At 55.1% G+C, this 51,188-nt stretch carries 48 protein-coding genes, 5 tRNA genes and 1 CRISPR repeat array; of the genes, 33 read left to right on the top strand and 20 right to left on the bottom strand.

What is annotated here, in order from left to right:
* Window positions 1–366: a CRISPR direct-repeat array (repeat unit 19 nt; unit sequence GGGGCGCGTGGATTGAAAC).
* 325 nt (window positions 367–691) lie between these two features.
* From rpsF to HMPREF1992_RS10985, 5 genes are all read left to right on the top strand, one after another.
* Window positions 692–985 (top strand): 30S ribosomal protein S6, encoded by a 294-nt coding sequence (gene rpsF / locus HMPREF1992_RS10295; RefSeq protein ID WP_021685852.1) that lies wholly within the window; start codon window positions 692–694, stop codon window positions 983–985.
* 36 nt (window positions 986–1,021) lie between these two features.
* Window positions 1,022–1,465 carry a single-stranded DNA-binding protein gene (locus HMPREF1992_RS10300; protein ID WP_021685853.1) on the top strand — a complete coding sequence of 148 codons (444 nt, stop codon included), beginning with the start codon at window positions 1,022–1,024 and terminating at the stop codon, window positions 1,463–1,465.
* A 44-nt stretch (window positions 1,466–1,509) separates the two neighbouring features.
* Window positions 1,510–1,743, top strand: coding sequence for a 30S ribosomal protein S18 (gene rpsR / locus HMPREF1992_RS10305; protein WP_006306231.1), 234 nt, complete (start codon window positions 1,510–1,512; stop codon window positions 1,741–1,743).
* 290 nt (window positions 1,744–2,033) lie between these two features.
* Window positions 2,034–2,354 carry a hypothetical protein gene (locus HMPREF1992_RS10310; protein ID WP_021685855.1) on the top strand — a complete coding sequence of 107 codons (321 nt, stop codon included), beginning with the start codon at window positions 2,034–2,036 and terminating at the stop codon, window positions 2,352–2,354.
* Between the two features lie 389 nt (window positions 2,355–2,743).
* The gene (locus HMPREF1992_RS10985) at window positions 2,744–11,146 is read left to right on the top strand and encodes a hypothetical protein (RefSeq protein ID WP_051290514.1); all 8,403 of its coding nucleotides are present in this window, start codon (window positions 2,744–2,746) and stop codon (window positions 11,144–11,146) included.
* A gap of 365 nt (window positions 11,147–11,511) precedes the next feature.
* Here the strand turns inward: HMPREF1992_RS10985 and citC are convergent, their stop codons facing one another.
* From citC to HMPREF1992_RS10345, 6 genes are all read right to left on the bottom strand, one after another.
* Entirely contained in the window at window positions 11,512–12,549 is a 1,038-nt protein-coding gene (gene citC, locus HMPREF1992_RS10320; RefSeq protein WP_021685858.1) for a [citrate (pro-3S)-lyase] ligase, read from the bottom strand.
* A 62-nt stretch (window positions 12,550–12,611) separates the two neighbouring features.
* Window positions 12,612–13,847 (bottom strand): metallophosphoesterase, encoded by a 1,236-nt coding sequence (locus tag HMPREF1992_RS10325; protein ID WP_037359626.1) that lies wholly within the window; start codon window positions 13,845–13,847, stop codon window positions 12,612–12,614.
* Window positions 13,844–14,569 carry a TVP38/TMEM64 family protein gene (locus HMPREF1992_RS10330; RefSeq protein ID WP_037359629.1) on the bottom strand — a complete coding sequence of 242 codons (726 nt, stop codon included), beginning with the start codon at window positions 14,567–14,569 and terminating at the stop codon, window positions 13,844–13,846. Before HMPREF1992_RS10330 ends, HMPREF1992_RS10325 begins: the two co-directional genes overlap by 4 nt.
* Before the next feature lie 16 nt (window positions 14,570–14,585).
* The gene (locus HMPREF1992_RS10335; protein ID WP_021685862.1) at window positions 14,586–14,933 is read right to left on the bottom strand and encodes a hypothetical protein; all 348 of its coding nucleotides are present in this window, start codon (window positions 14,931–14,933) and stop codon (window positions 14,586–14,588) included.
* 25 nt (window positions 14,934–14,958) lie between these two features.
* On the bottom strand, window positions 14,959–15,810 hold the full coding sequence (locus HMPREF1992_RS10340) for an N-acetylmuramoyl-L-alanine amidase (RefSeq protein WP_021685863.1): 852 nt from the start codon (window positions 15,808–15,810) through the stop codon (window positions 14,959–14,961).
* The gene (locus HMPREF1992_RS10345; protein WP_037359632.1) at window positions 15,800–17,512 is read right to left on the bottom strand and encodes an ABC transporter ATP-binding protein/permease; all 1,713 of its coding nucleotides are present in this window, start codon (window positions 17,510–17,512) and stop codon (window positions 15,800–15,802) included. Before HMPREF1992_RS10345 ends, HMPREF1992_RS10340 begins: the two co-directional genes overlap by 11 nt.
* Window positions 17,513–17,713: 201 nt before the next feature.
* Here HMPREF1992_RS10345 and HMPREF1992_RS10350 point away from each other — a divergent pair, with 201 nt between their 5' ends.
* Together HMPREF1992_RS10350 and HMPREF1992_RS10355 are read left to right on the top strand one after the other, a co-directional pair.
* Entirely contained in the window at window positions 17,714–18,403 is a 690-nt protein-coding gene (locus HMPREF1992_RS10350) for a MotA/TolQ/ExbB proton channel family protein (protein ID WP_021685865.1), read from the top strand.
* Window positions 18,400–18,798, top strand: coding sequence for a biopolymer transporter ExbD (locus HMPREF1992_RS10355; protein ID WP_021685866.1), 399 nt, complete (start codon window positions 18,400–18,402; stop codon window positions 18,796–18,798). Before HMPREF1992_RS10350 ends, HMPREF1992_RS10355 begins: the two co-directional genes overlap by 4 nt.
* A 343-nt stretch (window positions 18,799–19,141) precedes the next feature.
* On the opposite strand, the gene HMPREF1992_RS10360 is transcribed toward HMPREF1992_RS10355, so the two are convergent.
* Entirely contained in the window at window positions 19,142–20,833 is a 1,692-nt protein-coding gene (locus tag HMPREF1992_RS10360; protein WP_021685867.1) for a DUF4127 family protein, read from the bottom strand.
* A gap of 123 nt (window positions 20,834–20,956) precedes the next feature.
* On the opposite strand from HMPREF1992_RS10360, the gene rsmD reads away from it, so the two are divergent.
* The 17 genes from rsmD to HMPREF1992_RS10440 all read left to right on the top strand — a co-directional run bounded on the left by rsmD (window position 20,957) and on the right by HMPREF1992_RS10440 (window position 36,856).
* Complete coding sequence (gene rsmD, locus HMPREF1992_RS10365) at window positions 20,957–21,511, top strand: 16S rRNA (guanine(966)-N(2))-methyltransferase RsmD (RefSeq protein ID WP_021685868.1); 555 nt, start codon at window positions 20,957–20,959, stop codon at window positions 21,509–21,511.
* Window positions 21,508–21,999: a pantetheine-phosphate adenylyltransferase gene (gene coaD, locus HMPREF1992_RS10370; RefSeq protein WP_021685869.1), complete on the top strand. Its 492-nt coding sequence runs from the start codon at window positions 21,508–21,510 to the stop codon at window positions 21,997–21,999. Before rsmD ends, coaD begins: the two co-directional genes overlap by 4 nt.
* A 36-nt stretch (window positions 22,000–22,035) precedes the next feature.
* Window positions 22,036–22,575 carry a hypothetical protein gene (locus tag HMPREF1992_RS10375; protein ID WP_021685870.1) on the top strand — a complete coding sequence of 180 codons (540 nt, stop codon included), beginning with the start codon at window positions 22,036–22,038 and terminating at the stop codon, window positions 22,573–22,575.
* Between the two features lie 67 nt (window positions 22,576–22,642).
* Entirely contained in the window at window positions 22,643–23,143 is a 501-nt protein-coding gene (locus HMPREF1992_RS10380; protein ID WP_021685871.1) for a DUF177 domain-containing protein, read from the top strand.
* A gap of 15 nt (window positions 23,144–23,158) precedes the next feature.
* Window positions 23,159–23,338: a 50S ribosomal protein L32 gene (gene rpmF / locus HMPREF1992_RS11265; RefSeq protein WP_006306287.1), complete on the top strand. Its 180-nt coding sequence runs from the start codon at window positions 23,159–23,161 to the stop codon at window positions 23,336–23,338.
* 185 nt (window positions 23,339–23,523) lie between these two features.
* On the top strand, window positions 23,524–24,078 hold the full coding sequence (gene fapR / locus HMPREF1992_RS10385; RefSeq protein WP_021685872.1) for a transcription factor FapR: 555 nt from the start codon (window positions 23,524–23,526) through the stop codon (window positions 24,076–24,078).
* 33 nt (window positions 24,079–24,111) lie between these two features.
* Window positions 24,112–25,125 (top strand): phosphate acyltransferase PlsX, encoded by a 1,014-nt coding sequence (gene plsX / locus HMPREF1992_RS10390; protein ID WP_021685873.1) that lies wholly within the window; start codon window positions 24,112–24,114, stop codon window positions 25,123–25,125.
* A complete protein-coding gene (locus HMPREF1992_RS10395; protein WP_021685874.1) occupies window positions 25,118–26,122 on the top strand; it encodes a beta-ketoacyl-ACP synthase III in 1,005 nt (334 codons plus the stop codon). Before plsX ends, HMPREF1992_RS10395 begins: the two co-directional genes overlap by 8 nt.
* On the top strand, window positions 26,122–27,069 hold the full coding sequence (gene fabK, locus HMPREF1992_RS10400) for an enoyl-[acyl-carrier-protein] reductase FabK (RefSeq protein WP_021685875.1): 948 nt from the start codon (window positions 26,122–26,124) through the stop codon (window positions 27,067–27,069). Before HMPREF1992_RS10395 ends, fabK begins: the two co-directional genes overlap by 1 nt.
* Window positions 27,070–27,080: 11 nt before the next feature.
* Window positions 27,081–28,016 (top strand): ACP S-malonyltransferase, encoded by a 936-nt coding sequence (gene fabD / locus HMPREF1992_RS10405; protein WP_021685876.1) that lies wholly within the window; start codon window positions 27,081–27,083, stop codon window positions 28,014–28,016.
* 38 nt (window positions 28,017–28,054) lie between these two features.
* The gene (gene fabG, locus HMPREF1992_RS10410) at window positions 28,055–28,798 is read left to right on the top strand and encodes a 3-oxoacyl-[acyl-carrier-protein] reductase (RefSeq protein WP_021685877.1); all 744 of its coding nucleotides are present in this window, start codon (window positions 28,055–28,057) and stop codon (window positions 28,796–28,798) included.
* A gap of 39 nt (window positions 28,799–28,837) precedes the next feature.
* Window positions 28,838–29,068, top strand: coding sequence for an acyl carrier protein (locus HMPREF1992_RS10415; RefSeq protein ID WP_006689543.1), 231 nt, complete (start codon window positions 28,838–28,840; stop codon window positions 29,066–29,068).
* A gap of 275 nt (window positions 29,069–29,343) precedes the next feature.
* Entirely contained in the window at window positions 29,344–30,291 is a 948-nt protein-coding gene (locus HMPREF1992_RS10420) for a nitronate monooxygenase family protein (protein WP_021685878.1), read from the top strand.
* Window positions 30,292–30,322: 31 nt separating this feature from the next.
* The gene (gene fabF / locus HMPREF1992_RS10425; RefSeq protein ID WP_037359636.1) at window positions 30,323–31,567 is read left to right on the top strand and encodes a beta-ketoacyl-ACP synthase II; all 1,245 of its coding nucleotides are present in this window, start codon (window positions 30,323–30,325) and stop codon (window positions 31,565–31,567) included.
* Between the two features lie 3 nt (window positions 31,568–31,570).
* The gene (rnc, locus tag HMPREF1992_RS10430) at window positions 31,571–32,287 is read left to right on the top strand and encodes a ribonuclease III (RefSeq protein ID WP_021685880.1); all 717 of its coding nucleotides are present in this window, start codon (window positions 31,571–31,573) and stop codon (window positions 32,285–32,287) included.
* Between the two features lie 171 nt (window positions 32,288–32,458).
* Window positions 32,459–33,652 carry an efflux RND transporter periplasmic adaptor subunit gene (locus HMPREF1992_RS10435; protein WP_037359639.1) on the top strand — a complete coding sequence of 398 codons (1,194 nt, stop codon included), beginning with the start codon at window positions 32,459–32,461 and terminating at the stop codon, window positions 33,650–33,652.
* Between the two features lie 12 nt (window positions 33,653–33,664).
* Window positions 33,665–36,856, top strand: a complete 3,192-nt coding sequence (locus HMPREF1992_RS10440; RefSeq protein WP_021685883.1) for an efflux RND transporter permease subunit — start codon at window positions 33,665–33,667, stop codon at window positions 36,854–36,856.
* 32 nt (window positions 36,857–36,888) lie between these two features.
* Here the strand turns inward: HMPREF1992_RS10440 and HMPREF1992_RS10445 are convergent, their stop codons facing one another.
* From HMPREF1992_RS10445 to HMPREF1992_RS10470, 6 genes are all read right to left on the bottom strand, one after another.
* Entirely contained in the window at window positions 36,889–37,221 is a 333-nt protein-coding gene (locus HMPREF1992_RS10445) for a branched-chain amino acid transporter permease (protein ID WP_021685884.1), read from the bottom strand.
* Window positions 37,218–37,928 (bottom strand): AzlC family ABC transporter permease, encoded by a 711-nt coding sequence (locus HMPREF1992_RS10450; RefSeq protein WP_021685885.1) that lies wholly within the window; start codon window positions 37,926–37,928, stop codon window positions 37,218–37,220. The genes HMPREF1992_RS10445 and HMPREF1992_RS10450 overlap by 4 nt, the downstream gene beginning before the upstream one ends.
* Window positions 37,925–38,482, bottom strand: a complete 558-nt coding sequence (locus HMPREF1992_RS10455; protein ID WP_021685886.1) for a DNA-3-methyladenine glycosylase I — start codon at window positions 38,480–38,482, stop codon at window positions 37,925–37,927. Before HMPREF1992_RS10455 ends, HMPREF1992_RS10450 begins: the two co-directional genes overlap by 4 nt.
* 62 nt (window positions 38,483–38,544) lie before the next feature.
* A tRNA-Pro gene (locus HMPREF1992_RS10460) sits at window positions 38,545–38,621 on the bottom strand.
* Between the two features lie 71 nt (window positions 38,622–38,692).
* Window positions 38,693–38,899, bottom strand: a complete 207-nt coding sequence (locus HMPREF1992_RS10465) for a hypothetical protein (RefSeq protein WP_021685887.1) — start codon at window positions 38,897–38,899, stop codon at window positions 38,693–38,695.
* A gap of 18 nt (window positions 38,900–38,917) precedes the next feature.
* Window positions 38,918–40,435: a type VI secretion protein ImpB gene (locus tag HMPREF1992_RS10470; protein ID WP_037359642.1), complete on the bottom strand. Its 1,518-nt coding sequence runs from the start codon at window positions 40,433–40,435 to the stop codon at window positions 38,918–38,920.
* Window positions 40,436–40,559: 124 nt separating this feature from the next.
* Here HMPREF1992_RS10470 and rfbB point away from each other — a divergent pair, with 124 nt between their 5' ends.
* Together rfbB and HMPREF1992_RS10480 are read left to right on the top strand one after the other, a co-directional pair.
* Complete coding sequence (rfbB, locus tag HMPREF1992_RS10475) at window positions 40,560–41,567, top strand: dTDP-glucose 4,6-dehydratase (RefSeq protein ID WP_021685889.1); 1,008 nt, start codon at window positions 40,560–40,562, stop codon at window positions 41,565–41,567.
* Between the two features lie 93 nt (window positions 41,568–41,660).
* A tRNA-Ala gene (locus HMPREF1992_RS10480) sits at window positions 41,661–41,736 on the top strand.
* Between the two features lie 99 nt (window positions 41,737–41,835).
* On the opposite strand, the gene HMPREF1992_RS10485 is transcribed toward HMPREF1992_RS10480, so the two are convergent.
* The 5 genes from HMPREF1992_RS10485 to ilvA all read right to left on the bottom strand — a co-directional run bounded on the left by HMPREF1992_RS10485 (window position 41,836) and on the right by ilvA (window position 44,374).
* Window positions 41,836–41,912 (bottom strand) — tRNA-Arg (locus HMPREF1992_RS10485).
* Window positions 41,913–41,914: 2 nt separating this feature from the next.
* A tRNA-Pro gene (locus HMPREF1992_RS10490) sits at window positions 41,915–41,991 on the bottom strand.
* 40 nt (window positions 41,992–42,031) lie between these two features.
* A complete protein-coding gene (locus HMPREF1992_RS10495) occupies window positions 42,032–42,763 on the bottom strand; it encodes an NlpC/P60 family protein (protein WP_021685890.1) in 732 nt (243 codons plus the stop codon).
* 29 nt (window positions 42,764–42,792) lie between these two features.
* Window positions 42,793–43,104, bottom strand: a complete 312-nt coding sequence (locus HMPREF1992_RS10500) for a metalloregulator ArsR/SmtB family transcription factor (protein ID WP_021685891.1) — start codon at window positions 43,102–43,104, stop codon at window positions 42,793–42,795.
* Between the two features lie 22 nt (window positions 43,105–43,126).
* Entirely contained in the window at window positions 43,127–44,374 is a 1,248-nt protein-coding gene (gene ilvA / locus HMPREF1992_RS10505) for a threonine ammonia-lyase (RefSeq protein WP_021685892.1), read from the bottom strand.
* Between the two features lie 162 nt (window positions 44,375–44,536).
* Between ilvA and HMPREF1992_RS10510 the strand changes: the two genes are divergently transcribed.
* The 7 genes from HMPREF1992_RS10510 (at window position 44,537) to HMPREF1992_RS10540 (ending at window position 49,485) form a co-directional block, all read left to right on the top strand.
* On the top strand, window positions 44,537–44,986 hold the full coding sequence (locus tag HMPREF1992_RS10510; protein WP_021685893.1) for a universal stress protein: 450 nt from the start codon (window positions 44,537–44,539) through the stop codon (window positions 44,984–44,986).
* A 45-nt stretch (window positions 44,987–45,031) separates the two neighbouring features.
* Window positions 45,032–45,448 carry a universal stress protein gene (locus tag HMPREF1992_RS10515; protein ID WP_021685894.1) on the top strand — a complete coding sequence of 139 codons (417 nt, stop codon included), beginning with the start codon at window positions 45,032–45,034 and terminating at the stop codon, window positions 45,446–45,448.
* Window positions 45,449–45,541: 93 nt separating this feature from the next.
* Entirely contained in the window at window positions 45,542–46,276 is a 735-nt protein-coding gene (locus HMPREF1992_RS10520; RefSeq protein ID WP_037359646.1) for a ThiF family adenylyltransferase, read from the top strand.
* A complete protein-coding gene (locus tag HMPREF1992_RS10525; RefSeq protein WP_021685896.1) occupies window positions 46,273–47,253 on the top strand; it encodes an NAD(P)H-dependent glycerol-3-phosphate dehydrogenase in 981 nt (326 codons plus the stop codon). The genes HMPREF1992_RS10520 and HMPREF1992_RS10525 overlap by 4 nt, the downstream gene beginning before the upstream one ends.
* A 3-nt stretch (window positions 47,254–47,256) precedes the next feature.
* Complete coding sequence (locus HMPREF1992_RS10530) at window positions 47,257–47,655, top strand: (deoxy)nucleoside triphosphate pyrophosphohydrolase (protein ID WP_021685897.1); 399 nt, start codon at window positions 47,257–47,259, stop codon at window positions 47,653–47,655.
* Window positions 47,656–47,706: 51 nt separating this feature from the next.
* Window positions 47,707–47,793: transfer RNA gene (locus HMPREF1992_RS10535), tRNA-Leu, on the top strand.
* 186 nt (window positions 47,794–47,979) lie between these two features.
* Entirely contained in the window at window positions 47,980–49,485 is a 1,506-nt protein-coding gene (locus HMPREF1992_RS10540; RefSeq protein WP_037359649.1) for an IMP dehydrogenase, read from the top strand.
* A 64-nt stretch (window positions 49,486–49,549) separates the two neighbouring features.
* On the opposite strand, the gene HMPREF1992_RS10545 is transcribed toward HMPREF1992_RS10540, so the two are convergent.
* Window positions 49,550–50,329, bottom strand: coding sequence for a tRNA 2-thiocytidine biosynthesis TtcA family protein (locus HMPREF1992_RS10545; protein ID WP_021685900.1), 780 nt, complete (start codon window positions 50,327–50,329; stop codon window positions 49,550–49,552).
* A gap of 18 nt (window positions 50,330–50,347) precedes the next feature.
* The gene (locus HMPREF1992_RS10550; protein WP_021685901.1) at window positions 50,348–51,091 is read right to left on the bottom strand and encodes a thiamine diphosphokinase; all 744 of its coding nucleotides are present in this window, start codon (window positions 51,089–51,091) and stop codon (window positions 50,348–50,350) included.
* Window positions 51,092–51,188 lie beyond the last annotated feature (97 nt).

Raw genomic sequence — 51,188 nt, forward strand, 5'->3', positions numbered from 1 at the left:
TCGCGCCCCGCACGGGGCGCGTGGATTGAAACATGAGGCACGCCCACACATAGCGTGGGATGTCCTGTCGCGCCCCACACGGGGCGCGTGGATTGAAACAGAAATGCAAGATGAGAAGCGAGCAGATGAGATGTCGCGCCTCGCATGGGGCGCGTGGATTGAAACAGACAGCGTCCTTGTGGCAAATGCGGCGAATGGGTCGCGCCCCGCATGGGGCGCGTGGATTGAAACTGACGGTGCGAAAATCAACATCGACCGCATAATGGTCGCGCCCCGCATGGGGCGTGTGGATTGAAATCAAAATCTTCCTATCCACTGGACTACGAGCGCATGGTCGCGCCCCATACGGGGGGCATGGATTGAAATAGTGTTGGAGATTGCTATTTCATCCATCTTGACGGCTCATGCACCCATGGCTCTTGAAATGGATGTGACAACAAAATAAATATGGCGTGTGAATTAAAACACTGTTCATACGCCGTATTCTCGAGGCATTCAGGTTGTTTCTAGCAATCGTGAGTGGTTTTTTCCGGAACTGTGAAATCGAGCATCGAAAACGCTTGCGCGTCGTACTCAAACGTGTTATACTATCCCTTGTCGCGTGAGCGTGTGCTTCTTTCGTGCGCGCTCGCATAGGATTAACTCTGCCGCTTCGCGAGGGGCGGCCATAGACCGAAGAGGAGGTGATTTCGTGAGATTGTACGAAGTCATATTTATTGTGAAGCCGATGGAGGAAGAAGCGACAAACGCCGTCATCGAGAAGTTCACGAAGCTCATTCAGGCAAACGGCGGTAAGATTGAGAAAGAGGATCGCTGGGGCAAGAAGCGCCTCGCCTATGAGATCAAGGACAACACAGAAGGATACTACGTTCTGCTGTACGTCAATGCAGAGCCCGCCTGCGTCGCCGAGTGCGACCGCGTGATGAAGATCACGGACGAGCTGCTCAAGCACATGATCGTCCGTGCGGACGGCGTCGAGGAATAATCGATTGACGGGAATCCATGCAGGAGAGAGAAACCGATGAACAGAGTCATATTGATCGGTCGCCTTGCGCGCGACCCCGAGATTCGCTATACACAGAGCGGCAAGGCGTTTTGCCGCTTCACGATCGCGGTTGATCGTCGCTTTTCGCGGGCGGCTCAGCAGGAAGGACAGCAGACGGCGGACTTCATTCCCGTCACCTGCTGGGAAAAACTTGCCGAGATCTGCGGAAACAATTTGACGAAGGGGCGCCGCGTCGGCGTTGAGGGGCGCATTCAGGTGCGCAGCTACGACGGCAATGACGGACAGCGCAAGTATGCGACGGATGTTGTAGCGGACAATGTGGAGTTTCTCGATTCGAAGAATGCCGGAGGCTCATCGGGCGGCTATGACGCGCCGATGGGGCACAGTGCCACGCCTGCTGCGGGCGGCGCACCGGATATGATGGGTCCCGTGATTCCTGACGACGACATTCCATTCTGAGCAGTTGATGCTCAGCACATCCCGTAATAAGGAGGGACAGCGAAATGATGAAACGAGATCGAGGCCGCAAGCCTCGTCGTAAGGTCTGCTCGTTCTGCGTGGACAAGGTGGATCATATCGACTATAAGGATGCCGCAAAGCTGCGTCGTTTCACGACGGAGCGCGGCAAGATCCTGCCACGCCGTATTTCCGGCAACTGCGCGAAGCATCAGCGTCAGGTGACGCTTGCGATCAAGCGCGCGCGCAACATTGCGCTTCTTCCGTTCACAGCGGAGTAAGGGAGACCTCAGCGTCGCACCTCACAGGTGCGGCGCTTTTTATTCCAGATGCTTCGACGAGCAACGGCGTGTCGTTCGGTTTCTTGTTCTTCTTCAGGTCGATGTTCTACGCCTTTGCGACAATCGGCATAATTCACTGCCTGCGCCTGACGGGGAAACTGAACGCAATCCTGCGCGTGTCCCTGTTCTGCTCCCGAAATAATGAATTCTTTACCTGCACTTAAAAGCACTCCAACGAAAACGCGTTAGGGTAACATCAAACATGATACAAAGAAAAGGGGAGAGATTTCATGAAGAACAAGAAATATATGGCGGGGATTTTGGCTGCAGCACTGGGGCTAGGGATTATGACAGCATCTCCCGGAGCACAGGCTGCACCGATCTATCAGCCTCTTGCGCACATTGACGGCGCAACAAATGAGTACAGCTTCCGCATGAAGGAAGAGGAGCGCATCCATGATGAGAATGTGCGCAAGATCCGCTTTGAATTCCGTCGGGATGGCGATCAGGCGAAGTATGACCGCGCGATGAAGGAGGAGCAGAAGCGTCACGATCAGGCGGTGAAGAAGATTAAGCGGGATTATCAAAACCGCACACCGTGGCGTCGCTGAAGCGGCAGAATGAGAAGAGATCACTGCGAAGTCAGCTTTGGCTCGCCCCAATGTTAGATTTTCCAAGTCTGACGTTGGGGTTATTTTTATGGGAAATATCATGGTATCGTAACTTTTTTTGTTTGTCGATGGCAAATCCTTCACAGAGCTTTATACTGTGTCCTGTTTTCTTCCTTAACCAGACAAAAGCCTATATCAATTAGATGAACTTTGCTTTATCAGTAAATTCTTAAGAAAGTTAGCGGGACATTAGTCCTATTTTAATTGAGAGTGCGTTGTGATAAAATGAAAAATAGTTAATTAAATATGGGTTAAGGGGAGATTTGTAAAATAACTTTTATCGATCTGCCCTTATCATGGATGGTGGCAATACGCAGGGAGGAATTCTTATGTCGAGAAAATCGCAAGCGCGTCGGTTGGCTCTTTCCGTCGCAGTCGCTCTATCTGCAGGGGGAGGCGCACTGTTCCCGGTCATGCCGCACGCATTCGCTGCCGATGTATCGGGGCAGAATGTAACAGTGAACAGCCCGTCGGCTCCGGAGCTGGGCTATCCCGCAATCACGGGCGGCGCGATCAGCTCGGTTTCGGATGCGGGGAACGTCACGGGCAATACGCTGACCATGGACGGCGTATCGTATGTGGGCGGATCTGTTCTGGGCGGTGATACCGTCGGCACGGGCAATGTGCAGGGCAACAAGCTCTTCCTCCAGAACGGTGCCAATATCACCGGATTCGCGATTGGCGGCAGAACGCGCAGCGGCGGCGATGCCACCGGCAACGAAATCAATATTTCCGGAGCGACGACGAATGCCACCGGCTTTTATGTGGTCGGCGGTCTGACCGATGGGGCGACCGGGAATGCCGGGCAGAACAAGGCGTTTATGAGTGGCGGGACGGCGACCATGCTCTATGGCGGTCTTGTCGTGGGTCCCAACTCGACGGGCAATGCTGCTGGCAACGAGGCTCATCTATCAGGCGGCACTGTGAACAACGACGTGGTGGGCGGGTTCATCAAGGAGTACAACTCCAGCACACAGGCGACGGGCAATGTCTCGGGCAGTGTTGTGAACATCTCAGGCGGTACGGTAAACGGGACGACGTACGGCGGTCTGACGCAGGGCACGGGCTCCGTGACGGGCAGTACGGTCACAATTAGCGGAGGCTCAGTGCATGATGTGCTTGGCGGACGCTCCCTGACGGGCGATGCTTCGACCAATATCCTGAACTTCCAAGGTGCGACGGCGGACAATCTGATTGGCGGTCGCATTGCGGGCACGAATGCGGCGGGCAATGCTGCGACGAATACTGTCACCGTTACGAGCGGCACAATCAATAATGACGTACGCGGCGGCGAGATCGTTGCACCCTCGGCGACCGGAAATGTCTCCGGGAACATTGTCAACATCAATGGCGGTACCATTGGCGGGACAGTCACTGCCGGCCACAATATGGGCACGGGCAAGGCTGATGGGAACGAGATCCACATTACAAACGGCTCGATCACGGGCGTTGTCACGGGCGGTCATGGTACCCATGCGGGCGAGGTGTCGGGCAACAAGGTCAACGTCACGAACGGTACGCTCTCGGATAATATCATCGGTGGGTTTGCCGAAGATACGGGGACGGCATCGGCGAACGAGGTCACCATCACGGGCGGTACGCTTGGCGGCAGTACGATTGACGGCGGCTTCAGCGTCAATGGAGCGGCGTCCGGCAATACGGCGACTGTCGGCGGCATCTCCTTTGCCGGTGTGGTTACGGGCGGACGCGGCGGTGCGGGCGCAGATACGAACAAGGTATTCCTCAAGAACAGCGCCGGTATCACAGGGAATACGTATGGCGGCCGTGTTCTGAGCGGCGGCAATGTCACGGGCAACGAACTGACCATTGAGGCGAGTGGTGCGACGGTGTCCGGTGTTGCCGTCGGCGGACAGAACGACGTTGCAGCGGGCGACGTTACGGACAACAAGGCATATATGCGTGCCGGCTCGGCGGCGAGGCTCATCGGCGGTGTGGTCAATGGCATCGGTGCAGCGGGCAAGGCATCGGGCAACCGTGCTGAGGTGTCGAACGGCTCAAGTGCCTTTATTGCGGGCGCTTTGATCAGTGATACCGGAGCGACGGGAGAGGCTTCGGACAACCACGCCGTTGTCAGCGGCGCGAGCGCTGCCCTTGGCAGCATCTATGGCGGCATCACGAACGGTACGGGTGCGGCGAAGAACAATACGGCAACGATCAGCGGTTCCATCACCGCCAATGATGTTGTCGGCGGGCAGTCCGTGACGGGCAATGCCGAGGGGAATAAAGCCAGCTTTACACAGGCGACGGTGACCAATGTGCGCGGCGCACGCATCACAGGAAGCGGCACGGGCAGTGCCGTCAATAACGAGGCAACGATTGCGGGCGGCTGGGTGACGGGCGCTGCGGCAGGTGCCGAGATTCAGGGTGCTGCGACCGGCGCCGTGCAGGACAACACACTGACGGTCACGGGCGGCACGGTCAGCGGCGACAGCTATGGCGGTATCACGTACGGTACGGGCGATGCCGTCCATAACGGTGCCGTTGTGAGCGGTGGCAGTACGAGCCTCACCAATGTATACGGCGGCTCTGCAGCTTCGGGCAGTGCCACGAAGAACTATGTGACATTTGCCGATGCATCCGCCCAGAGCATCACAGCCGGTCGTACGGGCGGTGCGGGCGCTGTCTCGGACAATAAGGTCGAGATGGCAAGCGGTTCGTCTGTGAACGGTGTCACCGGCGGTCTGAGCTATGGCTCGGGTACGGTATCGGGGAACAAGGTCGAGATTAAGGGCGGTACGGTCGGCGGCAATATCCTTGGCGGATACAATACCGGAACGGGCGCGGCATCGTCGAATACCGTGGAGCTGACGGGCGGCACGATCACTGCCAATGTGTACGGCGGTTTGGCGGGCAGCGGGGCTGCTGATACGAATACCGTTACGGTCAAGAAGAATGTTACGGGCAATGTCTTTGGCGGAAATGCAAGCGGCAGTGCCTCGGGGAACACGGTTGACCTCGGTGCCGTAACGGTCTCTGGATCTGTTGTTGGCGGTCAGGGAAGCACGGCAGACAACAATACGGTCAATATGAATGACTCCACGGTCGGCAGTGTCATTTCGGTCGGCGCTGCGGGCGGTACGGGCAATACGCTGACGGTGAAGGGCACGAACAGAGCCGGCAATATCACGGGCTTCCAAAAGGTCAGCTTCGACCTTTCCACAGCATCCACGACCGATCCGATGCTGAACATTACGAATGGTTGGGGAACCTCATTTGACTGGGGCGCACTCGAAGTGTCGAACGCGAAGCAGCCCAACCGGCTCGTTCTGATGCAGAATACAGCGGGAATTTCGCTCGGCAGCTATACGGGCGCAAAGAGCGTAAGCGACGATGATGATACGACGGAGTTCAACATCGACACGGAGAACCACAGCAGCTGGGATCAGCGCATCGTTTCTGAGAGCTATAAGTATCGTTCGCAGAATACACCTGTGGAGATCGGCACCGATGTGTTTGGCGGCATTTCGAAGGTCGCCAACTCGACGCGCGAGAACGACATCACCGTATCGAGCGGCAGCTATACCAATGCCTACGGCGGACATACGGACGTCCCTCTGGTCGGTACGGGTACGACGAAGACGGATAGGAACAACAGCTATAACAACAAGATTACCCTCTCCGGCGCCAGCGTAACAGGCACCGTCTACAGCGGCTATACGTGGGCACCGACGGGTACGACGACGAACAACACGGTCAACGTCACGGGCGGCTCTGCGGCGAACGTCGTCGGCGCGTACTCTGCGGGCGATGCGACAGGCAACAAGGTGAATATCAAGGGCGGCAGCGTGGGCAATATCACGGGCTCGATCTCCACGGGCGGTGCAGCCTCGGGCAACGAGATTACCCTCAAGGGCGGCGTAACCGTTGGCAGCGTCCTCGGTGGACAGGGTACTACTGCCGCGAATGACAACAAGGTCACGCTGGAAGGCAATACCACGGTCACGGGCACCCTCAGCGGCGCTAATATGGTCGGTACGGGCAATACGCTGACGGTCAAGGGCAACAACACTGCGGGCAACATCACAAACTTCCAGAAGGTGAAGTTTGACCTCGACAGCGCATCGACTCCTGCCAATGCAATGCTTGCCCTCACGGGTGGTTCCACCGGTATCGACTGGACTACGCTTGAAGCAACCGGCACGGCGACGGGTGCACGCACGCTTCTGTCGAACACGAGCGGCTTTGCCATCTCCGGATACACGACCGACGGAACCTTTGTATCCGAGACGGACGAGCACGAATACTTCATCGATACCGACACGCATACGGCTGCCGGCGCAACGAAGATCAACCTGGACGACTATCAGTTCAAGGGTGCCGTTGTCTCCAAGGCGGCAGATCCCGATGATACGTGGGCAGGGCGCTCCAAGCGCGGCAACACGACGCAGGACAATACGCTGACCATCACGGGCGGGACGGGAACGAATGCGTACGGCGGCTGGACGTCGACCGGTTCCACCACGACATCGAATGCGGATAAATTCGACAGTAAGAACAATACGGTAAACCTGAACGGCGGCTGGCTTACGAATGTCTACGGCGGCTACACCACCTCGGCGGGCGGCAAGGCGACGGGCAATACCGTCAATGTCGCGGGCGGCAACGTGACGAATGTTGTGGGCGGTGAGTCCATCGGCGATGCAACGGGCAACACGGTTAACGTGAGAAGCGGCAACGTGACGAATGTCACGGGCGGCGTGTCCACGGGCGCAGCCTCGGATAACACGATCAACCTTGGTTCCGTATACATTGCGGGCAATGTCCTCGGCGGTCTGGGTACCGTAACGAACGACAATAAGGTCAACGTGGAAGGCACGACTGTAGCCGGCAGCATTACGGCGGGCTTTGCGGGCGGCACGGGGCATAAGCTGACGGTCAAGGGTGCAAACACGGCGGGCAGCATCGCAGGTTTCAACAAGGTGAGCTTTGACACCGATACCGCAACGACGAATCCGATGCTCACACTGAACGGCGGTACATCTTTCCTTGACTGGCGGACGCTTGAGGCGACCGGCACATCTGCAGGTCCCATTACGTTGATGCGCAACGGTGGGGGGATTTCGTTCAGCCACTACGACGGCGCACACAGCCGAAGCGATTCGGATGATACGACGGAGTTCAACATTGATACGGCGAACCATACGTCTTTCGACAGCGATGTCATCGCCGAGAGCTACAAGTATCGCGGTCAGACAAACCCCGTGGCGTCACCGGCGTTCGCTCCGGGCAATGTCTACGGCGGCATCTCGAAGGTGGGCAATGCGACCCGTGAAAATGAGATCACCGTGTCGACTGGTGCCTATACGGATGCGTTCGGCGGCTATACGGAAGTTCCTTCGAACGGCTCCGGCAAGGCGCAGTCGTCGGATAAGGAAAGCAGCCACGACAACAAGATCACGATTGCCGGCGCAAATGTCTCCGGCACGGTCTACGGCGGCTATACAACATCGACGACGGGATCGGCGACCAAGAACAAGGTCGAAGTCACAAGCGGAAACGTCAACAATATCGTTGGCGGCTACTCTGCGGGCGGCGCAGCCTCGAACAATGAGATTACGCTCAAGGGCGGCGTGACCGTTGGCAGCGTTCTCGGCGGTCAGGGTGCGACCACAGAGGAAAACAAGGTCAATCTGGAAGGTGCGACTGTAAACGGCGCTGTCACGGGCGGCTCTGCGGGCGGCACGGGTCATGAACTGACGGTCAGGAATACGAACGCGGCGGGCAGCCTCGTGGGCTTTGGCAAGCTGAAGTTCGATGTCGGCACTGCGGGGACGAATTCGATGCTCACGCTCACGGGCGGTGGATCCACACATGTTTGGAACACACTTGAGGCAATCGGCACGACCGCAGGTCCCGTCACCCTGATGGAGAACGGCGCAACGATGACGTTCACCGGCTATAATGGTGCGCACAGCGGAATTGACTCTGCCGATACGACAGAGTTCAATATCGACACGGAGAACCGTACGGCTTCGGACACGAAGGTCATTGCACAGAGCTATCAGTATCGCGGACAGACGAACGCCGTGACCTCGATCGGCACAGATGTGTACGGAGGTATCTCGCGGGTTGCCAACGCGACGCGGGAGAACAATATCACTGTGTCGAGCGGAAGCTACACGAATGCCTACGGAGGCTATACGGACTCTGTTCCGCCGCTCGGCTCGGATGCGAAGGCAAACTCGGCAGAGAAGAACGACAGCCACGACAACAAGATCACGATTGCCGGCGCAAACGTCTCCGGCACGGTCTACGGCGGCTATACGAATGCGGCGACGGGCACGGCGACAAAGAACACGGTCAATGTGACGGGCGGCATGGTCGCCAACGTGGTCGGTGGTTCCTCTGCGGCGGGCGCTGCTTCCAAGAACACGATCAATCTCGGTGCCGTGACCATCACGGGGAGTGTCACCGGCGGTGAGGGCACTGCCACGAATGACAACAAGGTCAATGTGGAAGGCACAACCGTAAACGGCGTGATCTCCGGCGGCAACAATGCCGCCTCGGGCAATACGCTGACGGTGAAGGGCGCGAACAGCGCCGGCAATATCACGGCGTTCCAGCACGTGAACTTCGATGCCTCCACGGCGAATGCGGGAACTTCGATGCTCACGTTCACGGGCGGCGCAAATGCGCTCGACTGGCAGACGCTGGATGCGACCGGCACATCGACGACCCCGATCACGCTAATGGAGAACGGCGCAGGTATTTCCTTCGGCGGCACCTATGACGGCGCGCGCAGCAAGATCAATGGGGACGACACGACCGAGTACAATATCGACACGGAGAATCGTACCGCATCGGATAGGAAGGTCATTGCGCAGAGCTATCAGTACAAAGGCGTGACGGCTCCTGTGGTTCCGTCGGGTTCGACGGATGTCTACGGCGGCATCTCGAAGGTGGGCAACGCGACGCGGGAGAACAATATCACCGTATCGAGCGGCAGCTACACGAATGCCTATGGCGGCTACACGGATGTTCCCCTGTCCGGCACGGATGCAAAAGCTCTGTCGGCAGAGAAGAATGACAGCCATGACAACAGTGTTACAATCGACGCCACCGCCACGGTGGGTACTGTCTACGGCGGCTATACAAAATCGTCGACGGGCAAGGCGACCAAGAACACGGTCAATATCACAAGCGGCACAGTTACCAATGTGGTCGGCGGTTATTCCACCGGCGATGCAAAGGAGAACACCGTCAACGTCAAGTCCAATGTCACGGGCGACGTGACAGGCTCTGTGTCTACGAGCGGAGCAGCCTCGGCGAACGTCATCAACCTTGACAATATCACGGTCGGGGGCAATGTCACGGGCGGCAGCGGCGCGACGACGGAGGACAACTTCATCCATCTGAACCGTGCAGTTGTTACAGGCAGCATCACAGGCGGCACGGCTGCGTCCGGTACGGGAAACACGCTCGTCCTGCACTCCGGTGCATCGAAGGCACAGAGCCTTGCGGGTATCCAGAACATCAACTTCTTCCTCGACGATACGCATGACAAGACGGCCCCGATTCTCGAACTCACTACGACTGGGACGCAGGATCTGCAGGGTGTGGGCATCGGTGTCGGCGTGATTGATGGTGCGCATCCTGTGTATCGTGTCAACGAGCAGTTCAGCCTGATCAAGGCACCTGGCGGCACGATTCAGACCGATGCCACCATTCGGAATACGTCGTCGGCCATGCAGGGCGTATCGCTCCGCTATGAGTTCGATGTCGCACAGACGGCGACGAACGAAGTCTCTGCTGTTGTCAAGAAGGCAGAGCTGATCGAGCAGACGAAGTCCTTTGTTGAGACGCGTGCCGGAGCAACGGCATTCATCAATCAGGGTGTGGACTTCCTCGTTGCCAACAACATTCAGGCAGCGAAGGACGCTTCTTCTGCCGGAAAGGCGGATGAGGCGGCCGCATCGAAGGACTATCAGCTCTGGGCAGGTGTCGGCGGCAACCGCATGCACTCTGAGAGCGGCTCCTATGTTGAGACGAACGGCTGGAATGTCGGTGTTGGCTGGGCGCGTGAAAATGCTCTGAAGGACGGCAAGGTGGTCTATGGACCGTTCCTTTCCTACGGCAGCGGCAGCTATGACTCCTACCTCGACGACAACACCCACGGAAGCGGCAAGTTCCGCACGATCGGTCTTGGCCTCATGACTCGGTTCGAGAAGAACGATGGCATGTGGTATGAGGGATCGCTGCAGGGCGGCCGTGTGAAGAGTGACTACAGCGGAAGCATCTACGCTGGTATCAATTCGTCGTATGATGTTTCGAACACCTACTGGTCAGGTCATCTCGGTGCTGGCAAGGATATTCAGCTCAAGGATGATGCGAAGATCACTCCGTACCTGCGTTACTTCTGGTCGCATCAGGGCGGTGTTCGTGCGCATTTCAATACGGGTGAGGACTATGACTTCTCCGAGGTCACCTCGCACAGAACGCGCCTCGGTTTCCGCTACACGCATCTGAACGATGCAGCCGGTGAGTTCTATACGGGACTCGCATTGGAGTACGAGTTCAGCGGCAGCGCACATGCGTCCTATCAGGGCTATGATACGCCAAGCCCGAGCCTCAAGGGGGCGAGCGGAATGCTCGAACTCGGCTACCGCTTTATCCCTGCAGACAGCAAGATGCGCTACGATCTGCGGCTCACGGGATGGCAGGGCAAGCGTCGCGGTCTCAGCGGTGACGTGAGCGTCAAGTGGCAGTTCTAAAATCTAATAGGTAGACCTCTATCGACTCTGCATGGGATTTTCCTGTGCAGAGTCTTTTTTTGCAATAAAATGGGACTGCGCTGCATAGAAAAAAGGGGGTGTTGCACGAACGCCCCTATCGGCTCGCTGTGCTCGCCACTTCCCCCGTTGTGACGGGGGAAGCTAAGATGCCATAATCCTAGCCTCCCCCGTGCGACACGGGGGAGGGGGACCGCGTAAGCGGTGGAAGGGGCGCTTGTAACGATATCGCTGACATAATGATAAGGGGGTGTTGCACGAAGTTTTTGGCTTCATGCAACACCCCCTTTCAGGTCTAACTTACTAGGGCGCTACAATTGAGCAGGGGACATTTACATGTTGTTCCCTCAATAATGTATGACGTTTGCTGCCTCCATGAGATTCCGACGGATGGGGGCGCTTTCTTCACTTTGCAGATAGGAAAGCGTCGTAGGTGGTACGAGTGCAGGCAGTATGTCCATATTGCCAGTCTGTATCGCATGGCGGACAGTGGACGCACTGATTGGTGCCCCCTCGGTCTCCTTGCGCCGGATGATTCTGCACTCGATGCCGGAGAGAGGGAGATTGTGCATCATCGTATCATTATAGAGACTTGTTACATGGCTTGCCCGCTCTTCGCCGACGTAGCGGCGCGTGATTGAGAGCACCTGTGCAATGCGGGAAAAAACGGCAATGTCGAGCTGGGCGTGGCTGCGGATCGAGGAATCCTCGTCTTTTTGAAAATAGCTGGGGAATGTTGCCTGGCTGATCATATAGGGACCCGTTGCATGATAGACAATGTTTTTCAGATGTGCCGTGCCCTCGCGTACGAGGCGCTCCCTTACGTCATAGGGGAAGAAGCTCACATCCTCGCTCACAACGAAGAGGTGGAGGAGCTCATTCTCTGCGGCAGCTTGCTCGACAAGATATAGATGCCCATATGTGAAGGGGTTCGCGTTCAATATAATCGCTGCGGACATACCGTGCCGATCCCCCGTCTCCTCCTGCAGGTTTTTCAGATAGTCCGAAAAACCATGTTGCTGGTTTTCGAGAAAGACAATGGTGTCCGATACACGGGCAATCTCATAAAATCCAAGACTGCAGAAAAATGGTGCGGTCGATCCCTTGGTGTAGAGAAAGACGGAGCTGTTTCCGCGCTCCTCCTGAACGCTCATAAGATGCGTAAGAACCTTGTGCATCAGCCCCTGTCTCTGATGCTCGTCGTCAACGGCAAGGCAGCGCAGCGTGTTGGCATAGCAGCTGCCTGTTGCGATGATCTGATGGGACTCGTCGAAAACAGCACAGGTGTAGTCGATGTTTACATCCATACGAATGCCTTCTTTTTCCAGCAGTGCTCGCACACGGGACATGCCTTCGTTGTCGGATGGATGGATGGTCGATATCATGATGTACCTCCGCTAGTCACATAAAAGATTCGGCAGGGGGATAAATATACAGTGATGTCTGTTTACTTGTAAAGATCAATCGCGTCCAACACCGCAGCATTCACCGCCTCACATCGGATGTGGAGTCTCTGTGAATCGGCTTCCATATAGAGGTAGTTCGACGGTGTGGGATTGGGACCTGTGATGATGTCATATGTCTCTTTGGGTACATCAAAATACTGATTGCCTGCCGGCCCCGCGAGAAGATAGAGCGTGCCTCGCTCGTCCGTCTGGCGTGCACGTATGCGGCGGCGACGATAGGCGTGGATATGACCCGAAATGACAAGGTCGATTCCCAGTTGATCGAATACGTCCAGAAAAACCTGGCCGACATCGCTGATTCCATGATTAGTCTTCTGCTCGTCTTGGTAGTCACCGTAGGATAGAATGTCCTTGTGCATCAGGACGATCCTCCAGGGAGCAGAGGTAGCGGACGCATCGCGCAGGAGAAAGTCCATCTGCTCTCGCTTGAGAGATGCACCGCGTTCGCCGAGCTCGAGGAACTGCGTGTCAAGGACGATACAGTGAACAGGACCGATATCGAAGGAGTAGTAGTGTCCCTGAAAGTCACGGCTGCCATTCATTGGCAGTTCGAATGTGCGAAGATAGCGTATCGGGGGAACGGCTGTCCAGCTCAGACCGTAGTACTCATGGTTACCGAGAACGGGCACGTGGATATGAGAAGCAAGAGGGCTGTTTTCAGCATCCATCGCTTCAAAGAAACTGCGCCAGTGCCAGGAAGACTCGCCGTTGTCCGTGAGATCGCCGACAATCGCTGCAAAGTCTGCTGACGGGTGACGCTGCCAAGCCGTCTGATACGTTGTGTGCCAGGCCTCGTAGCTCTCACCGCATTGGCTGTCCGAAAAGAGAAGCGCACGCACCGTGTTTTCCATCCGTATCAGTGGGATCCAGGCAGTCGCTCCGGTCGTGTGGATGACACGATATGCGGCGCCCTCACAGAAGGGGATCTCAACATGATAGATGAATGCGGCTTCTCCATCCATTGCGAAATGGTGATAGGCTGGGATAAAGCTCTCGATGTGACCGCTCTGATCCTGACGCAGCTCGACACGACAGTGTTTCAGCAAATGCAGACTGTCCCACTGAATCATGCGTGTGCGCGCGGGATGTGCCGTGATGATCTGGCGCAGATGATGGATGCTCTCTGATGCAGCGACGCTGCGGGATGAAAAGAGACTACCGCAGCCCATCGTCAGAATGGTGTGCATGGCAGTCTGTAAAAATGACCGGCGCGTCATCCCTGTTTCTCCACGCACTTTGATGCGGCTGTTGCCTCTATCACGTGTTTTTCATAGCGAATCGCCGCATAGATGAGAATCCCCGCAGCGATAATGACTGTGATCAGACGTGTATGATCCTCCTGCTTCATGATGAGGTCGTGACCAATGATGGCCTCGATCCCTGTTGAGGGGAATTTGCCGACGAAGGAAGCTATGACATACTCACGCAGCTTGATTGAGGAGAGGGCACCGACCGCATTTAGAAGTGCGGAGGGCAGATAGGGGATCATGCGCCCAATGAGCATGACGATAAAGCCTTTGGTGCCGCTGTACTGGTCGATTTTTGAGAGGAAAGGGCTTTTTGCGATTGCTTTTTCCGCCGACTCACGAAAGTAGAAACGAATGAGGATGAATGCAATCGTTGCACCGACAGTCTCTGCGACGCAGGAAAGGACAATGCCTGGGACGATGCCGAAGAGAATGACATTTGCCGTCGAGAAGATGACGGCGGGAGGGAAGCCAAGTGTGTTTGTAAAGAGTGTGAGCAGAAATGCAAAGACAATAGCCCAGTCACCGAAGGAACGAATGTATTCTACCGTTGCAGAAATATCTCCGCTGGCAAGCATAGCAAACAGATCTGGCAGAAAATTTGGGTCAATCAGATGAATGATGACAAAAAGGAGGACGATCGCCGCCGCAGCGCCAATTTTTAGGATTCCCATACCCATTTTCTGTTTCACGCAGACACCTCCCTTTCTAGGTTGTGAGAACCATGGCGAGTGCACCGAGAATCAGTGCAATACTAAAACCCTGCATTCCATTTGCAATGCTTTTTCCGTAAGTGTGGGAGAACTGCTGCACAATCTTTCGAAGCTCAAAGATGAGGAAGGAAAGACAGAAGAAGGAGAGTGAGAGGTCCCCCTCGATCCAGCCGTAGGCAAAGATCACCGAGGAGAGCACGATTCCGGTCTGTTCGCCGCGCGAAAAGAGGCGCTCCGGCTGCTTTGCGTGTTCGCGTGCGTCAATCTCAGCACGCGAGAGCGGAATGCCCATCTCATCGATCTTTTCCTGATCGCGGTCAAACCAACGGTAGTGGAATCCCATGGCACTTCACCTCCAATGATATTTGTTACGTTGCGATGCGCCGCTGTGCGGGCTTCTGGTTGGGCTTTGGCAGCTCCGGTCTCTTATTTGGCTTTAGCCCCGGTTTCTTCGGCGGGGGCTGTACGGGAGGATTGGGTGTACTTGGTGTTGGGTGGCTTGGGCGTGCCATGCCGTTTCGGCGCTGTGTCTCCTCTACCTGCTGGCGGATACGTGCACGCTGTGCCTCCGTCTCCGCACGCATGCGCTCTGCAATGCGCAGACGTTCTGCCTGCATCTCCTCGGACGCGAAGAAGATACGTGCCTGCTGTACGAGATCAGGCATCTGTGCGTAGAGATAGCGCCCCGGGCAGGCAGTTGCATTCAGGTCACGATGCCCTTTTACGGTGGACTGCCAGACAGGATCGAGCTGATAGACGGTGCAGAGCGAAGCTATGAGGCGTGCAGCTGAGGTTTTTTGTGCCTCCGTTGGAACGGCATTTTCAAAATTACCAACGAGATTGATCCCAATGGTGTGGCGGTTTTCACCATACACGTGTGCACCAATCGTTCCCAGCGGGCGCCCCTCCTCAATGGTGCCGTCCTTTCGGATGATAAAGTGATAGCCGATGCCCGACCAGCCTTGATTCAGATGCCACTGATGAACCGTCTCTGCCGAGACGTCATCATTATTTGCCATGCCGATGTGATGGACAACAATGCAGTCGGTTACAAAGCGATTTTCAAGCGCCCCAAACTTCAGATACGTGGGGCGAACTGCTACTCCTGGGAGGGAGGACGGAATGTACCACGATGCCTCAGCGGCAGAGGGAAAGAAGGGGAGAACGGCAGTGCCGATGCCGACGAGGGCAAGTCGACGCAGGAATTCTCTACGAGTCATGGGGGGTCTCCTGATAGGTGTACGATTGGTTATTGAGATGGAGCTCCGTGTCATGAAAGGCGAAGAGTGTCGAGCGGTGGCCGACGCTGATGATGCTCGCGGTGGGGAGCTCCTGATGGAGCAGCTCATACAGTGCTCGTTCACGTGGTTCGTCGAGCGCAGATGTTGCCTCATCGAGGAAAATCCAGCTCGGTCGAATGATCAGAATCCGTGCAAAGGCCAGGCGCTGCTGCTCACCGAGTGAGAGAATGCGGCTCCAATCGTCTACGTCATCGAGACGTGCGGCGAAATGTGCCAGTCCAACGAGTTCTAAAATACGTGAGATCTCTTCATCGGATGCTGCTGCCGTACGCGGATAGGAGAGTGCGCGGCGCAGAGAGCCGAGCGCGAGATATGGGCGCTGTGGGAGGAAGAGGCGCTTTTCTCCGGCGGGCAGTTCGATTCTGCCATTTCCGTACGGCCAGATCCCCGCAAGTGCACGCAGAAGGGTGCTCTTGCCTGCACCGGAGGCGCCTGTCACGAGTATCCGGCTGCCCGCCGGCAGCGTGAGTGTACATGCTGTGAGAAGAGGAGCACCGTCCGGCAACGCAATGGAGAGTTCTTGGAGGACAAGTGCAGATGTGCTGCCCTCTCCACGAACAATATCGCTTTTTACCTGTGCAGCGTCCTCCATGTGTTCGGTGAATCCTGCCAGTCGCTGAATCACCGCGGCAAGCTCAGCTAGTGAGCCGTAGGAATCGACAAAGAAGGAGAGCGCATCCTGTACACGCCCGAATGCCGACGTCGTCTGCATGAGTCCACCGAGCGCCATCTCGCCCGCATAGTAGCGTGGGGCTGCCATCACAAGCGGGAAGATGATCGCGAGCTGACTGTAGCCGTTGACATAGAAATTCAGAAGCTTTGTGCGGCGCATGAGTCCCCAGTAGTTTTTGATAACGTTTGCAAAACGCTCCTTGAATCCTACGGTCTCAGCCATTTCACCGCGATAGAATGCAATGCTCTCGCTGTTTTCTCGCACGCGCATCATGCTGAAACGGAAATCTGCCTCGTAGCGCTGCTGATCGAAGTTCAGCTGTATGAGCTTTTTGCCGACGATGTGGACAAAGTACGTTCCAATCCCTGAGTAGAGGAGGGACAGCCAGAACATATAGCCATAGATCTTAAACTCTGAGTCACCAATGGGCACGGCAATCGCCCCCGAGAGGTTCCAGAGCACTACAGAAAAAGCCCCAAGTGTTGTGAGCTGCTTTAGGATGCCGACGAGGAGAGACAGGGTCAGAGAGACAAATTGATTGATGTCCTCGCTGATGCGCTGGTCAGGGTTGTCCGTATCGCTGCGCAAAACCTGCAGGCGATAGTAGATCTGCCCGTGCATCCAGCGCGTGAGATACTGCTCTGTCATCCATGTGCGCCACTGGATCGTCAGCATTTGACGCAGATAGACGGCATAGACGGCGATGATGATATAGATAAAGGCAAGTGCTGTAAACTCACCAATAAGCGGCCAGAACGATGCCCAGTCATATGCTTGAAGCGCATCGTAGAAAATGCGGTACCAATCGTTGATCCGCACAAGCAGATAGACCATAATGAGATTGAGTGCAATGACTGCAGCAAGAAGACCGCGCGCCTTCCATTTTTCGGGCGAACTCCAATATCCTTTAAATAGCTGCCAGAAGCCGCGCAGGAGAGGTAGCTTCAAAACGAATCCTCCTTTGCTCAAACAACGGCTTTCATTATAATATTTTTTCACAAAGACCGCAAGCCATCTCGCTTGGATAAGACCAAACAATTGAGACTTGATATCGTTGACGCAAAGGAGAATATATAGTAGAATGAAGTCATTTATGAGTTGGAACGGTTTTTAGGGCATTGTAGTGCGAATGGAAGGAATGGATGTATAATGGATTTTATTTCACAGGGGATTGATTTTTTTCAGCAGGGCGGGCTTGTCATGTACTTCCTGCTGGCAGCATCGATCTTTGTCGTCTTTATCGGCATTGAGCGTGCTCTCTACTTCGCGCGTATGGATGCGGGAAGTGCGTTTGCGCGAGAGTTCATGCTGCACATTGCGAATGGCCGCTTTAAGGAGGCTGTCGACCTGACAGATACGCAGCGTGGTGCGATTGCAGATATTCTCTTTGGCGCAGTTGCAAAGAACAGCAAGAACTCACGCAAGATGTCCTCCTACATGGAGATTCAGTCCGGCATCGCGCTCTCGAAGCTGCGCAGCCGTATGTACTATCTGAGTGTCATTGTCACAATGGCGCCGCTGCTCGGTCTGCTTGGTACAATCAGCGGCATGATCTCGACATTCAGCGTATTCAATCTTGAGGCAGGTGAACCGAGCGCTATCACGGGCGGCGTTGGTGAGGCTCTCATTGCCACGGCCATGGGTCTGTGCGTTGCCATTATAGCGCTCTCGGTACACGCGTATTTCTCTCAGCGTATCGAGAACATCGTCACAGACATGGAGATGTGCTTCTCTGCAGCCGAGAGCAGCCGCGTGGAGCTGGCACGTGCTGCGGGCGTCAAGGGTGTGATTGAGACATCTCTGCACAGCGGGGATGCAGCGGAAGGTGATGAGGCATGAGACTGCGCGACAGACGGGCATTTGAAAAGCCCGAGGTCATGATCATCCCGATGATCGATATCATGTTCTTCCTGCTCGTGTTCTTCATAATGAGTACGCTCTACATGGTGAATCTCAAGACCGTGGACGTGAACCTGCCGAAGGCGCAGACGGCACAGACCGAACTGAACGTGACCTACCTTGTCACCGTGCGCAAGGACGGTTCGCTTTGGCTTGAGGATCAGCAGATCGATGAGGGGACTCTCCTGCGCCGCGCACGTGCAGAGAGCCTGAAGAATCCGCGCTTTGCCGTCGTTGTCCGCGCGGACGGCGACATCAACTATAGCGGTGTCATGGAGCTGCTGGATAAGTTCCGTAAGGAGGGAATCACCAGATTCGGCCTTGCGGCAGAGTAAGTATGTAAAAGAGACTGCTGCACGAGCGCCCCTATCGGCTCGCTGAGCTCTCCACTTCCCCCGCTCTGGCGGGGGAAGCTAAGATGCCGCAATCCTAGCTTCCCCCGTTGCTGGCCTGTCCAAGAAGCAAGTCCGAAAGGACGCAGCTGATTGGGCAACAGGTCGTATGGGAAAACGTCCCAAGGACACAAGCGTTAGCGAAGTGTGATTGGGTGACGTTGACCGCTCGACACGGGGGAGGGGGACCGCATAAGCGGTGGAAGGGGCACTTGCAGCGATACGGCTGACATAATGACAAGGGCTGTTGCATGAAGTTTTCTAGCTTCGTACAACAGCCCCTTTGTTATGGAGAAAATGCGATGGTCGGCCGGGCTTCCATCCGCACCTCGAACGTGCGCGGCCACGGGTAGTATGCCGTGACATTACTCTCTGTGACGCGCAGGTGCATCCCGCCTTTGTAAAACGGCGCACGGAATGCGGCGGTGGATTCGTAGCTGTGTATGCGGCGGGTCAGGTCGCTCATGAGCAGATCGTTTGCCCAACGCCAATTTTTTGTAAGGTCAAGATCGGCAGTGTTGGTGTAGCCTGCAATACGCAGCGTATTGTTGACACGGTCGATTGTTTCCTTCAGATAGAACGTGTCCTCTGCGATGCGTCCTGTGAGAAATGCGAGGTTCGCATACATCACGCGCTCCCGCTCCTCGCGCGTCTCCGCACGCTGCATGGCGCAGTGATAGAGAATGCCTTGTGCGAGAGCTGTGCCAATCGCATTGCTTGCCGTGTTCCATCCTGCATATGCTGTGAGGGCGTTTACGGGTACGTTTTTCTCAATCAGTATGGGCAGCAGTGTCTCTTCGGCATGGAAACGGCGCGAGAGATCAACCAGTGCGACGGATGTCCCCGTCGCCAGCATCTCGCGAATTACAGAGGCAGCGGAGGAACGCACGCTGAGCGTATCTGCAGCAGAGTCGCCCGCTGAAATAAAGAGCGTTAGATCACGTGCCTCGTTCTCATCGGACAAGATGCCGCCAAGCATGGTGATCTTTTCACGTGCAGTGGCATCGTTCGAGACTGCCATAAATGGAAATATCATATCGGCCATATCTTCCCGTGCATAGTGCAATGCGATGCGCGGGGGCGTTCCTCCGTGCGAGCACAGTTCATCCACAGTGATCCGGGTGAGCATCGAGAGTGCAATCTCATCCGCGCCGTGGACAATCATCGCCCGTTCGGGAGCGATATTTTTTTGTAAAAGCAGGTTGGAAAGCTCCTTTTTTTTGAGATTCCCGACGGAATACTCCTCGCCGTCATCCTGTCCGAGTATGAGGCGCGTGAGGACTCCTTCCTCCGTGAGATCTATGAGCATGGAGGCGAGCGCCGTGCTCTCGTCGAAGTGGGCGAGATACTTTTGCAGATCGTCAGATGGGAACTCTGTGCGCAGCCGCTCCATTTCACTCTCATCGACGGGCAGTCCCGCACCCGCGCGTCCGAGCAGCCGTGCGTATGCAAGGAGGGCGCGACGCTCGCGCCAGCCCTCAATTCCGTCCTGCGGAATCGCACGCGGCAGGATGTAGAAGGCATGCAGAGGGACATCGGGATGCGCTGCATGGAGTGTGCGCAGGTATGCTGCAAGGGACTGGATGTCGTCATTGGAGATATGTGCCTCGCGTGCCGCGAGCAAGCCGCCCGAGAGCAGCTGATCGATGGATAGAATGACGGCGGATGCGCCGCGTATTTGCTCCGAGAGCCAGCGCCGCAGCGCCTCCGTATTGCCTGGCTTCGAATAGTAGTCCATATACTCAGTCGGCGGTGTTGCGATTTCACGCCCAATGACTTTCCCGCCGTTTATCACGAACTCCCGACACGGCGGGCGCGAGTCAAGCGGCACGAGCAGGATGGGCTGCTGCTCTAAACCATTTCGCGCTGCAGCGGGCATCGAATGCCACCTTCCCACATGCGCCGGATGGAAGATAACATGAAAGAGAAGGAGGGAAAACGCTAGAAGGAGCGCTGCCGCAAGAAAGGTTTTTTTCATTGGTTTTCTCCGTTTCATAGTTTTGCTATTATAACATACGTTTCTATAACGGCGAAAGGTTGAAATGCGAATGGAAATTGTGGTAAAATAGGAAAGCCTATGGTAGAATAGCGGAGGATTGTAATGCGGATCATTACGGGCAGTGCGCGCGGTACACATCTGAAATCCCCTATGGGGGTAGGGACGCGTCCGACGGCTGATCGTACACGCGAGGCACTTTTCAGTATGCTCGGTGCACGCGTCTATGACGCACGTGTCCTCGATCTCTTTGCCGGGACGGGAGCACTTGCACTCGAGGCACTTTCGCGTGGAGCGGAGAGCGCCGTCCTCGTGGATCGCACAACGCAGGACATCCTTGCTGAGAATATGCGGCGGACGAAGCTCGAGACACGCGCAGAGATCCGTCGTGGCGATGTCTATGGGCAGATTGCTGCGCTTGCTCGCGAGGGGCGTACATTTGATCTGATCTTTGCCGATCCGCCCTATGCGCAGGGGGACAATGTCCGAGTTCTTTCCGCACTCGATGCGGAGGAGCTGCTCGCTGCAGACGGACTTGTAGTTCTGGAGCAGGGCACGGAGGAGCAGGTGCTCGCGCAGGCGGGACGTCTATCGCTCATGCGTGAACGCCGTTATGGCGCGGCGCGCATATGCTTTTATACGCAGGAGGTACAGGGATGAGACGCGCGGTTTTTGCCGGCAGCTTTGACCCCGTTACGACAGGGCATATCGATATTGTGGAGCGAGCGGCAGCGATGTTCGATGAACTCATTGTGTGCATTCTTCACAACGTCCAGAAGGAGGGATGCTTCCCTCTGGATGATCGGGTACAGTTCCTGCGGGAGGCGACTTCTCATGTCCCCAACGCACGCGTTGATGTGTTCGCAGGTCTCTTAACAGACTATATGAAGGAGAAAAAGGCGCGCGTCGTGGTGCGCGGACTGCGCTCGGTGAAGGACTTCGAGTATGAGGAGAATCATGCGGCGATGGTTCGCCACCTCATGCCGGAGAGCGATACGATCTTTCTGCTGACGCGCCCGGATCTGACGTTTGTCAGCTCCTCCGGCGTACGGGAGCTCATCCGTTTTCGCGGGCCGGTGCAGGGGATTGTGCCGCCGTCGGTGGAGCGGGCGATATTAAAGATGTATGGAAAGCCCCTTCGGGGATAAAGCGCTGCTTGCTAGGCAGAAAAAGGAGATAGATTTATGGCAGTAGTTGATACGCTGAAAAAGCTGGAAGATCTGGTTGCGGATGCATCTCACCTCCCTTTCAGCGACAAGGCTCTTGTAAATGATGATGAGATCGTGCATCTCGTGGAGGAGCTGCGCATGGATCTCCCCAAGGAGCTGAACCGTGCGGCAGAGATCATGCAGGAGCAGGAGAATATCATCGGGCGTGCGCGTGAGGAGGCGAAGGAGATCGTCGATACGGCGCAGGCACGTGCCAATCAGCTCCTAGAGGACAGCGAGATTGTGATTCAGGCGAAGGAACGCGCCCGTGCGATCATGCAGCAGACGCAGGATCAGGCGCGTGAGATCATGGAGCAGGCACAGTCGAGTGCAGCACGCCTGCAGAGCGATGCGGATGCCTATGCAAACCAGGTATTTGAGCAGCTGATCGCACACGTCGGAAGCACGTTCAAGGGCGTGCAGCAGGCGGAGATGGGCCTGAACCAGGCAATGAATGTTCTGCGCACGGCAAAGGCGCAGATGAATGCACCGCAGGAAGACGTGGCGGAGCTCTGAGCGTATCTCTAAAAACGCTCCTTGACAACGCCGAAAACCGCCGCTATAATGTGAAAGGTCATGCGTCATGATGAAGCTGGATGTCGTAGGGGCGACACTTCCCCTCGGTGAGAGCCGCACATTTTTGTTTGCGGTTACACCGGAGTCCCTCGATATGGGGACGGATGCACGGCATTTTCGCGGGGAGATCCGCGTAAGTGGTACGGTGATGAACACGGGGCCTTCGTTCCGTGTTATGGGAACGGTTGCCGCGTTTCGGATCTTTGTCTGTGATCGCTGTCTCTCCGAGGGAGAGCGGCTATGGACGCTTGATTTTTCTGAGGACTATGCGAAGACTCCGGGAGAAACGGATGAGGCGGCATTCTTTGATGGGGAGACCATCATTCTGGATGACCTCGTACGTGATACCCTCCTTGTGGCTGAGCCGCTGCGTGAGCTGTGTAAGTCTGATTGCAAGGGGCTTTGTCCGGTTTGCGGACAGAACCTAAACGAGGGGACATGTAGCTGTGATACATTCATAGCAGATCCCCGACTAGCGGCTTTAGAAAGCCTACTCAAAAACGATTAAGGAGGTGTATCCAAAGTGGCAGTACCAAAGAGAAAAACATCGAAGGCACGCCGTGATCGCCGTCGTGCAAACTGGAAGCTCGAAGCGCCGCACTATGTATCGTGCCCGCAGTGTCATGAGCCGAAGCTTCCGCACCACGTGTGCATGGAATGCGGTTATTATGACGGAAAACCTGTGGCCGAGGCGGCTGAATGAGAACCACACAGAGCTGCTGCAAGAAGATTGACTTTTTGCAGCAGCTCTTTTTATTTTTTAATCAAATCTCTACTTGCAAAAATACTTAGTACCTAGTATAATTCGTTCATACTGATAGCATCAGGTGCTAAAAACAACACCTTATGAGTGTTGTTTGCGTATAAAATGGAGAGAGGGGTGGTGTAATGACGGAGAAAAAGCGACGACGGCAGGAAACGCTCGTCATGGCAGTGCGGAAAGAGCCATTTCTAACGGACGAGGCGCTTGCAAAAAAACTTGCTGTGAGTGTGCAGACCGTGCGTCTCGACCGCACGGAACTCGGCATCCCGGAACTGCGCGCCCGCGTGCGTATGCTTGCTGAGAATGCGCGTGAGAAGGTTCGTGCGATCCCGCATACCGAGGTGGTTGGCGATCTGCTTTCACTGGAGCTAGGGCGTACAGGAACATCTGCGCTGCGGGTTACGGACGATCTCCTCTTTGCAGACTCGGAGATTGCACGCGGAACAGCCCTCTTTTCTCAAGCGAACTCGCTTGCGCTTGCCATCATTGATGCTCCTGTTGCGATGACGGGCGTTGCCAACGTGAAGTATAAGACACCGATTCGCAAAGGAGATACGGTGATTGCACGCGCGGAGATCGTAAAAAAACGAGGCAATAAGATCTTCGTCTGGGTCAAGACATATCGGGAAGACAAAGAGGTCTTTCGTGCAAAGTTTATCGTCGTGTCACTCCAGCAGTGAGTAAGATAGTAACAAGAGAGAAGGGAGTGCAGGATGCGTATAGCAGTCGACGCAATGGGCGGTGATTTCGCACCGAAGGAGATTGTGCAGGGGGCGGTGGACGCAGCGAAGAAATATGACTGCGAGATCGTCCTGATCGGTGATGAAGGGCAGATTCGTGCGGAGCTTGCGGGGGCCAATACGGAGGCACTGCGCATCTCCATCGTTCACGCTTCTGAGGTCATTGGCATGGACGAGCATCCGGCCGAGGCAGTGCGTACGAAGAAGGACTCCTCCGTTGTGGTTGCGACACGACTTGTGAAGGAGGGAAAATGCGATGCAGTTTTTTCTGCTGGATCGACCGGTGCGGCCGTTGCGGCAGCGCAGCTCATCCTGCATCGTATTCGCGGCGTTGGCAGACCTGCTATTGCGACGCCGATGCCGACCCCTGATGGTGTGACGCTCATGCTCGACTCGGGAGCGAATGTAGATTCGAAGCCTGAGCATCTCGTGCAAAGTGCTGTGATGGGCGCACTCTACGCACAGCACGTCTTTGGAATTGCGCATCCGCGCGTTGGTCTTCTCAACATTGGTGAGGAGGAGAGTAAGGGCAACGAGCAGGCAAAGGAAACGTATCAGCTCCTCAAAGTGGAGCCAAATATCCACTTCTGCGGAAACGCTGAAGGGCGTGACGTACCGAAGGGAAACTTCGATGTCGTCATTTGTGATGGATTTGTTGGCAATGTTGTGCTAAAATTTGCAGAAGGGCTTGCGAAAACAATTCTGGGACTCATTCGAGAGGAGATTCGTGGGGCTGGACTGATGGCAAAGCTTGGCGCACTTCTCCTCATGCCGACACTGCGCCGTCTTGGCAAACGCCTCGATGTGAGGGAGTATGGCGGAGCGCCTCTCTTGGGGGTAAATGGCTGCTGTGTGATTGGCCATGGATCGTCGGATGCCAAATCCGTGGCAAGCGCGATTGGCGTTACCGTAGACTACGTAAATGGAAAAGTGCTGGATCAAATCCGCGATACTCTGGCAAAGGAGGGGGAGATGAGTCGTGCCTAAGATCAGTGCGGGCATTCTTGGAACGGGGTACTGTGTTCCAGATCGAGTGCTGACGAACTTCGACCTTGAAAAAATGGTTCAGACAAATGACGCATGGATCGTCGAACGCACGGGGATTCATGAACGCCGTATTGCTGCCGATGATGAACCAGTATCTGTACTTGCGCAGCGCGCTGCCGAGATGGCGCTTGCCGATGCGGGTGTTCAGGCGGCGGAGCTGGATCTCATCATCATGGCGACGCTCACTTCCGACCGGGTCATTCCGGCGACGGCGTGTGTACTGCAGGATCGTCTCGGCGCAAAGCATGCGGCGGCATTCGATCTCTCGGCGGCCTGCTCTGGATTCGTTTACGCTTCATCCATTGCCGCACAGTTTATTGAGAACGGCATCTATCGGCGTGTCCTCGTGATCGGTGGAGAGATTCTCTCCAAGGTCATTGACTGGCAGGATCGAAACACCTGCATCCTCTTCGGAGATGGTGCCGGTGCAGCCGTATTTGGGCCGGTTGAGGAGGGGTATGGCATCCGTGCCTTTGACCTCGGCAGTGACGGCTCGGGTGGTGATGCTCTCGACATACCGTCGAGCGGCAGCCTTTGCCCCGTGACGCCCGAGACCATTAAGCAGCGGCTCAACTTCGTCCATATGGACGGCAAGGCGGTTTTCCGCTTTGCGACAAAGGTTATGGGCAGGACGGTAGAGACATCCCTCGAGCGCGCAGGAATGCAGCGCGAGGAGCTTGACTTTCTCGTGCCCCATCAGGCGAATATCCGTATTATCCAGGCGGCTGCCAAAAGGCTTGACATGCCGATGGACAAAGTTATTATAAATATTCATCGTTACGGCAATATGTCTGCCGCATCCATCCCTGTCGCCCTTGCGGAGGCGGCGCACGCGCATCAGTTCAAAAAGGGAGACAACATTGCCCTCGCAGGTTTCGGTGCGGGACTTACATGGGCGTCGTGTATTATGAAGTGGGCAAAGGAGGAAAATGATTAATGTTTGAACATAATCCGATTTGTCAGATGCTTGGTATCAAGTACCCCATCTTCCAGGGTGGCATGGCATGGATCGGCACAGCAGAGCTTGCGTCTGCGGTTTCCAATGCGGGAGGTCTCGGACTCATTGGTGCCGGACATATGCCGCCCGATGCATTGCGCAATGAGATCCATAAGGCGAAGGGCTGGACGGATAAGCCATTTGGTGTTAATGTGATGCTCATGAGCCCTTTTGTCAAGGAAGTCATGCAGGTTATCCTTGAGGAGCGTGTTCCTGTCATCACAACGGGAGCGGGAAACCCCGGCGAGTATGTACCTGCCCTCAAGGAGATCGGCTCGAAGGTCATCCCCGTGGTGGCATCGGTCGCTCTCGCACGTCGTCTTGTACGTACGGGCGTGGATGCTGTGATTGCCGAGGGGACGGAGTCCGGCGGGCATATTGGTGAGATCACGACGATGGCGCTGCTCCCACAGGTTGTAGATGCCGTGGATGTGCCGGTCATCGGTGCGGGTGGTATCGGTGATTCACGGGGCATGGCGGCAGCGTTTGCTCTTGGGGCACAGGCGATTCAGATGGGGTCGCGTTTTGTCTTGAGTGAGGAGTGCATTGCACATCCAAACTACAAGAATGCGGTGCTCAAGGCAAAAGATCGTTCCACGGTCGTCACGGGACGTTCACTCGGACATCCGGCACGCGTCCTTCAGAACAAGCTCTCGCGCAAGTATGAGGAGCTGGAAGCGGCGGGTGCCTCGAATGAGGAGCTCGAGCAGCTCGGCGTCGGCAGTCTCCATCGTGCAACACATGAGGGAGATGTGGACAACGGCTCGGTCATGATTGGCGAGATCTCGGGCATGCTGACAGACATCAAACCAGTCAAGCAAATCATTGAAGATATTGTAAGCGGCCTTCCCGGCGCAATGGATGCTGCACGCAAGACCTACGAGTGAGGAGGCGCAATATGGGGAAAATTGCTTTCCTGTTCCCTGGACAGGGTGCACAGGTCGTCGGTATGGGAAAAGATTTTTTCGATACGTATGATCTTGCGAAGAAGCGCTTTGCCGAGGCGGATGAGGCGCTTGGGTATTCCATTAGCAAGCTTTGCTTCGAGGGACCTGCAGATCAGCTGCAGCTGACCGAACATACCCAGCCGGCGATTCTTACGGTGGCCGTCATTGCGGCAGAACTCCTGCGTGCGGAGGGCATTGAGCCGGAGATCGCGGCAGGTCACAGTCTTGGCGAATATGCCGCACTTGTGGCAGCGGGTGTTCTGTCATTCCAGGATGCTGTTCTTCTTGTACACAAGCGCGGTGCCTATATGCAGGAGGCCGTTCCAGTAGGCGAGGGAGCGATGGCCGCCGTGCTCGGACTCGATGATGATACGATCGTTGCCGTCTGTGCTGAGGCAAGTGCTGTGGGGGCTGTTCAGGCCGTCAACTTCAACTGTCCTGGGCAGACGGTTATTGCGGGGACGGCAAGGGGAGTAGAAGAGGCAACAAAGCTGCTTCAAGAAAAGGGAGCAAGGAAGGCAGTCATTCTGCCAGTTTCTGCACCGTTCCACTCGACACTCATGGAACCTGCGGCGAAAAAACTCGCAGCAGAGCTCGATAAGGTGGAGCTCCATGATGCTGCATTTCCAGTCGTTTCAAACTATACGGGAGGCCTCCAACAGAAAGCGGCAGAGATCAAGGCAAATCTCATCGCTCAGGCAGATCATCCTGTACGCTGGATTTCGTGCGTGAACACGATGCGCGAGTTCGGTGCGGATACCTACGTTGAGTGTGGCCCCGGAAAGACTCTCGGCGGCTTTAATAAGCGCATTGATAAGGCTCTGGCAAACCTGAACGTCGAGAATGTCGAATCACTGCAAAAAACACTTGACACACTAAAGAAGTAATGATTAAATGAATTCGGCTGTAATAAAGGAGGATAAATATGCTTCTTGAGGGCAAAGTTGCTCTTGTTACAGGCGGCTCCCGCGGCATTGGTCGTGCGGTAGCCATTCGGCTTGCACAGGAGGGAGCAAAGGTCGCTGTCAACTACGCAGGCAATCAGGCTGCAGCAGAGGAAGTGCGCTCCATCATCGAGGAGCATGGAGGTCATGCAATCCTTGTTCAGGCGGATGTTTCAGACAGTGCCGCTGCAGCCGAGATGATCACACGGGTGCATGAGGAGCTCGGAGGGCTTGACATTCTCGTCAACAATGCGGGCATTACGCGTGATACGCTTCTCGTCCGCATGAAGGATGAGGACTTCGATGCAGTCATTGGCACGAACCTCAGGGGGATTTACGCCTGCACGAAGGCTGCTGCAAAAATTATGACGAAGCAGCGCAGTGGACGCATTGTGAATCTCTCTTCTGTCGTTGGTGAGATCGGCAACGTGGGGCAGACCAATTATGCTGCCGCAAAGGCTGGTGTGATTGGATTCTCAAAGGCTGCGGCGAAGGAATTTGCTGCGCGCGGCATCACGGTCAATGTTGTTGCCCCTGGCTTCATTGAGACCGATATGACTGCCGTTCTCAAAGATGAGATTCGTCAAAAACTCCTCACGGGCATCCCTCTTGGGGCGCTCGGAAAACCCGAGAATGTTGCTGATGCCGTCCTCTTCCTTGTAAGTGATGCGGCATCGTACATTACTGGCCAGACGCTGAATGTTGATGGCGGAATGGTTATGTAGCATATGAAAAAAGAAATTTATTAAAGGAGGTGAAAACGCATGGCAACGTTTGACAAGGTTCGCGACATCGTCGTGGAACAGCTTGGCTCGGAGGCTGATGAAGTCACCCTTGAGTCCACCTTCATTGACGATCTTGGCGCAGATTCGCTCGACATCGTTGAGCTTATCATGGCTTTCGAGGAAGAATTCAATGTAGAGATTCCCGACGAGGCTGCTGAAAAGATTAAAACAGTTCAGGATGTCGTCAATTACATCGATCAGAACAAGTAAAGCGCAGCGACATTTGGTCGTAATCGTGCACACAACTGGTCTTTTAGGGAAATCCCGTGACAGCTCAGGCGCACGGGATTTTTCTCAAAAGGCAGTGTTTCTATTGACTTTGCATACAATCAGGACGGATGTGCTCCGTGCTGTTATACATCCACCTTTCACGTCACGCTGCATTTGACGCATGGACGGAGGTGGGCCAAAACTTCTTGTGGAGAGAAGGGTGTTTGCGAACACCGTGCTGCTGTGTGGCGATCTCTCCCGATTGGAGGGCTTATATGAGACTACCCGAGGTGAGGATCGGCAATAAAGTTGTCGCCGTTCCCATCATTCAGGGCGGTATGGCGATCCGAATTACGACGGCACGCCTCGCAGCCGCCGTTGCAAATGAGGGCGGAATCGGACTCATCGCGGCCTCCGGCATGAAGCCGCAGGAATTGCGCTATGAAATTCGGCTCGCACGTTCACTTTCTCCCAATGGGATCATCGGCATCAATGAGATGGTTGCGGCAAGCGACTTTTCGGATGCTGTTAAAATTGCGATTGATGAGGGGATTGATCTCGTCGTCGCTGGTGCGGGTTTTTCCCGTGATATGTTCCAGCTTGGCAAGGAATCTGGTACACCAATTGTGCCAATTGTCTCCACGGCAAAGCTGGCAAAGATTTCTGAAAAACTTGGTGCGGCGGCTGTCGTCGTCGAGGGCAAGGAGGCAGGCGGACACCTGGGAACAGATCAGTCCGTACGCCATATTATCTCAGATGTCCGTGCTGCTGTGAAAATTCCGGTCTTTGCAGCCGGCGGAATTCTGACAGGACAGGATATTGCCGACCTGCATAAGATGGGAGCGGATGGCGTACAGCTCGGCTCTCGCTTTGCTGCGTGTGTCGAGTCCAATGCGGCTCCGTCACTCAAACAGTACTATTTGAAATCGAAGAAGGATGATATTGTTATCATCCACAGTCCTGTGGGCCTGCCGGGGCGTGCCGTACGTACGCCGTTTTCTGCGCGCATTATCGAGGGGCCTGTTCCGCCAAAGGTATGTGACCGCTGCCTCAAGCAATGCGATCATCACTTCTGCATCATTCGTGCACTCTCACGTGCACAGCAGGGCGATCTTGAGACAGGGCTTGTGTTTACGGGCGAGTTTATGCCGCGTATTGACCGCATTTTGTCTGTTCATGAAATATTTGAAGAGCTGAAACAGCAGCTTGAGGAAGCAAACTAGGGTGCATGCTCTAGGAAAGGAGTCGGTTGGTTTGAAGAAGAGAATTGTCGTTACGGGGGTTGGCCCGATCACGCCGATCGGCATTGGCAAAGAGGCTTTCTGGGAGGCTTTGCTCGCAGGAAAGAATGGGATCGAGCGCATCACTCGATTCGATGCGACGAACTATGCTGCACAGATTGTGGGCGAGGTAAAGGACTTCAGCATCGACGGCTATATCGACAAGAAAGAGGCCAAGCGCATGGATCGCTATGCGCAGTTTGCGGTTGTGTCTGCGGGAATGGCACTTGAGGATGCGGGGCTTGACCTTGACAAAGAGGATCGCGACCGCATCGGGGCCTATGTCGGCGCGGGCATTGGCGGCATCGAGACCATGCACGGCACGTATGAGCGCCTCTTTGACAAGGGGCCCGAGCGCGTCAGCCCCTTCTTCATTCCGATGATGATTGCCAATATGGCGGCGGGTCAGGTTGCGATCAACTATGGGCTGCACGGTCCTGTATCCTGTGTCGTAACGGCGTGTGCAACGGGGGCGAACTGTATTGGTGATGCCTACCGCGTCATGCAGCGCGGCGAGGCGGATATCATGATCGCAGGCGGCACGGAGGCGAGCATCTCCGAGGCCGCAAGCGCGGGATTTGCGGCAATGAAGGCGCTCTGTACGGATCACAACGACGATCCCGCGCATGCCTCGCGTCCGTTCGACAAGAATCGCTCTGGCTTTGTCATGGGCGAGGGCGCAGGTCTGGTCGTGCTCGAGACGCTTGAGCACGCTGAGGCGCGCGGCGCACACATCTACGCCGAGCTTGTCGGTTACGGCTCGAATTCGGATGGCTACCACATCACAAGCCCTGCTCCACATGGTGAGTATCAGGCGAAGTGCATGCAGCTCGCTCTCAATGATGCTGAGCTTCGCCCTGAGGATATCGACTATATCAATGCACATGGTACCTCGACGCATATGAACGATCTCTGCGAGACAGAGGCGATCAAGACGGTCTGGGGCGATGCGGCGAAGGACGTTGCAGTCTCCTCCATCAAGTCGATGACGGGGCATCTTCTCGGCGCTGCGGGCAGTGTTGAGCTGATTGCGGCGGCACTTGCGGTCGAGAATGACATGCTCCCGCCGACGATCAACTACGATACCCCGGATGAGGGACTCGATCTTGACTATGTGCCGAATGCGGCACGTGCTAAGACCGTACGTGCGGCGATTTCCAATTCGTTTGGCTTCGGGGGGCACAATGCCTGTCTCGTCGTCAAGAAGTATCAGAAATAACAAATGGCATACGAAATGACAGAAGAAAGACGCGCAGAACTTGTGCGTCTTTCTGAGCAAATAGGGGTCCCCTTTCACCGCCTTTCTCTCTTAGATGAGGCATTGACGCACTCTTCCTATACAAATGAGTCGAAGAACTGCATGCCCCATAATGAACGCTTGGAGTTTTTGGGCGATGCTGTGCTGGAGCTTGCCTCCAGCACATATTTGTATGAGCGTTTTCCGGACTGTTCTGAGGGCGAGCTGACAAAGATGCGTGCAAGCCTCGTGCAGAGTGAGACTCTTGCTCGTCTGGCGCGTGGATTGGAACTCGGCAGCCATCTTCTCCTTGGTCGCGGGGAACTGCTGGGCGGCGGTGCAGATCGGCAGAACAACCTGGAGAATGCCTTTGAGGCTGTTATCGGCGCCGTTTATCTGGATGGTGGATGGGAGACCGCACGGGACTATGTTGCACGTCAGTTTGCAACAGAGGTACTATCAGTCAAGCGCAGTCACGTTTCGCGTGACTACAAGACGACGCTGCAGGAGCATATCCAGCAAAAGCGCCATGAGAGTATCTCCTATGAGTTAATTGGTGAGTCTGGCCCCGATCATGACAAGCGTTTTACGACGCGTGTGCTCATCGGCGGAGAGTCGATGGGGGAGGGAACGGGGCGCAGCAAGAAAGAAGCAGAGCAGCAGGCTGCCGCAGAGGCCCTTAGTCATCTCAAGAGGCGTTAGATTTCTGTTAAAACAGATCTTGAAGCACACTTCATTTCTTGACTTTTTGTAGGCAGTCCGATAATATAAATCTGTTGTGGCAGGAACTCCCGCGCGGATACCTGCCCTTTCTTGATAAAGAAACTTGCACACGTCATTCAAGTGGGGGCTGTAACAGAGGAGGTTTTTTGTTTGTTTGAGAACAGAAAAGGTCTTGGCACTTTTTTTGCTGCGATCTTCGTACTCGGAACACTTCTGAGCGGCTGCGGCGGCGGTCAGCAGGGAGGCGGTGCGCGGGCGACAGCTGTCAAGGCGATGAATGTCCTGCGTCAGGACACGCCGCTTACACATGTCTACGCGGGACAGATCATGGGCACGGACGAGGTGAAGATTCAGTCCCGTGTCTCCGGTAATATCGTGGAGAAATACATCGTGGGCGGGCAGTCTGTCACGGCGGGGCAGCCGCTCTACCGCATCGACTCCCGTCAGTATGAGAGCGCACTCCTGCAGGCAAAGGCAGTTCTTGCACAGTCCGAGGCCACTCTCAATAATGCTCGTATGGATCTCGACCGCTATCAGCAGCTCTATGCGAGTGCGGCAGTCTCCGAGCAGACGCTCTCCACGCAGCAGGCGCAGGTGAATGCCTATGAGGCAGCTGTTGCGGCGAATGCGGCACTCGTTCGTCAGGCCCAGGAAAACCTCGATGATACGATCATCTATGCACCGATGTCGGGACAGCTCTCGGTGGATGATGTCGCTATGGGGACATTTGTGTCAGCGGGGACGACGACGCTCGTGTCGATGGGATCGTCGAATCCGATCTTTGCGCAGTTCAGCCTCTCGGAGAATGAGTATCTGAATTTTGTCGAGCAGGCGGCAAAGACGGGCGGCATTGGTGGCGTCGTCGTAGAGCTGACGCTCTCCAACGGCTCGAAATACCCGATCATCGGGCATATTGTGACATCCGACCGTGCACTTGCAGCCCAGACGGGAACGCTCACGGTCAAGGCACTCTTTGACAATCCGGACGGACTGCTCCTGCCGGGGATGTTCGCGCGCGTCAGCCTGATCGGTGACACCATTCCGAATGCTGTGCTTGTTCCCGAGCGTGCGGTTCAGCAGCTTCTCGGGAAGTCCTTTGTCATGCTCGTAGGAGAGGACAACAAGGCAGCCGCACGTACGATTACACTCGGTGAAAAGATTGGCAGCTATTACGTGGTCAAGGATGGTCTCGATACCTCGGATATTGTCGTGGTCGAGGGGTTGACCACGCTCCAGGAGGGCGGCGATCTTGCCGTGACGATGGTAACGGCGAACGAGATGGGGTTTTCGCTTGAGGGGGATTCCTCCATGTTCAATACGCGTGAGCTTACGCCCGCGCAGTAAGGAGGGAATCCTTTGGCAAAATTTTTCATCCATCGACCGATCTTTGCGATTGTCATTGCGGTGATGATCGTCATTGTCGGTACGATTGCAGGGTTCTCTCTGCCGATCGCGCAGTATCCGCAGATCTCACCGCCGACGGTCGCCGTCTCCGCGAACTATGTCGGCGCGAGTGCGGCTGTCGTCAATGAGTCGGTGGCGCAGGTCATTGAGGAGCAGATCAACGGCACACAGGGGATGGACTACATGAGTTCCACCTCCGATGATACCGGCCGCTACAGCCTTTCTGTCACGTTTGACGTTGGCACGGACGGTGATATGGATGCCGTCAAGGTGCAGAACAATGCTGCGGGTGCAAATGCAAGCCTGCCGTCCTCTGTACAGGCGGCGGGCATTACAACGCGCAAATCCTCGGGACAGATGGCGTACTTCGTCTCCCTCTACTCCGATGACGGCACGTATGACCGCGCCTTCATGAAAAACTATGCAACGCTCTACTTCCTCGATGCGATCAAGCGTGTCAACGGCGTAGGAGAGGTTCAGGTATTCGGTGCTGACTACGCGATGCGCGTCTGGATGAACCCCGACCGCCTCGCGGAGCTCGGACTGACCGTTGCCGATATTACGGCGGCGATCAACGAGCAAAACGTACAGGCACCTGCCGGCACGGTCGGCGGTATGCCAACCGTGAACGCACAGGAAAAACAATTTACGGGCAAGGTGCAGGGGCGCCTCACGACCCCTGAGGAGTTCGGCAACGTTATCATTGCCTCAGGAAAGGACGGCACGTTTGTCCGTCTCAAGGATGTTGCGCGCATCGAGACCGGTGAGCGTTCAAATAACATTGTGGCGAAGTTTAACGGCTATCCTGCCGTCGGTTTCGGCATTCAGCTGACCTCCGACGCGAATGCGATGATCACACTCGCCGAGGTGCGCAAGATCCTCGATGATGCGGAGAAGACCTTCCCGCCCGGACTCAAGATGAAGTCCGTCTTTGACAGCACAGACTACATCAACGCGTCCATTAAGGAGGTCGTGCATACCTTCCTTGAGGCGCTGCTGCTTGTCGTACTCGTCATCTTCCTCTTTTTGCAGAGCTGGCGTGCAACGCTCATCCCGCTGCTTGCCGTGCCGGTGTCCCTCATCGGAACATTCGGCGCGTTCGTTCTGCTGGATTTCTCCATCAATACGCTGACGCTTTTTGCGATGGTGCTTGCGATCGGTCTTGTTGTCGACGATGCGATCGTCGTCATCGAGAATGTCGAGCACCACATGGAGAGCGGGCTCACGCCGATTGACGCAACGGAACGGGCGATGTCGGAGGTGCAGGGGCCTGTTGTCGCAATTGCCTTCGTGCTTGCGGCAGTCTTTGTCCCCGTTGCCTTCCTTGGCGGCATGATGGGGGTGCTCTATAAGCAGTTCGCTCTCACAATTGCAATCTCGATGGCCATTTCTGCCTTCGTTGCGCTGACGCTGACACCTGCGCTCTGTGCGCTCATGCTGAAGCCGAAGAAGGAGAATGGGACAAAGAGTGTTCTCGATCGATTCTTTGATCGCTTCAACAACTGGTTCGACGCAACCCGCAAGGGCTATGTCGGCATTGTCAGCAAGTTTATCCGCAAGGCGAGGGTTGCCGTTATCTTCCTGCTCATCGTCTGCGGTCTCACAGCGATCATCTATCGGAATCTGCCGACCACATTTGTCCCCGAGGAAGATCAGGGCTATCTGATGATTGCGATACAGCTGCCGCCGGGAACGTCTACGAATCAGACACAGAAGACCGTGGACAAGATCCAGCAGGCGGCACAGCGTGAGATCAAGGGACAGAGCGCCGTCATGTCCATCAATGGCTTTGACATTCTTGCGGGTGGTGCGAACTCCAACGGTGCGGTCGTCTTTGTCGGCATGAAGGACTGGTCACAGCGTGCAGGGCTTGCTGAGTCCGTTGCCGCTGCAGTCGGCACGATGTTCCGTGTGGGCGCGATGGAGGCTCCCGAGGCTCTCGTTATCGCCATCAATCCGCCCGCACTGCCGGGTCTTGGCAATGTCGGCGGCTGGTCGCTCCAGCTGCAGGACATGAGCGGGCACTCCGACACCGAACTCAACGACATCGTGAATGCGATTCTTGCCGAGGCAAATACACGCCCCGAGCTGCGGGGCGTGCGCTCGACATTCAAGATCAACGCACCGAGCTATCAGTACGAGATCGACCGCGAAAAGGTCAAAAATCTCGGCGTTCAGCTCTCGGATGTATTTACGGCGCTGCAGGTCAATTTCGGCGGCTATGAGGTCAATGACTTCAATCAGTTCGGGCGCACCTACAAGGTCGTCCTGCAGTCCGACGTGACCTATCGCACCGAGGCAGAGGCAGCGAAGTTTGTCTTTGTCAAGAACTCGCAGGGCGGCATGGTGCCGCTTGATACCCTCCTCAAGCCGAAACTCACAACGGGACCGACGCAGATCAGCCGTTTCAACGGTGCGCGCTCCATCCAGATCCAAGGCAGTGCGGGGACAGGATATAGCTCGGGCGATGCGATGAAAGCCATCACCGAGATTGTCCAGAAGCACACAGACTCCGGATTCAGCATCGAGTGGTCGGGGCAGAGCCGGGAGGAGCAGAAGTCGGCGGATTCGACCATGCAGGTGCTTGCACTCTGCCTTGTCTTCGTCTTCCTCTGTCTTGCGGCACTCTATGAGAGCTGGAGCGTACCGTTCGCCGTTCTCTTTACCGTGCCGACGGGCATCTTCGGAGCACTCTTCTCCGAGTACATCCTCGCGACGATCTTCGGCATGATCGGCATTCCGGCAGCGGGCTATCAGAACAGCGTCTATATGCAGATCGGTGTCATCATGGTCATCGGTCTTGCGGCAAAGAATGCAATTCTGATTGTCGAGTTCGCAAAGATACGCGTCGATCGCGGCATGGATCCCTTGAAAGCGGCGATTCAGGCGGCGGGGCTGCGTCTCCGTCCGATCCTCATGACATCGTTCGCGTTCATCATCGGCTGTCTGCCTCTCTGCATGGCATCCGGTGCGGGTGCTGCGGCGCGTAACGGCATGGGCGTCGCTGTCGTCGGCGGCATGCTCTTTGCCACCATTCTCGGCATCTTTCTCATTCCCGTGTTCTATGTCATTGTTGACCGCATCTCGCGTATGATCGGGGGCGGCAAGAAGGCAAAGACTCGTACGGCGGATGAGTATATGTAATCATAAAAAAACTCCCCTTTTGGGGAGTTTTTTTATGAGCTGAATATGTATTGAATCAGTACCATATAAACTGCCGTTCCGCCTCCAATGGAGAGCAGCATCTGGCGAAATTTCAAATGCAGCATCGCCGTCACAAGAATTCCTGCGATCTCCGGCAGCCCGTGTGTGCCGCCAAGAAAGTTCGTATCCTTGAGGCAGTAGACGACGAGCATCCCAAAGACGGCAGCGGGGAGGACGTTGCCGAGGTAGCGGACAATGGGCGGCGTCGGCTTTTTCTCCGAGAGCAGGAGGAAGGGGAGGGCGCGCGTGAGTACGCTTGCAAGCGCACAGAGTCCGATGGTGATACACTCCTCAGTGAACGTCATGCCGTCTCCCTCCTCTCGATGCATGGACGCAGTGCGAGGCAGCCTGCAAGGATGATGAACATGGTCGGGAGCATGAACGCATCACGCCCAAAGATAGCAAGTGCAATTCCTGCCGCAGCAAGCCCAAGGATTCCTGTATAGTGCTGCGGATCGTTCAGCCACTGTTCGACAAAGATGACGACAAAGAGTGCTGTCATCGCGAACTCAATTCCGTTCGTATTGATGGGGAGCTGCGTGCCGATCAGTCCGCCGATGGTCGCGCCCGCGACCCAGTAGAGCTGGTTCAGCAGCGTCACAAAGAACATGAACCAGCCTGCGTCGATTCCCTGCGGAATCTTTGCCGTGTAGTTGATGGAGAAGGACTCGTCACACATACCATAGATGAGGTAGGGCTTCTTCCAACCCGTGCCGCGATACTTCTCGAACATGGAGATCCCGTAGAAGATGTGCCGCCCCTGGACCATGAGTCCGAGGAGAAAGGCCTGCATAGGGGCAAATGGACTGAGGAGGAGCGCCGTTGCAATGAATTCGAGCGAACCGCCGAAGATGATCGCACTCATCGCCATTGGATACCAGAACGAGAACCCCGAGACATTCGTATAGATGCCGTAGGCAAGCCCGAGGAAGAGGAAGCCCGCGAGAATTGGAACCGTATGGGGGAATGCTGCGCGCAGAGCGGCACTGCAAGAACTTGGGGGGCACGTCATTCCTTGCTCCAATCGCATTCATCCGCATGTGCAGCGAGTACGCCGATGGCTTGGAGTGTTGAGTAGATGCAGGTTGAGCCGACGAACTTCATGCCGCGCCGCTTCAGATCCTCTGAGATCTTATCTGAGAGTGGTGAGGTTGTGCGCAGCTCACAGCTCTCCCGCACGGGCTTCCCGTCCGTAAAGCCCCAGATATAGCGGTCGAACGAGCCGTATTCTTTTACAATCTCAAGGAAGATGCGGCTGTTCACAATGCTTGCTTCGATCTTGCGGCGGTTGCGGATGATGCCTGTATCCTGCATCAATTCCTCGACCTTCGCAGCATCAAATGCCGCGACGCGCTCAGGAATAAATCCCTCGTATGCACGGCGGAAGTTCTCGCGCTTGTGCAGGATCGTCGCCCACGACAGCCCCGCCTGAAATGTCTCAAGAATAAAAAGCTCATAGAGTGCACGGTCATCGTGGAGCGGCTGTCCCCACTCCTCGTCATGGTATTTCACATAGATGGGGTCGTTCAGCTTGACCCAGATACAGCGATTCCGTTTGATGTCCATAAGTCCCCCTGAATAAAGAAAAGCCGTGTCCCTCTGGACCCCGGCTCATTGATGTATGAAGATGGTCGGGATGACAGGATTCGAACCTGCGACCTCATCGTCCCGAACGATGCGCTCTACCAAGCTGAGCCACATCCCGACATGGACAGTATTGTAGCGGCCTTTCGTACTTTTGTCAATAGCTGCGATCTACATCAAGGGGAAAACACATCATATCGGCTCCTCCCATGCCTCGTAGTCGATATGTTGTGCTGCCGTCTGCTCCTCCGTGCGGTCTGCGGCAGCGTGCAGGCCTGTGAGAGCAGAGAAGGGAGCGAACTGTCCCGCCCGGTCACGCAGGGACATCGGGGGATGCGCCTTTGATATGGGGCGCGGCAAGTGGATGATGTCCGCATAGTCTTCGATTTTTCGCTGCATGATCTGCTCCCTTCGCTGCTATGCTTTATGCCCGCCGATTTGGCTGTTGCGCAGACGAGCGGTTGCCCCGTCGAAGAAATTCGCGCCGCGCAGGATGGCGTTCTTCCCATAGGCTTTCTTAATGGCGATGATCGCTTCCTGTAGGGATTTCTCTTTCGCCTGTCTCCTTTTTTTCGCAGGACACAGGGATGCTTCCGCCGTTTCCTCTGGTGTAAATAGAGACATTTGCTCGGCAGAAGAGGCGCGCTGTTCCTCCGTCATCAGATGATGTGCGGAGATGGTGAGTCGACGGATGAGTAGTTTCGGATTTACGATCTCGTCAAAGAGATCCGTCAGTGCATTCATGATGCTCTGCGTTCCTGCGCCGCGCTCGATGACTGCATTGCCGTGTGCCGGCCATGGGACGCGCCGCCCATAGCGATCCGTATGGATGCGGCCATGATAGTGGTCGCGTATCTCTGGGCGCGTCAGGCATTCAATATCGTAGCCAATGGTGAGCTCCAGACGATCGCTTGTCAGACACTTTTCTGCCAGATCAATGGAGAGAGCATCTGCCATCTCCCAGACAACAAGGCGTGCCTTTTGTGGCGTATACGGATTTTGCAGTACCTGTCCCATATGTGTGCTGCGCGACTTTGGACGGTAGTTTTTGATGTCCTCCATGCGCGCGCTTTCATATCCCCACGCATGATCGATCAGCAGCTCTGCTTGGATTCCGAAGAGGCGGTAGAGAAGGTCTTCATTATGCCGTGAATTTCCTTTTCCGAGGGAGCAGCGTGCAATGTCACCCATCGTATAGAGTCCATTTTCCTCAAGTTTGCTTGCGTAGCCTCTGCCAACGCGCCAAAAATCTGTGAGCGGCCGATGTGTCCAAAGTTTTTTTCGGTAGCTCATCTCGTCCAGCTGCGCGATGCGCACCCCATCCCTATCCGGCTTCATGTGTTTTGCCACAATGTCCATCGCAACCTTTGCGAGATAGAGGTTTGTTCCAATGCCTGCCGTCGCTGTGATGCCCGTTTCTCGCAGCACCTCGCGGATAAGCCGCATGGTGAAGTCATGTGCAGAGACTTTCTCCGTATCAAGATAGCTTGTCACGTCAATGAAGACCTCATCGATCGAGTAGATATGGATGTCTGCAGGCGCAACGTGGCGCAGATAGATCTCGTAGATGCGCATGCTGTAGTCCATGTAGAGTGCCATGCGCGGAGGGGCAATATGATAGGCAATGCCAAGCTCCGGATGTGCTGCGAGTTCCGCTGCGTCACGCGTCTCTCCTGTGAGTGTGCGATGAGGGGCACGGTACTTTCGCCGCGCATTCGCCTGCTCCACCGCACGGATGACCTCGAAGAGGCGTGGGCGTCCGCCGATGCCGTGCGCCTTGAGCGCGGGGGAGACAGCGAGACAGATGGTTTTGCTCGTGCGGCTCTCATCTGCGACGACGAGATGGGTCGTCAGCGGATTGAGTCCGCGCTCCATACATTCGACCGAGGCGTAGAACGCTTTGAGGTCAATGGCAATGTACGTGCGCTCCTTCATGTTCATCCCTCCTATAAAACAGTATAGCACAAATGTTTTCTATATGTAAATCAAAAGAATACAGTAAAGGGAAAAGCGCGGAGGCGTCGAATACTCTAAGCAAAGAGGAAAAGGAGTAAAAAGCATGAAGATTATCGTCACGGGCGGCGCTGGATTTATCGGCGCGAATTTTGTTTACTACGAACTGCGTGAGCATCCAGAGGATACGATCATTTGTTACGATGCGCTGACCTATGCGGGGAATGTTGCAACACTCGATGCAGCGCGGGAGTATCCGCAGTTTTCATTTGTGCGCGGTGATATTGCCGATCGTGCGGCAGTGTATGCGCTCTTTGAGCACGAGCAGCCGGATATCATCGTGAACTTTGCTGCGGAGTCCCATGTGGATCGATCCATTGAGAATCCGGAGATTTTCCTGCAGACGAATATCATCGGGACGAGTGTTCTGCTTGATGCCTGCCGTAAGTACGGTATCAAACGCTATCATCAGGTATCGACGGATGAGGTCTATGGTGATTTGCCGCTCGACCGCCCCGATCTCCTCTTTACCGAGGAAACGCCGCTCCACGCATCGAGTCCCTACTCCTCGTCCAAGGCATCTGCCGACCTTCTCGTGCAGGCGTATGCGCGCACCTACGGCGTACCCGTGACGATCTCACGCTGCTCGAACAACTACGGTGCATACCAGTTCCCCGAGAAGCTCATCCCGCTCATGATAATTCGTGCAATGCAGGGGGAGAAGCTGCCCGTCTACGGCGATGGACTGAATGTCCGTGACTGGCTGCACGTCGACGATCACTGCGCTGCAATCGACCTCATCATGCGGCGCGGAACAGAGGGGGAGGTCTACAATGTCGGCGGGCATAACGAGCGTGCGAACATAGATGTTGTGCGGACGATTCTAAAGGCCCTCGGCAAGGGAGAGGACCAGATTTCCTACGTCATCGACCGCAAGGGCCATGACCGCCGCTATGCCATTGATCCCACGAAGATTGGACGTGAGCTTGGATGGAAGCCCGCAACGAAGTTCGACGACGGCATTCAACGTACGATTGCATGGTATCAGGAACATGAGGCGTGGTGGACGGATATCCTGAGCGGTGCGTATGAGAAGCGCAATGCTCAGGGGTGAAAGTGCTCGCCGCCTTCGCATATACATTGAAAATTCAGCCTTGACAACATGCATGCTTTTCGCTATACTAGCCTCTGTCAGCGCCAAAAGCGCGGGGGCATAGCTCAGCTGGGAGAGCGCTTGCATGGCATGCAAGAGGTCAGGGGTTCGATCCCCCTTGTCTCCACCATATCGACACGCAAGATGTGAGAAATGATTCTCACATCTTTTCTATTGCTTGAAATGCAACAAAAAACCGTATCGCGTTCTGCGATACGGTAAAACTCAATGGTGCGCCTGGGGGGATTCGAACCCTCGACCCACGGCTTAGAAGGCCGTTGCTCTATCCAACTGAGCTACAGGTGCAATGGTCGGGATGACAGGATTCGAACCTGCGACCCTCTGGTCCCAAACCAGATGCGCTACCAAACTGCGCTACATCCCGATATCGCCCTATTATAATGAGCCGGAGGGGAAAAGTCAACTTATTTCACAATATGTTTGCCGCCCAGGAAACGCGGTTTCCAGTAGTCATTCGACAGAGTATCCACACGCACGCCTTTGCTGGTAGAGGCGTGAATAAACTCACCCTTGCCGAGGTAGATTCCACAGTGAGAAGCCCCTTTCTCGTATGTCTCAAAGAAAACAAGATCACCGGGAACAAGATCTTTTGTATTCTTCGTACGAAGTCCGAGCTTGTACTGCTCGTCTGTTGTACGTGGAATCGCAATGCCGTGCTTCTGGAACACGTACTGGAGGTAGCCGGAGCAGTCAAAACCTTTTGGTGTTGCACCACCAAATACATAAGGCGTCCCCATATAAGACTTTGCTGTTTTGATTACATCAGATACCTTGTTTACGGGGAGAATAGGCTTGCCATTCGGTGCAGGCGGGAATTTTTTTTCGGCAGTTGTGTTTGTGTCAACATCCCGCGAAGGTTTGGCAGGGATGTTTTTGAGAGCACGCCATGTGGCATTGTTGACAATGCCCGTGATCTTGATCTTGTTGTCCCGCTGGAATTCAGCGACAGCACGCTCCGTATCCTTGCCAAAGACGCCATCTGCGTTCTTGATCTTGTAGCCTGCAGTTTGGAGAGCTTGCTGCAGTACGCGCACCTCATGCCCCTGCGATCCCTCACGCAGGGTCGGCGAGGCGAACGCTGTACTTGCAGTGAGCATGAGCGCAAGCCCTGTGCAGAGGAAGAGTCGGCGTTTCATGAAGCAACATCCTTTCACTATCGTATGTATTATGCGTGCTGAACGTGTTCAAGACCTTGACCGAGGAGCCCCATCACGTGATCATCATCAATGGAGTATAGCACCTCCTTGCCGTCACGGCGAAATTTGACAAGGCGCGCTGTTCGAAGAACACGCAGCTGATGAGAGATTGCAGACTGGCCCATCGCAAGCCCGTCTGCGATGTCATAGACACGCAATTCCTCCGCTGCTGCAAGTAGGGATAAGATCTTAATACGTGTCGGATCGCCCAGGGTTTTGAAGAGATCAGCGAGGTGCTGTGCCGTATCCTGATCGATACATTTCAGTGGGGCGGCAGTCATATGTAAAAATCCTTTCTTTCCATCAATAGATCTTATTGATCTCGAAGCCATTCGCTGCAAGAGCAGAGACAATACGATCAATATGCTCCTGTCCGTGTGCCTCGACTGTGACGGTGAGCTGCACCTTCTGGAAGCTGTCCGTCACCATCGTCTGATCATGGTCGAGGCGGATGACATTTGCATCTTGATCGGTGAGAATCTGAGCGACGGTGAGCAGCTGACCTGGTTTGTCCGGCAGCTGAACGGAGAATCGGAACACTCTGCCACGCGAGATGAGTGCCTTGGAGATAAGCGCAGATATGGTGGATATATCAATGTTGCCGCCGCTGATGAGCACGGCTACCTTCTTGTCCTTCATGCGCAGCTTGCTGAGTGCCGCGAGAGAAAGGACTCCTGCGCCTTCGGCGATGAGTTTGTGTTTCTCGATGAGAGAGAGCAGGGCACTCATGATCTCCATCTCGGAGACTGTGATGATCTCGTCGAGATAACGGCGACAGAACTCAAGGGTGAGCTTTCCTGCGGTGCGCACGGCACATCCATCGGCAACGGTGTCGGCGGAGGGGAGGGTGATCGCACGGCCGCAGGAAAGCGCCGCTTTCATACAGGCTGCATTTTCCGGCTCAACACCGATGACTTTCACCTGTGGATTGACGAGCTTCACCGCAAGTGCGATGCCGGAAGCCAGACCGCCGCCGCCGATCGGGACGAGAATGGCATCTACATCCTTTAGAGCATCAATCACTTCAAGTGCGATGGTTCCCTGTCCCACAATGACATTACGGTCATTGAATGGGTGGATGTAGACGTAGCCTTTCTCCTTTTGCAGTTCGAGGCTGTGGGCGTATGCATCATCGAATCCGTTGCCGTGGAGGATAACCGTTGCGCCGAGTGCGCGCGTTGCTTCGACCTTGAGAATCGGCGTTGTCGCCGGCATGCAGATGACAGCATTTACCCCCAGTTTCTGCGAGGCATAGGCAACTCCTTGTGCGTGATTGCCCGCAGATGCTGTGATGACGCCGCGGTCACGCTCTTCCTTAGTAAGCATGGAGATGTGATTATATGCGCCGCGCAGCTTGAATGCTCCTGTCGTTTGGAGGTTTTCAAGCTTCAGATAGGTGGCGTTGCCGGAGACATCGGAGAAAAACTCGCTGTAGATCAGCGGGGTCTTTCGGACAATGCCCTCGAGGCGTTTGGCTGCGGCATATATATCCGAAATCCCTGTGGATGCAACAGTTTCTTCATCTGACGGTACTCTTTGTTCTTCTCCCATGGCATATTTCCTCCATTTTACTTATATGTAGGGTCAGTCTATCATTTTCGGTGAGGCGCGTCAATTTATTTTCGTTAGAGCGAATAATTGTCGGAATCAAGAAGGAATTTGACGGAGTTTCTCGAATAAATACATCAAACAAGGCGGGATGGGAGGTGTGCGATGGAAGAGCGTCCAAAGTATACACGCATTCTCGTTCCTGTGGATGGCTCATCGGAGTCGTTGTGTGCTGTCGATTTGGCGGGAGATATTGCCCGCATGATGCACGCGGCCGTATATCTTCTCTATGTTTCTCCCTTTGATAAACGGACAGACATGGGCGATGTACGGTGGCTTCCTAAAAGTATCGTTCGATCTGCGGCAGAGGAAGCCAATGAGATCTTCGCAGCGGCAGAAGTACTCTTGCCGGAGGGCGTTGCGTGTGATCGATTCCATCGCAGCGGAGTCCCGGCAGAGGTAATCCTGCGTTTTATCGATGAGATGGACATTGGGCTCGTCATCATTGGCGGACGCAAGCACTCCCGCATGAGCGGCATCTTCCTTGGAAGCGTTACACAGACCGTCTTGGAGCATGCGCATTCCAGCGTCCTGATCGCAGGAAGCACAAAATAGCTTTTATATGGTTCATGTTCTTTAGAGAAGTAAGGAGGAACTGCCATGATTAAGAATATTTTGGTCCCGGTGGATGGTTCAGAGGGCGCAGACCGCGCCATCGAGCATGCTGTGATGCTCGCTCAGATCTGCGGAGCAAAGCTGAATTTTCTCTACATCGCGAACATCAATCAGCTCGCAATCAACGCTGTACTCTCAGATGCAATCCTGGATTCTGTGACGAAGGCGGGGAATGTGATCCTGGATCGTGCCCTTGAGATGGTGCCGGCGGGAATCGAGAAGGAGTCATTCTCGGACACTGGATCACCGGCGGTGGTTATTCTCGACTTTGCAGAGACAAACGATATTGATCTCGTTGTCATGGGGAGTCGTGGGCTCGGTGTTGTGAAAGGCGTTCTGCTTGGCAGCGTCAGCCAGTATGTCGTAGAACAGTCGAAATGCCCTGTGCTTGTCGTCAAATAAGGGGCGTACAAGAATACCATTATGGGGAAAGAGCTGCTGCGGAAATGCCGCTGCAGCTCTTTCATGTGTCTAGATGCAGAAAGGAAACGCACTATGGATGATCGCCGCTTTGTGCGCACGGAGATGCTCCTGGGCAGTGAGGCACTGGCTCGTCTTTCTGCCTGCTCAGTGGCAGTATTCGGGATTGGCGGTGTCGGCTCATATGCTGCAGAGGCTCTTGCACGTGTTGGAGTTGGAAGGCTGACGCTCGTCGATCATGATACCATTGATGTGTCGAATATCAATCGTCAGATCCATGCTCTAAGTGAGACTGTTGGTGCCACAAAGACGAAGGTTATGGCTCGCCGCATCCGCTCGATCAACCATTTGTGTGCGGTTCATGAGATTTCCGCATTCTATCAGCCGGAGGAGGCTGAGCGCTTCTTTGCAGAGCAGTATGATTACGTTCTCGATGCCCTAGATACTGTGACGGCAAAGATTGATCTTGTCGTACAGTGCCATCAGCGCGGCATTCCCATCATCGCGAGTATGGGCGCGGCAAACAAAATTGATCCCGCTCTTTTTGAGGTTATGGACATCTATCGTACGAAGGGGGATCCGCTCGCGCGCGTGATGCGGAAGAAATTGAAGGAACGAGGCATCTCGCGACTCAAGGTTGTCTGCTCGCGTGAGCGGCCGCGCACACCTGTAAGCGTTGCGGAAATACCCGCACCTGGACGTAATACTATCCCCGCAAGCATTTCTTTCGTGCCGCCTGTGGTCGGAATGATCATGGCAGGCGCCGCTGTTCGTGATCTGGTTCAGATTTATCCGGAGGTATCATCATGAGAGTATCTGTCTTGGGCTGTGGCCGTTGGGGCACATTTCACGCATGGTATGCAAATCGTATTGGTCACGAGGTCACGCTCTGGGGACGCGCCGGTTCCGATCATCTTGCACAGCTGCGTGAAACACGATCGAATGAGTTCCTGTCGCTGCCAGAGAGCATTTGCCTGACAGACGATCTGATGGAGGCGGTTCAGACGGCGGAGATCGTCATTATCTCCATTCATGCGCAGGCACTGCGCTCCTTCCTCTGCAACCTGCGGTCGCACGGGCTGGGGGAGGAACTCACGAAAAAAAGCGTGATCCTCTGTATGAAAGGACTCGAGATCGGTACAGGGAAGCGACTCACGACTGTTGTGCATGAGGAACTAGGGGAAGCAGTGAAGCCCGTTGTCTGGGTCGGCCCCGGTCATGTCCAGGATTTCGTGCGCGGAATACCAAACTGCATGGTACTTGCGGGCGCGGATAGGGATGCACTGCATATGCTTGTCGACGCACTTGGCAGCCCCCTCATACGCTTCTACTATGGAGAGGACCTTCTTGGAACTGAGGTTGGCGCGGCGGCAAAGAATGTTGTCGGCCTTGCTGCAGGCATGCTTGATGGGCTCGGTTACGGCAGTCTCAAGGGGGCACTGATGGCACGTGGGACACGTGAACTGGTACGTCTTGTTCGTGCGATGGGGGGGGATGGGGAGACTGTCTATGGACTCTCTCATCTCGGTGATTATGAGGCGACTCTCTTTTCTCCTCACAGCAACAACCGTCGCTACGGTGAGGCGGTCGTGTGCGGTACAGCAGGAGGCTTTCACAAGATTGCCGAGGGGGTATACACTGCGGAGGCACTGATGGCGCTCTCCAGGGAATACAATATCGATCTGCCGATCTCCGCGACTGTATATGAGATTGTCAGACGAGGACGTGACCCGCGAGAGCAGCTCACACAGCTCTTTCTGCGTGCAACGAAAAGTGAGAAGGAATAAGGTATGCGTGAACGGAAACATATTGATGTTGTCGCAGGCGCAATCCTTCGTGACGGCAAAGTATTTGGGGCGTGCCGCGGATACGGTGCCTATGCGGGGACGTGGGAGTTTGCGGGGGGCAAGGTTGAACCGGGGGAGACGGATGAGATGGCGCTCATACGTGAGATCCGAGAGGAGCTGGGTGTTGAGGTCGCTGTCGAGCGATTGCTTGGCGTTGTGGATCATGACTATCCGGAGTATCATATGAATATGAGGCTTTACATCTGTCGTCATATCTCAGGTGAACCGCAGCTCAGTGTGCACTCAGCAGGCCGTTGGATTGGCCGCGCTGATCTCTACAGCGTACCATGGTTCGAAGCGGATATGGAGTTGATCCGTAAACTTGAGGATGACCTGTGCTGACGTTGACAAATCTGCCGCAGAGATGCTATAATACGTAACGAATTTGCCTATGCCGAAGTGGCGGAATTGGCAGACGCAGCAGACTCAAAATCTGCCGTTGGCAACAACGTGCCGGTTCGACCCCGGCCTTCGGCACCATAGTAGATTATGCCAGATAATGGCATCTTTTCCCTAAGAGTGAATGCGAACTCTTAGGGATTTTTTGACAACATCCGGGATTTTTTGTACGACAGCAGTTATTGTCTCTGGACGCCTTGACACGGCACGCAGAAGCGCGTATATTAGACAGAAAAATTTTGAACGGCACAGAAAGGAAGGATTCAATTGGCGCATTATTATAGCGAGCCATCGCACACATTTGGGGAGTATTTGCTTATCCCGGGCTACTCATCAGCTGAGTGTTTCCCCGCGAATGTTTCGCTTCGTACCCCGCTCGTTAAGTTTCGTCGTAATGAGGAGCCATCTCTTACGATGAATATACCGTTGACATCAGCAATCATGCAGGCTGTTTCAAATGATACGATGGCAATTGCTCTAGCCAAGCAGGGCGGTATTTCCTTCATCTATGGATCGCAGACCATTGAGGCAGAGGCGGCAATGGTCTCCCGCGTGAAGAACTATAAATCTGGATTTGTCAGCAGCGATTCCAACATCAGCCCGGATACTACGCTTGGCGGTGTGCTTGACCTCCTTGCAAAGACGGGACATTCCACGATGGCGGTTACAGAGGATGGCTCAGCCAATGGAAAACTCGTCGGTATTGTGACGAGTCGTGACTATCGCGTTTCTCGGATGTCGCTCGACACGAAAGTCGGAACCTTCATGACGCCGTTTGAAAAGCTCATATGGGCGGATGCGGATTCGACTACGCTCACGCAGGCAAATGATCTCATCTGGGAACGCAAGCTGAATATGCTGCCGTTGATCGACAAGAATCAGCGCCTTCGCTATATGGTGTTCCGCAAGGACTATACCGACAACAAGGAGAACGAACTTGAGCTGACCGACGATAACAAAAGCTATATCGTTGGCGCTGGAATTAACACACGTGACTATGCAGAGCGTGTTCCTGCACTGATCAAGGCTGGTGTCGATGTTCTCTGCATTGACTCCTCCGAGGGATTCTCTGAGTGGCAGCGCCTGACCATCCGGCACATTCGTGAGGAGTATGGTGACACGGTTAAGGTTGGCGCGGGGAATGTCGTCGATGGCGAGGGGTTCCGCTTCCTTGCAAATGCGGGTGCAGACTTTATCAAAGTCGGCATCGGCGGCGGTTCGATCTGCATCACGCGTGAGACCAAGGGTATTGGGCGCGGCCAGGCAACAGCTCTGATCGATGTGTGTGCCGAGCGCGACAAATATTTCAAGGAAACGGGCGTATACATCCCTATCTGCTCAGACGGCGGTATCGTCTACGATTATCATATGACGCTTGCACTTGCGATGGGGGCAGACTTCCTTATGCTTGGCCGCTATTTCTCGCGCTTTGATGAGAGTCCAACGGATCGCGTTATGGTGAATGGTACGTACTACAAAGAGTACTGGGGCGAGGGGTCGAACCGTGCGCGCAACTGGCAGCGCTATGATCTCGGCGGCAGCAAGAAGCTGTCCTTTGAGGAGGGCGTCGATTCCTACGTTCCGTACGCGGGTCCGCTCAAAGAGAACGTCGAGACAACCCTCTCCAAGATCCGCTCGACCATGTGCAACTGCGGCGCACTTAGCCTTCCCGAGTTCCGCGACAAGGCGAAACTCACACTCGTCTCCTCGACCAGCATCGTCGAGGGCGGCGCGCACGATGTCATTCTGCGCGACAAGCTCGGACGGGATTAACACTGAAAATAAATTGAGCCGGACGGCGAAGAGTGTATCTTCATCGTCCGGCTCTTTTGATGGGTTACTGTGCCATAAATGCGCGGTAGGTGTGCTCCATCTCCTTGCGCGTCTTGCTTGCCGGCCAAAGCTCGCCGAGTGCACCCTCGCGCATTCCGGCAGCGAGGTGGTTGTAGAGGTTCGGATTGTCTGCCCCGAGGCGCTCGATGAGTTCTTTGACGGTTTGGCGTGTGGTATTGCCGTTGTGCGGGCAGGGCGAAGGAAGCGGCGTGAAGCCGTGATATGCGACGGCATCGACAATTTCCTGCTCGCGGAAGTAGACGAGGGGACGGATAACCGTGATATCGGTCTTGTCTAGATAGGTTTTTGGACGAAATGTGTTCAGCTGTCCAGAGTAAAACAGGCTCATGAGAAACGTCTCTACCGCATCGTCGTGATGGTGCGCGTAGGCGACCTTATTCATTTTGTGTTCGACTGCATAGCGGTTGACTGCGCCGCGCCGGAAGAATGCGCATGTAAAACATGGACTTTTATCGTTCTGCTCCGCAATCGCACCCGCAATATCGACATCAACCACCTCGTAGGGGACATTAAGCTGTTTGCAGAATGTCGCAATCGCATTGGTGTCAAAGGGATCGTCAAACTGGGGATTGACAGTGAATGCCGCGATAGTGAAATCTTTCTTCAACCGCTCGCGCAGGATGGCAAGTGCATAGGTGAGAAAGATGCTGTCCTTGCCTCCGGAGACGCCAATGAGGATACGGTCGCCGTTGTCGATGAGTTCGAACTCCACGACGGCACGCATGAGTTTGCTGAAATAGGTCTGCGGGATGTTGATGTTCATGAAATCAAAACGCTTCCTTTATTGCTGTTCTTTGTGGCAGAGATAGACCCCGAGAATGCCGCTCCGGAGGGAGACGGTAAATATTTTCTGTGTGTTGTCGTGGGCAAGTACGTTGCTGACGGTAAGTGCGGCGTGGTTTGTAATACGTGCGTCCGTCAGCTCCCAATATAGACCTGCGGTCGTGACGCCTAGGCACTCCTCGGTAAAGGGGAGGAGTGAGATTGCACATGGTGCATTTTTGCATGTTACTGTTAATGATTCACCCTCATGGAGATAGAAGAGGGTTTCGCGCTCGTCTGCAAGTACGCAGGGGATGGAGGCGTTTGCGACGACGGCGGCGGTACTCATGAGATGATCGAGTCGCCCGCCGAATGCTGCCGTGAGTATGATAAGCGAGCAAGGATCATTTTGAGCGGCGATGTGGAGGGCAAGTTCCGTGTCCGTGAAGTCCTTCTCGGGAGGAAAGGCATGGACCTCTGCACCCTGTATCTTTGCCCACTCCCATGCACTGGCGTCTGCACTGTCGCCATCGCCAATCAGATGTGAGGGCGATAGTGCAAGAGCGTGGCAGATGTTCACGCCGCGATCAATCGCCCAGACAGGGCGCATCACACCGCCTGCTTCATGCAGTCGGATCAGTGCAGCGAGCCAGTCACGCGCAGGTGCGCGGCCGCCTCCGATGCAGACAACCTCGTTGGACGGCGGGCATGGAAGCACAGCGCAAATATGGGGGAGGATGAGTGTATGGTTATCTTCATGCATGAAGTCACTTCCTTATATAAAACAATGGGATGATTATAGCATAGGTTTTTTTTGACGAAAAGCAAAAACTTAAAAAAGGGGGTTGACGAAGGTCAAT

The sequence above is a fragment of the Selenomonas sp. oral taxon 892 str. F0426 genome, assembly GCF_000468035.1.
In the GTDB taxonomy this organism is placed as follows: domain Bacteria; phylum Bacillota; class Negativicutes; order Selenomonadales; family Selenomonadaceae; genus Centipeda.

Bases quoted from the DNA above. Each gene is read 5' to 3' on its own strand.
- HMPREF1992_RS10300 (WP_021685853.1), top strand. From the start codon at position 1,022: ATGAACAGAGTCATATTGATCGGTCGCCTTGCGCGCGACCCCGAGATT.
- rpsR (WP_006306231.1), top strand. From the start codon at position 1,510: ATGATGAAACGAGATCGAGGCCGCAAGCCTCGTCGTAAGGTCTGCTCG.
- HMPREF1992_RS10310 (WP_021685855.1), top strand. From the start codon at position 2,034: ATGAAGAACAAGAAATATATGGCGGGGATTTTGGCTGCAGCACTGGGG.
- HMPREF1992_RS10985 (WP_051290514.1), top strand. From the start codon at position 2,744: ATGTCGAGAAAATCGCAAGCGCGTCGGTTGGCTCTTTCCGTCGCAGTC.
- citC (WP_021685858.1), bottom strand. From the start codon at position 12,549: ATGATATCGACCATCCATCCATCCGACAACGAAGGCATGTCCCGTGTG.
- HMPREF1992_RS10325 (WP_037359626.1), bottom strand. From the start codon at position 13,847: ATGACGCGCCGGTCATTTTTACAGACTGCCATGCACACCATTCTGACG.
- HMPREF1992_RS10335 (WP_021685862.1), bottom strand. From the start codon at position 14,933: ATGGGATTCCACTACCGTTGGTTTGACCGCGATCAGGAAAAGATCGAT.
- HMPREF1992_RS10340 (WP_021685863.1), bottom strand. From the start codon at position 15,810: ATGACTCGTAGAGAATTCCTGCGTCGACTTGCCCTCGTCGGCATCGGC.
- HMPREF1992_RS10350 (WP_021685865.1), top strand. From the start codon at position 17,714: ATGGATTTTATTTCACAGGGGATTGATTTTTTTCAGCAGGGCGGGCTT.
- HMPREF1992_RS10355 (WP_021685866.1), top strand. From the start codon at position 18,400: ATGAGACTGCGCGACAGACGGGCATTTGAAAAGCCCGAGGTCATGATC.
- HMPREF1992_RS10360 (WP_021685867.1), bottom strand. From the start codon at position 20,833: ATGAAAAAAACCTTTCTTGCGGCAGCGCTCCTTCTAGCGTTTTCCCTC.
- rsmD (WP_021685868.1), top strand. From the start codon at position 20,957: ATGCGGATCATTACGGGCAGTGCGCGCGGTACACATCTGAAATCCCCT.
- coaD (WP_021685869.1), top strand. From the start codon at position 21,508: ATGAGACGCGCGGTTTTTGCCGGCAGCTTTGACCCCGTTACGACAGGG.
- HMPREF1992_RS10375 (WP_021685870.1), top strand. From the start codon at position 22,036: ATGGCAGTAGTTGATACGCTGAAAAAGCTGGAAGATCTGGTTGCGGAT.
- HMPREF1992_RS10380 (WP_021685871.1), top strand. From the start codon at position 22,643: ATGATGAAGCTGGATGTCGTAGGGGCGACACTTCCCCTCGGTGAGAGC.
- fapR (WP_021685872.1), top strand. From the start codon at position 23,524: ATGACGGAGAAAAAGCGACGACGGCAGGAAACGCTCGTCATGGCAGTG.
- plsX (WP_021685873.1), top strand. From the start codon at position 24,112: ATGCGTATAGCAGTCGACGCAATGGGCGGTGATTTCGCACCGAAGGAG.
- fabK (WP_021685875.1), top strand. From the start codon at position 26,122: ATGTTTGAACATAATCCGATTTGTCAGATGCTTGGTATCAAGTACCCC.
- fabD (WP_021685876.1), top strand. From the start codon at position 27,081: ATGGGGAAAATTGCTTTCCTGTTCCCTGGACAGGGTGCACAGGTCGTC.
- fabG (WP_021685877.1), top strand. From the start codon at position 28,055: ATGCTTCTTGAGGGCAAAGTTGCTCTTGTTACAGGCGGCTCCCGCGGC.
- HMPREF1992_RS10415 (WP_006689543.1), top strand. From the start codon at position 28,838: ATGGCAACGTTTGACAAGGTTCGCGACATCGTCGTGGAACAGCTTGGC.
- HMPREF1992_RS10420 (WP_021685878.1), top strand. From the start codon at position 29,344: ATGAGACTACCCGAGGTGAGGATCGGCAATAAAGTTGTCGCCGTTCCC.
- rnc (WP_021685880.1), top strand. From the start codon at position 31,571: ATGGCATACGAAATGACAGAAGAAAGACGCGCAGAACTTGTGCGTCTT.
- HMPREF1992_RS10445 (WP_021685884.1), bottom strand. From the start codon at position 37,221: ATGACGTTCACTGAGGAGTGTATCACCATCGGACTCTGTGCGCTTGCA.
- HMPREF1992_RS10450 (WP_021685885.1), bottom strand. From the start codon at position 37,928: ATGACGTGCCCCCCAAGTTCTTGCAGTGCCGCTCTGCGCGCAGCATTC.
- HMPREF1992_RS10455 (WP_021685886.1), bottom strand. From the start codon at position 38,482: ATGGACATCAAACGGAATCGCTGTATCTGGGTCAAGCTGAACGACCCC.
- HMPREF1992_RS10465 (WP_021685887.1), bottom strand. From the start codon at position 38,899: ATGCAGCGAAAAATCGAAGACTATGCGGACATCATCCACTTGCCGCGC.
- HMPREF1992_RS10470 (WP_037359642.1), bottom strand. From the start codon at position 40,435: ATGAAGGAGCGCACGTACATTGCCATTGACCTCAAAGCGTTCTACGCC.
- rfbB (WP_021685889.1), top strand. From the start codon at position 40,560: ATGAAGATTATCGTCACGGGCGGCGCTGGATTTATCGGCGCGAATTTT.
- HMPREF1992_RS10495 (WP_021685890.1), bottom strand. From the start codon at position 42,763: ATGAAACGCCGACTCTTCCTCTGCACAGGGCTTGCGCTCATGCTCACT.
- HMPREF1992_RS10500 (WP_021685891.1), bottom strand. From the start codon at position 43,104: ATGACTGCCGCCCCACTGAAATGTATCGATCAGGATACGGCACAGCAC.
- ilvA (WP_021685892.1), bottom strand. From the start codon at position 44,374: ATGGGAGAAGAACAAAGAGTACCGTCAGATGAAGAAACTGTTGCATCC.
- HMPREF1992_RS10510 (WP_021685893.1), top strand. From the start codon at position 44,537: ATGGAAGAGCGTCCAAAGTATACACGCATTCTCGTTCCTGTGGATGGC.
- HMPREF1992_RS10515 (WP_021685894.1), top strand. From the start codon at position 45,032: ATGATTAAGAATATTTTGGTCCCGGTGGATGGTTCAGAGGGCGCAGAC.
- HMPREF1992_RS10520 (WP_037359646.1), top strand. From the start codon at position 45,542: ATGGATGATCGCCGCTTTGTGCGCACGGAGATGCTCCTGGGCAGTGAG.
- HMPREF1992_RS10525 (WP_021685896.1), top strand. From the start codon at position 46,273: ATGAGAGTATCTGTCTTGGGCTGTGGCCGTTGGGGCACATTTCACGCA.
- HMPREF1992_RS10530 (WP_021685897.1), top strand. From the start codon at position 47,257: ATGCGTGAACGGAAACATATTGATGTTGTCGCAGGCGCAATCCTTCGT.
- HMPREF1992_RS10545 (WP_021685900.1), bottom strand. From the start codon at position 50,329: ATGAACATCAACATCCCGCAGACCTATTTCAGCAAACTCATGCGTGCC.
- HMPREF1992_RS10550 (WP_021685901.1), bottom strand. From the start codon at position 51,091: ATGCATGAAGATAACCATACACTCATCCTCCCCCATATTTGCGCTGTG.